60 protein-coding genes and 1 tRNA gene (2 of these 61 running past the window's edge) are annotated in these 53,696 nt (G+C 73.2%); 39 read left to right on the top strand and 22 right to left on the bottom strand.

Annotated elements, in window-relative coordinates; all coding sequences use genetic code 11:
- Nucleotides 1-16: the 5' end (the start) of a RidA family protein gene (locus ACGFXC_RS15345; RefSeq protein WP_393712952.1), read on the bottom strand. 458 nt of this gene lie to the left of the window's left edge; 16 of the gene's 474 nt are visible here — the first part of the coding sequence; its start codon is at nt 14-16; the stop codon falls past the left edge of the window.
- A complete protein-coding gene (locus ACGFXC_RS15340; protein ID WP_007264966.1) occupies nt 13-174 on the bottom strand; it encodes a DUF4177 domain-containing protein in 162 nt (53 codons plus the stop codon). The genes ACGFXC_RS15345 and ACGFXC_RS15340 overlap by 4 nt, the downstream gene beginning before the upstream one ends.
- A gap of 46 nt (nt 175-220) precedes the next feature.
- Here ACGFXC_RS15340 and ACGFXC_RS15335 point away from each other — a divergent pair, with 46 nt between their 5' ends.
- Nucleotides 221-1,210, top strand: a complete 990-nt coding sequence (locus ACGFXC_RS15335) for an ArsA family ATPase (protein WP_393712950.1) — start codon at nt 221-223, stop codon at nt 1,208-1,210.
- On the top strand, nt 1,203-2,501 hold the full coding sequence (locus tag ACGFXC_RS15330) for an ArsA family ATPase (RefSeq protein WP_393712948.1): 1,299 nt from the start codon (nt 1,203-1,205) through the stop codon (nt 2,499-2,501). Before ACGFXC_RS15335 ends, ACGFXC_RS15330 begins: the two co-directional genes overlap by 8 nt.
- Before the next feature lie 37 nt (nt 2,502-2,538).
- On the opposite strand, the gene ACGFXC_RS15325 is transcribed toward ACGFXC_RS15330, so the two are convergent.
- Nucleotides 2,539-2,889: a WhiB family transcriptional regulator gene (locus ACGFXC_RS15325; protein WP_351815604.1), complete on the bottom strand. Its 351-nt coding sequence runs from the start codon at nt 2,887-2,889 to the stop codon at nt 2,539-2,541.
- A gap of 398 nt (nt 2,890-3,287) precedes the next feature.
- On the opposite strand from ACGFXC_RS15325, the gene ACGFXC_RS15320 reads away from it, so the two are divergent.
- Complete coding sequence (locus tag ACGFXC_RS15320) at nt 3,288-5,639, top strand: transglycosylase domain-containing protein (protein ID WP_393712946.1); 2,352 nt, start codon at nt 3,288-3,290, stop codon at nt 5,637-5,639.
- A gap of 109 nt (nt 5,640-5,748) precedes the next feature.
- Here ACGFXC_RS15320 and ACGFXC_RS15315 read toward each other — a convergent pair whose 3' ends face one another.
- Nucleotides 5,749-6,210 carry a GatB/YqeY domain-containing protein gene (locus ACGFXC_RS15315; protein ID WP_393712944.1) on the bottom strand — a complete coding sequence of 154 codons (462 nt, stop codon included), beginning with the start codon at nt 6,208-6,210 and terminating at the stop codon, nt 5,749-5,751.
- A 68-nt stretch (nt 6,211-6,278) separates the two neighbouring features.
- Here ACGFXC_RS15315 and ACGFXC_RS15310 point away from each other — a divergent pair, with 68 nt between their 5' ends.
- The 5 genes from ACGFXC_RS15310 (at nt 6,279) to ACGFXC_RS15290 (ending at nt 8,497) form a co-directional block, all read left to right on the top strand.
- Nucleotides 6,279-7,217 (top strand): metallophosphoesterase, encoded by a 939-nt coding sequence (locus tag ACGFXC_RS15310; RefSeq protein WP_393712942.1) that lies wholly within the window; start codon nt 6,279-6,281, stop codon nt 7,215-7,217.
- A gap of 90 nt (nt 7,218-7,307) precedes the next feature.
- Nucleotides 7,308-7,381: transfer RNA gene (locus tag ACGFXC_RS15305), tRNA-Pro, on the top strand.
- Between the two features lie 73 nt (nt 7,382-7,454).
- A complete protein-coding gene (locus tag ACGFXC_RS15300; protein WP_393712940.1) occupies nt 7,455-7,811 on the top strand; it encodes a hypothetical protein in 357 nt (118 codons plus the stop codon).
- A 247-nt stretch (nt 7,812-8,058) separates the two neighbouring features.
- Nucleotides 8,059-8,232, top strand: coding sequence for a hypothetical protein (locus tag ACGFXC_RS15295; RefSeq protein WP_393712939.1), 174 nt, complete (start codon nt 8,059-8,061; stop codon nt 8,230-8,232).
- 7 nt (nt 8,233-8,239) lie between these two features.
- Nucleotides 8,240-8,497 carry a hypothetical protein gene (locus tag ACGFXC_RS15290; protein ID WP_393712937.1) on the top strand — a complete coding sequence of 86 codons (258 nt, stop codon included), beginning with the start codon at nt 8,240-8,242 and terminating at the stop codon, nt 8,495-8,497.
- Here ACGFXC_RS15290 and ACGFXC_RS15285 read toward each other — a convergent pair.
- Nucleotides 8,494-9,483, bottom strand: a complete 990-nt coding sequence (locus tag ACGFXC_RS15285) for a helix-turn-helix transcriptional regulator (protein WP_393712935.1) — start codon at nt 9,481-9,483, stop codon at nt 8,494-8,496. The two genes, ACGFXC_RS15290 and ACGFXC_RS15285, sit on opposite strands and share 4 nt — an antisense overlap.
- 191 nt (nt 9,484-9,674) lie before the next feature.
- On the opposite strand from ACGFXC_RS15285, the gene ACGFXC_RS15280 reads away from it, so the two are divergent.
- Nucleotides 9,675-9,920 (top strand): helix-turn-helix transcriptional regulator, encoded by a 246-nt coding sequence (locus ACGFXC_RS15280; RefSeq protein ID WP_393712933.1) that lies wholly within the window; start codon nt 9,675-9,677, stop codon nt 9,918-9,920.
- A gap of 100 nt (nt 9,921-10,020) precedes the next feature.
- On the opposite strand, the gene ACGFXC_RS15275 is transcribed toward ACGFXC_RS15280, so the two are convergent.
- Together ACGFXC_RS15275 and ACGFXC_RS15270 are read right to left on the bottom strand one after the other, a co-directional pair.
- Nucleotides 10,021-10,560, bottom strand: coding sequence for a hypothetical protein (locus tag ACGFXC_RS15275; RefSeq protein ID WP_393712931.1), 540 nt, complete (start codon nt 10,558-10,560; stop codon nt 10,021-10,023).
- Between the two features lie 82 nt (nt 10,561-10,642).
- On the bottom strand, nt 10,643-12,397 hold the full coding sequence (locus tag ACGFXC_RS15270) for an ABC transporter ATP-binding protein (RefSeq protein ID WP_393712929.1): 1,755 nt from the start codon (nt 12,395-12,397) through the stop codon (nt 10,643-10,645).
- A gap of 262 nt (nt 12,398-12,659) precedes the next feature.
- Here ACGFXC_RS15270 and lxmA (ACGFXC_RS15265) point away from each other — a divergent pair, with 262 nt between their 5' ends.
- The 14 genes from lxmA (ACGFXC_RS15265) to ACGFXC_RS15200 all read left to right on the top strand — a co-directional run bounded on the left by lxmA (ACGFXC_RS15265) (nt 12,660) and on the right by ACGFXC_RS15200 (nt 25,159).
- Nucleotides 12,660-12,875 carry a lexapeptide family class V lantibiotic gene (gene lxmA / locus ACGFXC_RS15265; RefSeq protein ID WP_393712927.1) on the top strand — a complete coding sequence of 72 codons (216 nt, stop codon included), beginning with the start codon at nt 12,660-12,662 and terminating at the stop codon, nt 12,873-12,875.
- A gap of 155 nt (nt 12,876-13,030) precedes the next feature.
- Nucleotides 13,031-13,246, top strand: coding sequence for a lexapeptide family class V lantibiotic (gene lxmA / locus ACGFXC_RS15260; protein WP_393712927.1), 216 nt, complete (start codon nt 13,031-13,033; stop codon nt 13,244-13,246).
- Between the two features lie 117 nt (nt 13,247-13,363).
- Nucleotides 13,364-13,942 carry a peptide terminal cysteine decarboxylase LxmD gene (gene lxmD / locus ACGFXC_RS15255; protein ID WP_393712925.1) on the top strand — a complete coding sequence of 193 codons (579 nt, stop codon included), beginning with the start codon at nt 13,364-13,366 and terminating at the stop codon, nt 13,940-13,942.
- Complete coding sequence (locus tag ACGFXC_RS15250) at nt 13,939-14,874, top strand: hypothetical protein (RefSeq protein WP_393712923.1); 936 nt, start codon at nt 13,939-13,941, stop codon at nt 14,872-14,874. The genes lxmD and ACGFXC_RS15250 overlap by 4 nt, the downstream gene beginning before the upstream one ends.
- Entirely contained in the window at nt 14,871-16,037 is a 1,167-nt protein-coding gene (gene lxmK, locus ACGFXC_RS15245; RefSeq protein WP_393712921.1) for a class V lanthionine synthetase subunit LxmK, read from the top strand. The genes ACGFXC_RS15250 and lxmK overlap by 4 nt, the downstream gene beginning before the upstream one ends.
- Complete coding sequence (locus ACGFXC_RS15240; protein ID WP_393712919.1) at nt 16,034-17,134, top strand: T3SS effector HopA1 family protein; 1,101 nt, start codon at nt 16,034-16,036, stop codon at nt 17,132-17,134. Before lxmK ends, ACGFXC_RS15240 begins: the two co-directional genes overlap by 4 nt.
- A gap of 1 nt (nt 17,135) precedes the next feature.
- Nucleotides 17,136-17,927, top strand: a complete 792-nt coding sequence (locus ACGFXC_RS15235) for a class I SAM-dependent methyltransferase (protein ID WP_393712917.1) — start codon at nt 17,136-17,138, stop codon at nt 17,925-17,927.
- The gene (locus tag ACGFXC_RS15230; RefSeq protein WP_393712915.1) at nt 17,924-19,180 is read left to right on the top strand and encodes a M16 family metallopeptidase; all 1,257 of its coding nucleotides are present in this window, start codon (nt 17,924-17,926) and stop codon (nt 19,178-19,180) included. The genes ACGFXC_RS15235 and ACGFXC_RS15230 overlap by 4 nt, the downstream gene beginning before the upstream one ends.
- Nucleotides 19,177-20,526, top strand: a complete 1,350-nt coding sequence (locus ACGFXC_RS15225) for a M16 family metallopeptidase (protein ID WP_393712913.1) — start codon at nt 19,177-19,179, stop codon at nt 20,524-20,526. The genes ACGFXC_RS15230 and ACGFXC_RS15225 overlap by 4 nt, the downstream gene beginning before the upstream one ends.
- Nucleotides 20,523-21,536, top strand: a complete 1,014-nt coding sequence (gene lxmJ, locus ACGFXC_RS15220) for a F420-dependent peptide dehydroalanine reductase LxmJ (RefSeq protein WP_393712911.1) — start codon at nt 20,523-20,525, stop codon at nt 21,534-21,536. The genes ACGFXC_RS15225 and lxmJ overlap by 4 nt, the downstream gene beginning before the upstream one ends.
- Before the next feature lie 97 nt (nt 21,537-21,633).
- Nucleotides 21,634-22,425 carry an ABC transporter ATP-binding protein gene (locus ACGFXC_RS15215; protein ID WP_393712910.1) on the top strand — a complete coding sequence of 264 codons (792 nt, stop codon included), beginning with the start codon at nt 21,634-21,636 and terminating at the stop codon, nt 22,423-22,425.
- A complete protein-coding gene (locus ACGFXC_RS15210) occupies nt 22,418-23,164 on the top strand; it encodes an ABC transporter permease (RefSeq protein ID WP_393712909.1) in 747 nt (248 codons plus the stop codon). Before ACGFXC_RS15215 ends, ACGFXC_RS15210 begins: the two co-directional genes overlap by 8 nt.
- Nucleotides 23,165-23,312: 148 nt before the next feature.
- Nucleotides 23,313-23,846 carry a potassium channel family protein gene (locus tag ACGFXC_RS15205; protein WP_393712907.1) on the top strand — a complete coding sequence of 178 codons (534 nt, stop codon included), beginning with the start codon at nt 23,313-23,315 and terminating at the stop codon, nt 23,844-23,846.
- Complete coding sequence (locus tag ACGFXC_RS15200; protein ID WP_393712905.1) at nt 23,843-25,159, top strand: chloride channel protein; 1,317 nt, start codon at nt 23,843-23,845, stop codon at nt 25,157-25,159. The genes ACGFXC_RS15205 and ACGFXC_RS15200 overlap by 4 nt, the downstream gene beginning before the upstream one ends.
- A 39-nt stretch (nt 25,160-25,198) precedes the next feature.
- Here the strand turns inward: ACGFXC_RS15200 and codA are convergent, their stop codons facing one another.
- Both codA and ACGFXC_RS15190 read right to left on the bottom strand, forming a co-directional pair.
- Entirely contained in the window at nt 25,199-26,503 is a 1,305-nt protein-coding gene (gene codA / locus ACGFXC_RS15195) for a cytosine deaminase (RefSeq protein ID WP_393712903.1), read from the bottom strand.
- 77 nt (nt 26,504-26,580) lie between these two features.
- Nucleotides 26,581-26,748, bottom strand: coding sequence for a hypothetical protein (locus tag ACGFXC_RS15190; protein ID WP_393712901.1), 168 nt, complete (start codon nt 26,746-26,748; stop codon nt 26,581-26,583).
- Between the two features lie 123 nt (nt 26,749-26,871).
- Here ACGFXC_RS15190 and ACGFXC_RS15185 point away from each other — a divergent pair, with 123 nt between their 5' ends.
- Nucleotides 26,872-28,695, top strand: coding sequence for a prolyl oligopeptidase family serine peptidase (locus ACGFXC_RS15185; protein ID WP_393712899.1), 1,824 nt, complete (start codon nt 26,872-26,874; stop codon nt 28,693-28,695).
- Nucleotides 28,696-28,739: 44 nt separating this feature from the next.
- A complete protein-coding gene (locus ACGFXC_RS15180) occupies nt 28,740-29,579 on the top strand; it encodes an SURF1 family protein (protein ID WP_393712897.1) in 840 nt (279 codons plus the stop codon).
- On the opposite strand, the gene ACGFXC_RS15175 is transcribed toward ACGFXC_RS15180, so the two are convergent.
- The 7 genes from ACGFXC_RS15175 to ACGFXC_RS15145 form a co-directional block, all read right to left on the bottom strand.
- On the bottom strand, nt 29,557-30,708 hold the full coding sequence (locus tag ACGFXC_RS15175; protein WP_393712895.1) for a hypothetical protein: 1,152 nt from the start codon (nt 30,706-30,708) through the stop codon (nt 29,557-29,559). The two genes, ACGFXC_RS15180 and ACGFXC_RS15175, sit on opposite strands and share 23 nt — an antisense overlap.
- A complete protein-coding gene (locus tag ACGFXC_RS15170) occupies nt 30,705-31,451 on the bottom strand; it encodes a SigE family RNA polymerase sigma factor (protein ID WP_393713196.1) in 747 nt (248 codons plus the stop codon). Before ACGFXC_RS15170 ends, ACGFXC_RS15175 begins: the two co-directional genes overlap by 4 nt.
- Nucleotides 31,452-31,668: 217 nt before the next feature.
- Nucleotides 31,669-32,742, bottom strand: coding sequence for an aspartate-semialdehyde dehydrogenase (locus ACGFXC_RS15165; RefSeq protein ID WP_393712893.1), 1,074 nt, complete (start codon nt 32,740-32,742; stop codon nt 31,669-31,671).
- On the bottom strand, nt 32,739-34,022 hold the full coding sequence (locus ACGFXC_RS15160) for an aspartate kinase (protein WP_393712891.1): 1,284 nt from the start codon (nt 34,020-34,022) through the stop codon (nt 32,739-32,741). The genes ACGFXC_RS15165 and ACGFXC_RS15160 overlap by 4 nt, the downstream gene beginning before the upstream one ends.
- Nucleotides 34,023-34,170: 148 nt before the next feature.
- Entirely contained in the window at nt 34,171-34,818 is a 648-nt protein-coding gene (locus tag ACGFXC_RS15155) for a DUF5063 domain-containing protein (RefSeq protein WP_362125561.1), read from the bottom strand.
- Complete coding sequence (gene recR / locus ACGFXC_RS15150) at nt 34,811-35,410, bottom strand: recombination mediator RecR (protein ID WP_393712889.1); 600 nt, start codon at nt 35,408-35,410, stop codon at nt 34,811-34,813. Before recR ends, ACGFXC_RS15155 begins: the two co-directional genes overlap by 8 nt.
- 39 nt (nt 35,411-35,449) lie before the next feature.
- Nucleotides 35,450-35,794 (bottom strand): YbaB/EbfC family nucleoid-associated protein, encoded by a 345-nt coding sequence (locus ACGFXC_RS15145; RefSeq protein ID WP_351815493.1) that lies wholly within the window; start codon nt 35,792-35,794, stop codon nt 35,450-35,452.
- Nucleotides 35,795-36,060: 266 nt separating this feature from the next.
- Here ACGFXC_RS15145 and ACGFXC_RS15140 point away from each other — a divergent pair, with 266 nt between their 5' ends.
- Nucleotides 36,061-36,792, top strand: a complete 732-nt coding sequence (locus ACGFXC_RS15140; protein ID WP_393712887.1) for an SLATT domain-containing protein — start codon at nt 36,061-36,063, stop codon at nt 36,790-36,792.
- 48 nt (nt 36,793-36,840) lie between these two features.
- Here the strand turns inward: ACGFXC_RS15140 and ACGFXC_RS15135 are convergent, their stop codons facing one another.
- The 3 genes from ACGFXC_RS15135 to ACGFXC_RS15125 form a co-directional block, all read right to left on the bottom strand.
- Nucleotides 36,841-37,491, bottom strand: coding sequence for a hypothetical protein (locus ACGFXC_RS15135; RefSeq protein ID WP_393712886.1), 651 nt, complete (start codon nt 37,489-37,491; stop codon nt 36,841-36,843).
- A 110-nt stretch (nt 37,492-37,601) separates the two neighbouring features.
- Nucleotides 37,602-38,273 carry a GntR family transcriptional regulator gene (locus tag ACGFXC_RS15130; RefSeq protein ID WP_393712885.1) on the bottom strand — a complete coding sequence of 224 codons (672 nt, stop codon included), beginning with the start codon at nt 38,271-38,273 and terminating at the stop codon, nt 37,602-37,604.
- 109 nt (nt 38,274-38,382) lie between these two features.
- Complete coding sequence (locus ACGFXC_RS15125; protein ID WP_393712884.1) at nt 38,383-39,735, bottom strand: aspartate aminotransferase family protein; 1,353 nt, start codon at nt 39,733-39,735, stop codon at nt 38,383-38,385.
- Nucleotides 39,736-39,946: 211 nt separating this feature from the next.
- On the opposite strand from ACGFXC_RS15125, the gene ACGFXC_RS15120 reads away from it, so the two are divergent.
- From ACGFXC_RS15120 to ACGFXC_RS15105, 4 genes are all read left to right on the top strand, one after another.
- Nucleotides 39,947-40,615 carry a DJ-1/PfpI family protein gene (locus ACGFXC_RS15120; protein WP_393712882.1) on the top strand — a complete coding sequence of 223 codons (669 nt, stop codon included), beginning with the start codon at nt 39,947-39,949 and terminating at the stop codon, nt 40,613-40,615.
- Complete coding sequence (locus tag ACGFXC_RS15115) at nt 40,608-41,099, top strand: MarR family winged helix-turn-helix transcriptional regulator (protein WP_393712881.1); 492 nt, start codon at nt 40,608-40,610, stop codon at nt 41,097-41,099. Before ACGFXC_RS15120 ends, ACGFXC_RS15115 begins: the two co-directional genes overlap by 8 nt.
- A gap of 109 nt (nt 41,100-41,208) precedes the next feature.
- Nucleotides 41,209-41,673, top strand: a complete 465-nt coding sequence (locus ACGFXC_RS15110; protein WP_393712879.1) for a nuclear transport factor 2 family protein — start codon at nt 41,209-41,211, stop codon at nt 41,671-41,673.
- A gap of 5 nt (nt 41,674-41,678) precedes the next feature.
- Nucleotides 41,679-42,308, top strand: coding sequence for a LysE family translocator (locus ACGFXC_RS15105; protein WP_393712877.1), 630 nt, complete (start codon nt 41,679-41,681; stop codon nt 42,306-42,308).
- Nucleotides 42,309-42,347: 39 nt separating this feature from the next.
- Here the strand turns inward: ACGFXC_RS15105 and ACGFXC_RS15100 are convergent, their stop codons facing one another.
- A complete protein-coding gene (locus tag ACGFXC_RS15100; RefSeq protein ID WP_393712875.1) occupies nt 42,348-42,983 on the bottom strand; it encodes a TetR/AcrR family transcriptional regulator in 636 nt (211 codons plus the stop codon).
- Between the two features lie 144 nt (nt 42,984-43,127).
- Here ACGFXC_RS15100 and ACGFXC_RS15095 point away from each other — a divergent pair, with 144 nt between their 5' ends.
- The gene (locus tag ACGFXC_RS15095; protein ID WP_393712873.1) at nt 43,128-43,886 is read left to right on the top strand and encodes an SDR family NAD(P)-dependent oxidoreductase; all 759 of its coding nucleotides are present in this window, start codon (nt 43,128-43,130) and stop codon (nt 43,884-43,886) included.
- A gap of 64 nt (nt 43,887-43,950) precedes the next feature.
- Here ACGFXC_RS15095 and ACGFXC_RS15090 read toward each other — a convergent pair whose 3' ends face one another.
- Nucleotides 43,951-44,430: an HIT family protein gene (locus ACGFXC_RS15090; protein ID WP_393712871.1), complete on the bottom strand. Its 480-nt coding sequence runs from the start codon at nt 44,428-44,430 to the stop codon at nt 43,951-43,953.
- A 188-nt stretch (nt 44,431-44,618) separates the two neighbouring features.
- Between ACGFXC_RS15090 and ACGFXC_RS15085 the strand changes: the two genes are divergently transcribed.
- From ACGFXC_RS15085 to ACGFXC_RS15055, 7 genes are all read left to right on the top strand, one after another.
- Complete coding sequence (locus ACGFXC_RS15085) at nt 44,619-45,569, top strand: alpha/beta hydrolase (protein ID WP_393712870.1); 951 nt, start codon at nt 44,619-44,621, stop codon at nt 45,567-45,569.
- Nucleotides 45,562-46,770, top strand: a complete 1,209-nt coding sequence (locus tag ACGFXC_RS15080; RefSeq protein WP_393712868.1) for an acyltransferase — start codon at nt 45,562-45,564, stop codon at nt 46,768-46,770. Before ACGFXC_RS15085 ends, ACGFXC_RS15080 begins: the two co-directional genes overlap by 8 nt.
- Nucleotides 46,771-46,780: 10 nt before the next feature.
- Nucleotides 46,781-48,088: a sensor histidine kinase gene (locus tag ACGFXC_RS15075; RefSeq protein ID WP_393712867.1), complete on the top strand. Its 1,308-nt coding sequence runs from the start codon at nt 46,781-46,783 to the stop codon at nt 48,086-48,088.
- A complete protein-coding gene (locus tag ACGFXC_RS15070) occupies nt 48,085-48,756 on the top strand; it encodes a response regulator (protein ID WP_393712865.1) in 672 nt (223 codons plus the stop codon). The genes ACGFXC_RS15075 and ACGFXC_RS15070 overlap by 4 nt, the downstream gene beginning before the upstream one ends.
- 88 nt (nt 48,757-48,844) lie before the next feature.
- Nucleotides 48,845-50,188: a sensor histidine kinase gene (locus tag ACGFXC_RS15065; protein ID WP_393712863.1), complete on the top strand. Its 1,344-nt coding sequence runs from the start codon at nt 48,845-48,847 to the stop codon at nt 50,186-50,188.
- Nucleotides 50,185-50,844: a response regulator gene (locus ACGFXC_RS15060; protein WP_393712861.1), complete on the top strand. Its 660-nt coding sequence runs from the start codon at nt 50,185-50,187 to the stop codon at nt 50,842-50,844. The genes ACGFXC_RS15065 and ACGFXC_RS15060 overlap by 4 nt, the downstream gene beginning before the upstream one ends.
- 82 nt (nt 50,845-50,926) lie before the next feature.
- On the top strand, nt 50,927-52,144 hold the full coding sequence (locus tag ACGFXC_RS15055) for a cytochrome P450 (protein ID WP_393712859.1): 1,218 nt from the start codon (nt 50,927-50,929) through the stop codon (nt 52,142-52,144).
- 99 nt (nt 52,145-52,243) lie between these two features.
- Here ACGFXC_RS15055 and ACGFXC_RS15050 read toward each other — a convergent pair whose 3' ends face one another.
- Complete coding sequence (locus ACGFXC_RS15050; RefSeq protein ID WP_393712857.1) at nt 52,244-52,654, bottom strand: DUF2690 domain-containing protein; 411 nt, start codon at nt 52,652-52,654, stop codon at nt 52,244-52,246.
- 220 nt (nt 52,655-52,874) lie between these two features.
- On the opposite strand from ACGFXC_RS15050, the gene ACGFXC_RS15045 reads away from it, so the two are divergent.
- Nucleotides 52,875-53,696 carry the 5' portion of a sensor histidine kinase gene (locus tag ACGFXC_RS15045; protein ID WP_393712856.1) on the top strand. The gene runs 507 nt beyond the window's last position, so the window shows 822 of its 1,329 coding nt (coding positions 1-822); its start codon is at nt 52,875-52,877; its stop codon lies beyond the right edge, outside the window.

Below are 53,696 nucleotides of genomic sequence, written 5' to 3'. Positions count from 1 at the left end.
CGACGACGCCGCTCATGCCTTCTCCCGCTTGAGGTAGGCCACGAGCTGCTCGGGGTTGTTCGGGCCGGGCACGACCTGGACGAGCTCCCAGCCGTCCTCGCCCCAGGTGTCCAGGATCTGCTTCGTGGCGTGAACCAGCAGGGGGACCGTCGCGTATTCGAACTTCTTGGTCATGGGCCCGAGCGTAATGCCTGCGCGGGAGTGGTTAGGCTCGGACGCTGTGAGCAGGCTCCAGGTGGTCAGCGGCAAGGGCGGCACCGGCAAGACCACGGTCGCCGCGGCACTCGCGCTCTCCCTCGCACGCGAGGGCAGGCGGACTCTTCTCGTGGAGGTCGAGGGCAGGCAGGGCATCGCACAGCTTTTCGGCACGGAAGCGCTCCCCTACGAGGAGCGGAAGATCGCCGTCGCGCCCGGCGGCGGCGGAGGTGAGGTGCACGCGCTCGCCATCGACGCGGAGCGGGCGCTGCTGGACTACCTCCAGATGTTCTACAAGCTCGGCTCGGCCGGGCGCGCCCTGAAGAAGCTGGGCGCCATCGACTTCGCGACGACGATCGCGCCGGGGCTGCGGGACGTCCTGCTGACCGGCAAGGCGTGCGAGGCGGTGCGGCGCAAGGACAAGGCGGGCCGGTTCGTCTACGACCACGTGATCATGGACGCTCCGCCGACCGGGCGCATCACCCGCTTCCTGAACGTCAACGACGAGGTGGCGGGGCTGGCCCGGTTCGGGCCGATCCACAATCAGGCGCAGGCCGTCATGAAGGTGCTCAAGTCCCCGGACACCGCGGTGCACCTGGTGACGCTGCTGGAGGAGATGCCCGTCCAGGAGACCGCGGACGGCATCGCGGAACTCCAGGCGGCGGGGCTCCCGGTGGGGCGTGTCTTCGTGAACATGGTGCGCCCGCACCACCTGGACGAGAGCACCCTGCGCGAGGCCGCCGACGGCCACCGGGCGGAGATCGCCAAGGCCCTGTCCCGGGCGGGGCTCGGGGGCGCCCGGCGGGGCGGGCTGGCCGAGCGGCTGGTGGAGCCGCTGCTGGCGCAGGCCGCCGAGCACGCGAGCCGCGTGGAGCTGGAGCGGGAGCAACGCGCGGTGCTGGCGGGGCTGCGGGTGCCGACGTACGAACTTCCCCTGCTCGGCTCGGGAATGGAGCTGGCCGGGCTGTACGAGCTGGCTGCGGAACTCCGCAAGCAGGCGGACGCCGATGAGTGAGGGTGGGAACACCGTGGGCCTGGACACTCCCGCACAGCTGGCGGTCGACGCCCTGCTGGACGACCCGAAGACCCGGATCATCGTGTGCTGCGGGGCGGGCGGGGTCGGCAAGACCACCACCGCCGCGGCGCTCGGCGTCCGGGCGGCCGAGCGGGGCCGCAAGGCGGTCGTGCTGACCATCGACCCGGCCCGCAGGCTGGCCCAGTCGATGGGCATCGACTCGCTGGACAACACGCCGCGCAGGGTGGCGGGCGTGGCGGGCGACGGCGAACTGCACGCCATGATGCTGGACATGAAGCGGACGTTCGACGAGATCGTCGAATCGCACGCGGACGGCGACCGGGCGCAGGCGATCCTGGCGAACCCCTTCTACCAGTCCCTGTCGGCCGGCTTCGCGGGCACGCAGGAGTACATGGCGATGGAGAAGCTGGGCCAGCTGCGGGCCAGGGACGACTGGGACCTGATCGTCGTGGACACCCCGCCGAGCCGGTCGGCGCTGGACTTCCTCGACGCGCCGAAGCGTCTCGGGTCCTTCCTGGACGGGAAGTTCATCCGCGTGCTGATGGCTCCGGCGAAGGTCGGCGGGCGCGCCGGGATGAAGTTCCTGAATGTCGGCATGTCGATGATGACCGGCACGCTGAGCAAGCTGATGGGCGCCTCGCTGCTGAAGGACGTCCAGACCTTCGTGGCCGCGATGGACACGATGTTCGGCGGGTTCCGCACGCGCGCGGACGCGACGTTCCGGCTGCTCCAGGCTCCTGGGACGGCCTTCCTCGTGGTCGCGGCCCCCGAGCCGGACGCGCTGCGCGAGGCGGCGTACTTCGTGGAACGGCTGGCCGCGGAACGGATGCCGCTGGCCGGCCTGGTGCTGAACCGGGTGCACGGGAGCGGCGCCGCGCGGCTGTCCGCGGAGCGGGCCCTGGCCGCCGCAGAGAATCTTGAAGAAGGCGGCATTGTCGATCAGGAGTCCGGGAAAACTGGACTTCGTGACGCCGCCGAGAACGGCTCCCCCGGCGCGGGCGGCGACAGCGAAAGCGACAGCAAGCAGGAACATGGGCACGAGCACGACGACACGAGCGACGTGGACGAGATCACGGCCGGGTTGTTGCGCCTGCACGCCGAACGGATGCAGGTGATCGCGCGCGAACAGCGCACACGCGACCGCTTCACCTCGCTGCACCCCGAAGTGGCGGTGGTACAGGTGGCCGCCCTGCCCGGCGATGTGCACGACCTCGCCGGGCTACGGGCCATCGGAGAGCGGCTCGCGGCCGGGGTGCCGGCCGGAGCGTAGGCGTTCGTACGGTGTGACGTCGTGGCGCGCCGGGTGGTTACCCGGCTGCCGCGTACGTCTCGTACGTGACGTCGAGCTCCGCGTCGACATCCATGGTGAGGATGCCCGTGCTGCGCTCGTACTCCGTGCGGGCGGTTTCGAGCAGCCGTCGCCACGAGGTGACGGTGGGGCGCCTGCGCAGCAGCGCACGGCGTTCCCGCTCGGTCATTCCGCCCCATACTCCGAACTCGACACGGTTGTCGAGCGCGTCGGCCAGGCATTCGGTCCGCACCGGACATCCGGTGCACACCGCCTTGGCCCTGTTCTGTGCCGCTCCTTGAACGAACAGTTCATCCGGATCGGTAGTGCGGCAGGCTGCCTGCGCACTCCAGTCGGTAACCCAGCCCATCCCGGCGCCGTCCTCTCCCGAATCGAGGCTCCCCCACGGCGGCATGCGGCATATTCACCGCTGCCAGTTGAGGACGTTACGGAAGGTGGGCACAGTGCAACACCCCCGACGGGCCCAATCTTGAATGGTCCGAACGGACTATGGGTAAGCGGCAGATCACCCGACGGAGTGATCCGGCGACATGCCCGACCTATCCGGCGATTCGGGTGAAATCAGGAAAGCGCCGGTGCGCGGCCGTCAGAGGGAAGGGCGGGATTCGGACATGAGTCCACCCCATTCGGGAAGGGTGAAAATCAAGCCGGGGGGTTGATGTCGCACCGCGCTCCTGTGACAGTTGGGGTCAGCTTAGGCCAAGGCATTCGCGTGTGTCCGGCGAATGAGAACGTAGGCTGCCCTCCATGGGAAAGAAGCGCTCGGGCGGCGGGCTCACGGGGCCACAGCAGGCCGCCAAGTTCCTCGGGGTGTCCGTTCTCTCCGGAGTCGTACTCGCCGGCATCGCGATCCCGGGCGCAGGCGCGCTGGGACTCGCGGCCAAGGGGACCGTCGAGGGTTTCGACGAGATCCCGGCCAATCTGAAGACCCCTCCGCTGAGCCAGCGCACCACGATTCTGGACGCGGAAGGTGGCTTGATCGCCACCGTCTATTCACGAGACCGGCAGGTGGTCCCCCTCACGGCCATCTCGCCGTACATGCAGAAGGCGATCGTCGCGATCGAGGACTCTCGTTTCTACGAGCACGGCGCGGTCGACCTCAAGGGCATCCTGCGCGCGGTCAACCGCAACGCGCAGGAGGGCGGCGCCGCACAGGGCGCCTCCACGCTGACGCAGCAGTACGTCAAGAACGTCTTCGTCGAGGAGGCCGGCGACGACGAGTCGAAGGTCCGCGAGGCGCAGGAGAAGAGCCTCGGGCGCAAGATCCGCGAGCTGAAGTACTCGATCCAGGTCGAGGAGGAGCTCGGGAAGAAGAAGATCCTCGAGAACTACCTGAACATCACCTACTTCGGCCAGCAGGCGTACGGGATCGAGTCCGCGGCGCAGCGCTACTTCAGCAAGCCGGCCAAGGACCTGACCCTGGAGGAGTCGGCGCTGCTGGCGGGCGTCGTGCAGTCGCCGAGCCGGTTCGACCCGGTGAACGACGCGCAGGAGGCGATGAAGCGCCGCAACGTCGTCCTCCAGCGGATGGCCGACATGAAGGACATCTCGCAGGCCGAGGCCGACGAGGCGAAGCAGAAGCCGGTCCAGCTGAAGGTGACGCGGCCGAAGAACGGCTGCATCACCGCGGTCAAGGGCGCGGGCTTCTTCTGCGACTACGTGCGCAACACCTTCCTGACGGACCCGGTGTTCGGCAAGACCCGCGAGGAGCGCGCGAAGATCTGGAACCAGGGCGGCCTGACGGTCCGCACGACGCTGGACCCGCAGTCGCAGGACGCGGCCAACGCCTCGATCAAGGACCACGTGAACGAGGACGACTCGATCGCGACGGCCGTGACCATGGTCCAGCCGGGCACCGGACGCGTCCTGGCGATGGGCCAGTCGAAGCCGTACGGCTTCGGGAAGAACGAGACCCAGATCAACTACTCCGTGGACAAGCGGATGGGCGGGTCCAACTTCGGCTTCCAGGTCGGTTCGACGTTCAAGCCGTTCATCGCGGCCGCCGCCATAGAGCGGGGCATGGAGCCGACGAAGGTCTACCCGGCGCCGAACAAGATGGAGTACCCGAGCCCGGTGTCGCGCTGCGACGGCTCGAACTGGCAGAACCTCCCGCTCGCCAACGGCAAGCTGCAGACCGCCGAGAACGAGACCTCGGACGAGGTCGGCCCGTACGCGATGAAGACGGCGATGGAGAAGTCCATCAACACGTACTTCGTGCAGATGATCTCCGACATCGGGCTCTGCCCGGTCACGGAGATGACGCAGAAGCTCGGCGTGGTCCCGGCCAGCGGCGTGAAGCTGCCCGAGGAGCCGTCCATCGCGCTCGGCTCCGCCGAGATGTCCCCGCTGACGATGGCCAACGCGTACGCCACCTTCGCCAACCGGGGCGTCTACTGCACCCCGATCGCCCTGGAGTCGATCACCGACGCGCACGGCAAGGCGCTCGCGGTGCCGAAGACCAAGTGCGACCGGGCGATGGCCCAGGACACGGCCGACACCATCAACACCCTGCTGCGCGGCGTGGTCGACTCCGGTACGGGTGAGCGGGCGGGCCTGAGCGACCGGGACAACGCCGGCAAGACCGGTACGACGGACAACCGCTACAACGCCTGGTTCGTCGGCTACACGCCGAACCTGTCCGGAGCGGTGTGGGTCGGTTCGGGCGGCGCGAAGAAGATCACGATGGAGGACATCACCATCGGCGGTCAGTACTACCCGAAGGTCTTCGGCGGTGGTCTGCCGGGCCCGATCTGGAAGGACGCGGTCTCCGGCTCGCTGTCCGGCCGCGAGGCCCCCGGCTTCGTGACGGTCAACATCCCGGAGCCCTCGGTTCCGGGCGGCGGGGGCGGCAACGGGAACGGCAACGGCGGCAACAACGGCGGCCGCAACAACCCGCCGACCCAGCCGTCCAGGCCGGGCAAGCCCTCGAAGCCGGGCAAGCCCGGCGGTGACAACAAGCCGGGCGACAACCGCCCCGGCGGCGCGGGGGCGGCCGGACCCACCGGCGGCCTCTTCGGCGGCGCCACCGGTGGCGGTGGGGGGACCGACCTCCTCACCGGCGGCACCAACGCGGGTGACGGCGGCGCGGAGCCGCAGTAGCGCGACGAAGAAGGGGAGGGCCCCGGCGGATGCTTCCGCCGGGGCCCTCCCCTTCTGTGCTGCCGGTGCCCGGTACCGGTGTCTGCTGCCGGCGCCCGGGGCCGGGCGGCTACGCGAGGTGCTTCTTGACGGCGGCGGCGACCCGGCCGCCCTCCGCCAGACCGGCCACCTTCGGGTTCACGATCTTCATGACGGCGCCCATGGCCCGCGGCCCCTCGGCACCCGCCGCCCTGGCCTCCTCAACGGCCGCCGCCACGATCGCGGCGAGCTCGTCGTCGCCGAGCTGCTTGGGCAGGTAGCCGTCGAGGAACTCGCCCTCCGCGGTCTCGCGCGCGGACTGCTCGGCCCGGCCGCCCTGGGCGAAGGCCTCGGCGGCCTCGCGGCGCTTCTTCGCCTCCTTGGCGATGACCTTGAGGACTTCGTCGTCGGAGAGCACGCGCGCCTCCTTGCCCGCGACCTCTTCCTTGGTGATGGCGGTGAGGGTCAGGCGCAGGGTGGACGAAGCGAGTTCGTCGCGCGCCCTGATGGCGGTGGTGAGGTCTTCCTGGAGCTTGGCCTTGAGCGTGGTCATGCCCTGAAGTCTGCCAGGTGCGGGGGCGGTGGCGCCCGCCGGTTTTCCGGGTCTGCGACGATGGGGGCATGCGCGCGCGTTACGAAGTCCCCCTGAAGGTCACGGCCGGACTCGCGGCGGCGGGGGCCGCCGGAGTGGCCTATGCCGCCGGTTTCGAGGCCCGTTCCTTCCGGCTCCGCCGGGTCACCGTGCCGGTCCTCCCCTCCGGGATGCGACCGCTGCGCGTGCTCCAGGTGTCGGACATCCACATGGTCGGCGGGCAGCGCAAGAAGCGCGCCTGGCTCCAGTCCCTGGCCGGACTGCGCCCCGACTTCGTGGTCAACACGGGCGACAACCTCTCCGACACGGAGGGCGTGCCCGAGGTGCTGGACGCACTGGGGCCGCTGATGGAGTTCCCCGGCGTGTACGTCTTCGGGTCGAACGACTACTACGGGCCCCGGCTGCGCAACCCCGGGCGCTACCTGATCGAGAAGGTGCAGGGCCGGCACGGGCTGAACGGCAACAAGCCGGTCGTCGGCGCCGTCCACAACCCGTGGGAGGACCTGCGGGACGCCTTCGACTCGGCGGGCTGGCTGAACCTCACCAACACCCGGGCCCGGCTCAAGCTGGACGGCCTGGAGCTGGCCTTCACCGGCCTGGACGACCCGCACATCAAGCGGGACCGCTACGAGCGGGTGGCGGGCGGCCCCGAGACGGACGCGGACTTCTCGATGGCCGTCGTCCACGCCCCCTACCTGCGGGTCCTGGAATCCTTCACCGCCGACCGGTACCCGCTGATCCTCGCCGGGCACACCCACGGCGGCCAGCTGTGCATCCCCTTCTACGGGGCCCTGGTCACCAACTGCGACCTCGACACGAAGCGGGTGAAGGGCCTGTCCACGTACGAGGCCGAGGGCCGGCGCGCCTACCTGCACGTGTCGGCGGGCTGCGGCACCAACCGCTTCACCCCGGTCCGCTTCGCCTGCCCCCCGGAGGCGACCCTCCTGACCCTCACCCCGAAGGCCTGACGACCACCTGCGAAAACCGGATTTCGTCTCAGGGCGAGGGTCCGCTAAAGTAATCGATGTCGCCAGGCAGCAAGCCTGCAAGGTGGACATCGGGGTGTAGCGCAGCTTGGCAGCGCGCTTCGTTCGGGACGAAGAGGTCGTGGGTTCAAATCCCGCCACCCCGACTTCGTAATACCAGGTGAGAGCCGGTGCAGAGCAATCTGCACCGGCTCTTTCTGCGTGTGGGTGACTTACCGAGTGACCAATCACCCTCGACACGGCGTCACGCCACCTGGGGAGGGTCTCGGCGTCGAGGACGCCGTATGGGCAGCCGTCGAAGTGAAGGTGTGCAACAAGCAGGGGCCGGACATCAGCAGTGATCAACAGCCCTGGTCGCTGGCCTTTGCCGACGGGACACGGACGCAGACGACCGGGTTGAACGGAGGGGACTTGCCCAAGCCCGAGTACCCGACGCTCCCCACCGTGGTCAAAGCCGGCGACTGCCTCCGCGGAAAGATCCCGTTCCCCGTGCCGAAGGACCAGCGGCCAACGAAGATCGTCTATCGCTCGGCGAGCGCCCTGACGTCCACCGAGTGGGCTGTCCCGGCGTCCTAGGGCCGCCCGGCGACGGCCCGCGCCCAGGGCTCCTTCGGGACGAAGGATGTGGGTTCGGATTTCGCCAATGGGACTGCGGATGGCCGGATCAGGGGGCTGCGATGGTGGGGGTGGCACGAAGTTGAGGGGGGTGTGCAGCAAGCTGACATCGATCTTCGGGTGGGGTGGGGCGGGGCGCTGACAAGGTGGTTCTCACCGGCGAACAGCCGGGCGCAACCGTCCGCTCTTCCATCACACGGAGATTCGAATGAGCGTCAAGAAGATCACCGCAGCCCTGATGCCGGCCACGGCCCTGCTGGTTCTGCTGGTGCCGGCCGAGGCGTACGCGGCCGGGCCGGGGGCCGGGGTGTCGCGGGCTGTCTGTGCGGCGCCGGCCGTCAAGGGTCTGCCGAAGCCGAGCTGCGTCAACGGCTGGCAGTGAGAGGCCGGTGAGCGAGCGGCAACCGTACGAAGTGACCCTGGTCAGGGCCGGTCCGGGGGCCGCGGCGGAGACGACCGTGCTGCGGCTCGTGGGGCTGCTGCCCCCGGACTGGAGCTGCGCCCAACGGGTGGACGGCGACCGGATCCGGATGCTGGTGCACGCCGGGCGGGACGCGGCGGCGGAGGCCGTCCCGGGCTGGCTGGCGCGGACGCTCGCCGACACCGCGTTCCGCGGCTGGAGCCCGGGCGGCGCGGGTACCGGCTAGATCCAGCCGCGCTCGCGGGCGAGCAGCGCGGCGTGCGGGCGGCTGGTGGCGCCGAGGATGCGGAGCACGTCGGCCACGTGGCGGCGGTAGGTGCGGACCGAGATGTCGAGGTTCCGGGCTCCCGTCTCGTCCTTGCCGACGCGGCACAGTTCTTCGAGCACCCGGCGTTCGATCTCCGAGAGGACCTCGTCGGCCCCGTGGCCGTCGCCGGTCAGCAGGGTGAGGTCGACGGCCTGGTCCCAGATCTTCTCGAACAGGGCCAGGATGTTGGAGACCAGACCGGCCTGCTGGGTGACCAGCGCGCCGCGCGCGGTGTTCTCCGGGTCGACGGGGACCAGCGCGGTCTGGCGGTCGTAGACGAGGATCCGCTCCGAGAAGCTCTCCGCGACCCTGATCGACGCGCCCTGTGCGGTGAGTTCGCGCAGATAGGCGACGGTCGGCGGGTGGTCGAGGGCCTCCTTGCGGACGACGCTGCAAAGGCGCACGCCGCGGCGCAGGCAGCGGGTGTCGAGGGGGCGGGAGTGGGCGATGTTGTCGGGTGTGAGGGCCGTGTACGGCTCCACGGAGATGATCTCGTCGCGGGCGAAGAAGGCCAGGTCGTCGATCCGGTCGCGGATCTGGGCCAGCACTTCGAGCCGCTCCACCCCTTGCGGGGCCAGGGACTTCGAACCCCGTTCCGCCTCCAGCTCCGCGATCAGGTGGCGGGACTGGGTGACCTGGCGGAGCTGGTCGTGCAGGACCCGCAGCTGGAGGTCGGTCAGCCGGCCCACGGCCGTTTCCGGGTCGGTGGCGAAGAGCGCCGACCGGTCGCCGCGCAGCAGGCCGAGCCCGTTCAGCCGTTCCTGGGCGGCCTCGACCTCTTCGCGAGGGGCGTGCAGGAGCAGGTGGATGTCCTCCCCGAACGTCCCCGGATTGCGCAGGAAGTGGCGGTAGACCCGCTCCTCCGTGCCCGTGAGTCCGAGTATGAGCAGGCTGGTGCCGTTCACTGTATTGCCCCCCGCAGGACGTGCGTTCTCAGGACCGCGCGGCGTGGGTCAGACGCCGAACGGTTCTCCCTAGTGGAACGCAGGGTAATGCCCAGGTAAAGCCCAAGTCCGGCGTAGCGGCCGAAAGTGACATGAATCATGAACCGTCAACGGGGGAAGTTGCAGTGAAGACATTGGCCGAAAAACATCCGTTGGACTTCTCGGTGCTCACCGGCCGCGAGGTGGAAGTACTCCTCCTGCTGGCCTCCGGGGAGCAGAACCGCAGGCTCGCACGGCACTTGGGCATCGCGGAGCGCACCGTCCGCGCGCACACCGCCAGCATCGTGCGCAAGCTGGACCTCAAGTCGCGCTTCGAGGCGGCGATCGTGGCCCACCTGTACGCGGACGAGATCACCGGCGGCCGGGAGAGCGCCCCGCCCGGCGCCGTCGCCGCCTGACCTCGGGCGCCGTACGGCGTGTACGGCGCGTACGCATGCGAAAGGCCCCTCCGGCCGGTCCGGAGGGGCCTTTCGCGCGGGCGGGGGGGCGTGGCGGCGGTTACGGGAGGGCGCTGGCCACGCCGTCGACGATCATCATCCACATGGGCTGGCCCCCCGTACCGAAGGCCGAGGCCAGGGCATATCCGACGGCGGCGTCCGTCGGCCGGACCTCGGCGTCCTCGCGCCATTCGGCGAGCACCAGTTCGTCCCCGTCGGAGGAGAAGTCACCGAGGTGGCGGCCGTCGCGCGTCAGCCGGCTGCTGGGCACGGAATCGGGGACCAGGCGGTACGCGACGCCCTCGAACTCCACGTCCACCCGGTACGAACGCCTGCTCAGCGCGCCCTTGGCCGGCTTCAGTACGGCCGTGCGCCCGTCGATCGTCATCGTCAGGCGTTCCGGGTCGCGGGTGCCGATGGCGGTCTGCGGGTCCACCTCCGACGCGGGGTCGCGCTCCAGGGCGACGCGGGGGACGCGCTCGCCCTCGACCTCCAGGCGCTCCTGTCCCTCCTGGCGGACGGTGATCGCGCCGAAGCGCACGTCCTGAAGGGGGCTGCGGTCCTGCGGTCCGGCCGCGGGGGCGTTGGCTGCGTCGTTCATGGTTCAAGTCCTTCGGTGCGGTGAGAACCGGCGGTGGGTCACGGGTGACGCCGCCGCAACGATTCTCCGTCGGGGGCGGAGGTCAGCGGACGGAGGCCAGCTGGGTCGCGGCCAGTTCGCGGTACAGCCCGTTGCGTTCCAGCAGCTCGGCGTGCGGGCCGTGGTCGGCGGCCCGGCCGTCGTCGAACAGGACGAGCTGGCGCGCGGAGGTCACCGTGGACAGCCGGTGGGCGATCAGCAGCACCGTGCAGTTCTCGGCGGCCTGCTCGACGGTCTTGCGCAGGGCGAGTTCGCTGTGGCCGTCGAGGTGGGCGGTGACCTCGTCCAGCAGCAGGACCTGCGGTTCGCGCAGCAGCGCGCGGGCGATGGCGAGGCGTTGGCGCTCGCCGCCGGAGAGGGCCAGGCCGCGCGAGCCGACCTCGGTGTCGAGCCCGTCGGGCAGTCCCGCGACGAACTCGTCGAGCAGGGTCTTGCGCAGCACCTCGGCGATGGCCTCCGCGGTGGCGTCGGGCGCCGAGTAGAGGAGGTTCTCGCGGAGGGTGCCGGCGAGCATCGGGGAGTCCTGCTCGACGTAGGCGATGCGGCGCCGCAGATCGGCGCGGGTCAGGGTGCGGATGTCGGTGCCGTCGAGGCGGATGGTGCCGCCGTCGAGGTCGTAGAAGCGCTGGATCAGGGAGAACACCGTGGTCTTGCCCGATCCGGAGGAGCCGATGATCGCCGTGACGGCGCCGGCCGGTGCGGTGAAACTGGCGCCCTTCAAGGTCGGCGTACGGCCCTCGTAGGAGAACCGCAGGTCCTCCACGACCACCTCGGGCGGCGGGCCGGCGGGCCGGGCCGGGGCGAGGTCCACGTCGTCCTCGGTCCGCATCTGCCGCACCTCCTCGATCCGGGCGAGCGCGCCGAGGCCCTGCTGGAGGGAGGTGGTGCCGGAGACCAGCGACAGGATGGGGCCGCCCAGGTTGAACAGGTAGAGCAGGAAGCCGATCAGGGCGGCCAGGTCCAGCGCGCCGGTGGCCACGAGGGCACCGCCGAAGCCGATGACCGCGAGGAACGAGGCCTGGACGACGAGTCCGGCGAGCACGGCGATCATCGCCTGGTAGCGGGCTCCCACCAGGCCCGCGCGGTAGGCGCGTTCGGCGGCCGCGTCGGCGCGCTCGGTCTCCTTGGCCTCCCCGCCGTTCGCCTTGACCGTACGGGCGGCGCCCAGCGCCCGGTCCAGGGCGGCGCCGATCGCGCCGACGGACTCCTGGGCCTGGGTGGTGACCCGGCGGATGCGCGGCATGACCACGCCCATGGCGACACCGACGACGAGCAGGACCACCGACGTGATCCCGAGCAGGGGCAGGCTGGTGACGCCCATCAGGACGACGGTGGCCAGCAGGTGGATCGATCCGTCGACGATCTGGATGAGCCCGCCGGTGGCGGCGTGCTGGACGAGGGTGCTGTCGGAGGTGACCCGGGTGGTCAGGCCACCGGGCTCGACGCGGTCCAGCTCGCTCGTGCGCAGCCGGATCAGGCGGGCGATGAGGCCGCGGCGCACGTGCAGGACCACGCGCTCGGCGGTGCGCTCGCTCAGCCAGGCCTGTCCCCACATGAGGGCGATGGACAGCACCAGCAGGGCGATCAGCAGGGTGAGCTGGTCGCGCAGGCCCGCCCCGGTCATCAGGTTCGTCAGGACGGACTGGATGACCATGGGCTGGGCGAGCCCCGCGGCGCTGGCGAGCAGGGTCAGCAGCAGCACCAGCAGGAGAACACCGCGGTGCGGCCGCGCGTACGAGAGCAGCGCGCGCAGCGCGGGCCGCTCAGCCTTGGGCTGTTCTGCGTCAGAAGTGTTCACACCCGCATTTCTATTCCGCTTCCCGCGCGGGCGGAATTGTCACTTGCGGCAATGCCGCGACGCGGCCGCGAGGAGCCCGGATTTCCACTGACGGGCCCTGCCGGAAACGGAGTTGGCGCTCCGGGCAATGCCGCAAGTGGCAATGGTGCGGGGGTGTGGCGCGGGGTCACCATCGGTCTGTCCCCAGCGGACACCGGCCGCCGCCGCAGGGAAGGGCGGTCCGGGAAGTGAATTCGTCTCCGTACTCCGAAGGAGTTCCGCCATGCAGAACGTCAGCGAGCAGGACCTGTTCGACGGCTACACCGCCTACACCTCCGCCGAAGAGCTCGGCCTGCACGACGGCGCCTCGGCCGGCCCGGCCTTCAGCCCCACCGTCCCGTGGGCGATCCAGGCCACCGTCATCTCCGCCCGCTCCTCGCAGGCCTGCGCCGCCGCCCTCGGCTCGCTCGCCGCGAAGACCGTCGAGAAGAAGTGCTGATCACCGCCTGACCGCGCACGGCGCGCGAGCGCCGCTCGCAGAGCCGGCCCAGCGCAGTACCGCAGTACCGCAGTACCGCAGCAGCGGGACTGCCATCGATAGGGCGCCGGCCGGACCGGCCGGACCGCCCGCCACCAGCGAAACGGGGACCACCCATGCAGAACGTCAGCGAGCAGGACCTGTTCGACGGCTACACCGCCTACACCTCCGCCGAAGAGCTCGGCCTGCACGACGGCGCCTCGGCCGGCCCGGCCTTCAGCCCCACCGTCCCGTGGGCGATCCAGGCCACCGTCATCTCCGCCCGCTCCTCGCAGGCCTGCGCCGCCGCCCTCGGCTCGCTCGCCGCGAAGACCGTCGAGAAGAAGTGCTGATCACCGCCTGACATCGGGGACCGGCCGGCCCCGCGCGCCACGGCGTCGCGGCGCCCGGCCGGCGCCGGCGCCGACGGCGACGCCGGCACGGACCGAACGAGGAGTGGAGGAGGAGAGATGGACGACGGTTTCAAACGGGTCCTCGTCGTGGGGACCGGGGCACTCGGGGTGGCTTTCCTCCCCTTCTGGATCAACTGGCTGCGCAATTCCCACCCCGATACGGAATTCCGGATCGCACTGACCCGTTCCGCCCTGCGGTTCGTTTCCGCGGACGCGGTGGCGGTGCTGTCCGGCACGGAAGTGTTCATCGACGACTGGAACGAATTCTCCGGCGTCGACGTCCCCCACGTGGAACTCGCGCGCTGGGCGGACCTCGTCCTCGTCCACCCGGCCACGCTGCACTTCGTCGGCCGCTACGCCCTCGGCATCACCGACACCCCGCTGCTGCTCGCGCTCCAGTCCACCCGGGCGCTGGTGGGCGTCGCCCCCTCCCTGCCGCCCGCGGCCCACGAGAGTCCCGTCGTACGGGGACACCTGGACGTGCTGCGCGCCCGGCCCGGGGTGGTCCTCGCGCCGACGGTCCCCGCCGTCAGCGCGAGCACCGGAGAGCTGGAGGACGGCGGCTCGGCCCCGCTCAACGAGCTGTACGCCCTGTGCGCGGCCCGCGCCGCCGCCGTGCGGGGGGAGGCCGGATGACCGCCCCGGAACTGCTCGGCCTCGACGTGCTCGCGGAGTACGGTACGGGGCTCCAGACCACCCGGGTGTTCCGCGCTCCCGACGGCGGCTTCCTGTGGTGGCAGGGGCCCGGCGCGCAGGCCGGGGGCCCGCTGACCGCACCCGCCGCCGCGCTCGTGCCCCGGCCGCCCGACGGGGGCGCGGCCGCGCTGCTGACCCTGCCCGAGGAGGTGGGCGGCGGGCTCCTGCACCGGGTCGCCGGTCCGGCTTCGGCCGCCGCCTGGCTGCGGGACTTCCGGCCCGGGGCGCGCACCCTGGTGGCCCACGCGCTGGCCTCGGCGGCCCGCTCCCTGCGCGCGCTGCACGCCGTACGGGTGCCGAGGCCCGGGGGGCCCGCGCTCGGCACCCCGCCCGGGCTGACGCGGCTGCGCGACTGGGCCCGCGGCGACGGGGAGCTGCGCGAACGGGCGCTGGCGCACTGGGGCGCCGGGCGGCTGGAGCGGCTGCTCGACTGGGCCGACGACCTGTCGCCCGAACCCGGCGCGACGCCCGGCACGGAGCCCGCCGCCGGGTTCCTGGTCCACGGCTGGGCCTCGCTCGGCGCACTGGTGCCGCCCGCGAGCCGCGGCCGGTCGGCCCTGCTGACCGGGGAGGACCTCGCCGCCGGGCGCCCCGAACTGGACCTCGGCTGGCTGCTCGGCGAACTCGTGGAGCTGGCCTGGGCCCGGCCCCCGCGTGACGCGTCGGACCTCCAGCGGGCGCTGCTGGACGCCTACGGGCCCGGCCCCGACCCGGTCCGCACCGGACGCTCCGCCGTCCTGCGCATCGTCACGCACATGCAGGACTTCGCCACCTACCGGGGGTGGGACGACGAACTCCTGGGCCACATCGCGTTTACCGCCGAGCTGATCGACGAAGAGGGCCGCCGCGCGGTCCCCCAGGGAGAGTCATGACCACAGCGTCCCCGACCGAACCGCAGCCCGCGCTGCTGCGCTACCAGCCCACCGCCCTGGACACCGTGCCCGAGGTGGACGAGCTGCTGCGGCGGCTCGGCCTCGGCGCCTTCGTGCCGGACGGCCTCACCGCCTTCGGGGGCCGCAACGACAACTGGGCGGGCACCACGACCAGCGGCGAGCGGGTCTTCGTCAAGAGCGTCGCCCGCGCGGCCGACGGCAGCAGCCCCGAGCTGGACCGCTCGCTGGCCTACGAGGCCCTCGCGGCCCGGCTGCCCGCGGACTCCCCGCTGCGCTCCCCCGCCCACCTCGGCGTCCACCGGGAAGCCGCCCTGGGCGCCTACCGGCTGCTCTCGGGCGCCCGCTCCGGCTCCGAGGTCGCCCTGGACGGGGACTTCGACGAGGAGCTGTGCCGGGCCGCGGGCCGGGCCGTCGCCACCCTGCACGGTCTGGACCCCGCGGACGCCGGACTCGAACTCGACCGGGGCGAGGCCCCGCTGCCGCCGCTGGGCTGGCTGGAGGCCTTCCCGTGGGCCGCGCTGCACGACCGCAGCATGGCGCAGATCGCCGCCTGGAAACTGGTCCAGGACGACGCCGAGGTGGTCGCCGCGCTCGGGCTGCTGCGGGAACGCGAGCGGGCCGCCGTCCCCACCCCGGCCCACTGCGACCTGCGCTTCGACCAGTTCATCCTGCACGGGGGCGCGCTTCACCTCTGCGACTGGGAGGAGTTCCGGATCGCCGACCCGGCCCGCGACGTCGGCGCGTTCATCGGCGAATGGCTCTTCCAGGCCACCTACTCGGTGTTCGCCCCGACCGGCGAGCGGGGCGCGGAGCCGGAGCCGGAGCCCGCGCCCGGCTTCGAGCTCACGCACGAGGAGATCGTCGCGCGGGGCTCGGCCAGCCTGCGCCGCCACGTCCCGTACGTGGAGGCCTTCTGGCAGGGCTACCTCGACTGCCGCGCACCCGACGCGGGCCTGGCCGAACGGGCCGTCGGCTTCGCGGGCTGGCACATGTACGACCGGCTGATCGCCACCGCCCAGGCGCATGCCGTCCTCAGCCCGGTGGCCCGCGCGGCGGCCGGCATCGGCCGGGTCCTGCTGCTCAATCCGTCCGCGGCCGTCGCCACGCTGCGGCTCGACACCCCCTCCGGGAGCTCCCGATGACCGCCACCGACACGCTCGTCCTCGCCCCGAGGCTGGCGGCCGCCCTCGACCTGGTCTCCGTACGGCAGGACGCGCTCCGCGCCACCGTCGCCGGGCACGAGATCAGTGCCGACAGCCCGCGGGACCTGCGCGGGCGCCTGAGCAACGCGCTGTACGAGGAGTTCCACGCGGGCAACGGCGCCCGGCGCCGCGAACCGGGCGGCGCCCCCCGGCGCAGCCTGCGCGACCCGGCCCTGGAGGAGCGGCTCGCGGCGGGCGTGCCGCACGCCTGGACGCCGACGCCGGGCCGGCTGATCGAGGTGCTGCGCCGTCCCGGCGGCGACCAGCTCGTCGTACGGCTGCCGGACATCACCGCCCGGGTGCCCGCCGACCGGCTGCTCGGCCACGGGGGCCCCGGAGCCGGTCCCCGCCCGGGAGACCTGGTGGAGCTGGCGCTGGAGGCCGCCCGGCCCGCGCTGTCGCCCGGCTTCTTCTACGTGATGGGCTCGCGGGCGCTGCCCCGTCCCGCCGGGACCATCCGCCGGATCTTCCTGCACGCCCTGGACGCGGACGGGGCGACGGCCCTGTGGTCGGCCGCGCTGGCGGCCCTGGAGGGGGCCGGCGCGCTGTACCACGCCAAGGTCCTCTCCGATCCGGACGACTTCCCGCGCCGCGACGGGGTGGTCGTCTACCTGCACGGCGACCACGAGCCGGGCGAACGCGCGGTGGTCGAGGCGGTGCGGGGGCTGCCCGGGACCGGTCCGGACACCTCGCTGTTCACCGAGCGCCTCGCGCCGGGCGTCGCGGCGGCCTGGGACCCGCGCGACCCGCGGCCGGGCCAGGGCGGCATGAGCTTCGGGCAGCACCGCGGCTTCGCGCTGGCCACGGCACTGGTCGACCACGCGCTGGCGGCCGCCGCGGGCGGATCCCTCCAGGAGCGGATCGCGGCGGAGTTCAGGGCGGCGGGGATCGATCCGCTGCACCCGGAGAACAACATCCCGGCGCACCCGACGAGTTACGCGAGCCACGTGAACCCCGGAGCCCCCACGAAGCCCGTGAACCCCACGAACTCCACGAACCCCACGAACTCCACGAACTCCACGACGGAGGGGAACTGACATGAGCGACACCACGACGCGGGACACGGACGCCGCCCCGGACGCGAGCGGACTCGGCACCGTCATCACCACCGCGTACAGCGACGCCCTCGCCGAGGTCTACGACGACATCTATCCGGGTACCTCCGAGATCGCCGACTACCTGTCGACGATCGCGGAGCCCGGTGCGAGCGTCCTCGAACTCGGTGTGGGCACCGGCCGGGTGGCGCTACCGCTGGCCGACGCGGGCTTCGAGGTGCACGGCATCGACACCTCCGAGGGCATGCTCGCCCGGTTGGCCGCGAAGGACCCGCAGGGGCGGATCACCACGGTGCTCGGGGACCTCGCCCGCCTGGACCTGGGCCGCACCTTCGACGTGGTGCTGGCGCCCTTCAACGTCCTGTGCTGCGCGATGGCGGTCGACGAACAGATCGCGCTGATGCACGCGGTGGCCCGGCACACCGCTCCCGGCGGACACGTGGTGATCGAGACCTTCGACCCGAGCGACTACCACGTGCAGCGCAAGAGCGCGATCACCACCCGTCCGGCCGGCGGCCGCGGCGTGGTCATCGAGTCGCTGGAGGTGCTCCCCGCCTCCCAGAACATGCTGCTGAACAGCACGCTCTTCCTCGACGGCGGCGCGCCCGTCTCCTCCTCCACGGTCATGCGCTACCTGTGGCCGAGCGAGCTGGACCTGCTGGCCGCCATCGCCCGCCTGGAGCTGGCCGACCGCTATTCCGGCTGGCAGGAGCAGCCCTTCGACGGCGGTGACAGCCGCAAGATGTGCGTCTCCGTCTTCCGGCCGCTGGCATGAGTCCGTGGGCCGGCCGGCTGTCGAACGGCCTCGCGCTGACGGTGGAACGCCCCCCGGGCGAGGGCAGCGGGCTGGTCTGCGTCGCCCTGACCGTGGCGGCGGGCGGCGACCACGACCCGAAGGGCGCGCACGGCACGGCCCACCTGGTGGAACACCTGCTCTTCCCGCGCGCGGCGGACGGCGCGGACCCGGACGGTCACGTCGCCCGGATCGCGGGCGCGGGCGGGGTCTGCAACGCCGAGACCCACCGCGACCACACCGTCTTCCACACCACCGTGCCGGCCGGGATGCTCCCCGCCGTCCTGGAGTGGGAGGCACAGCGGCTGCTCGGCTTCGCCCCCGAGGAAGCGGTGGTGCGTACGGAGACGGCCGTGATCGCGGAGGAGATCCGCGGCGCCGCGGCCGCCGGGCGGGCCTGGGAGGCCGCCCTGGGGGCGCTCCACCCGGGCCGCCGCGACAGCTTCGGCACCCCCGCCGAGCTGGCCCGGGTCACCGCCGGGGACGCGGCGGCCTTCTTCAGCCGCCACTACCGGGCCGGGGCGATGGCCCTGTCGGTGGCCGGGGACGTGGACCCGGACCGGGTCGCGGACTCGGCGGCCGCACTGTTCGGGGGCCTTCCGGGGGGCGGGCTCCCGCCGCGCCACGAAGGCGCCCCGGCGGGCCCGGGCGTGGCCGGCGACGGCACCCCGGCCGTGATCCGGACGGCGCCGCTGGCTTCCCCCGTCAGCGGCGCCGCCCTCGGCCATCCGCTGCCCGACCCCGTCGCCGACCGGCACGGCTACCTGGCGCACGTGGTCCTGGCCGAGGTGCTCGGACGCGGGGTCCTGCCGCGGTTCAGCCGGCGCGATCCCCGCGTCGCGTCCGCCCGGATCACCTGCGGGTACCACGGACAGTGGCTCGGGTCGGCCGCCCCGGACCTGGCCCTCGTCCTGCTGGCCTGCGCCCCCGGGGCGTCCCCCGCCGAAGCGGCCGACAGCTGGCCCGAGGTGCTCGCGGAGGTGGCCGCACGTCCCCCCGCCCCGGCGGAACACCGGCGCGCCCTCAACTCCCTGCTGCTGGCCTGCCACCGCGCGGCCGACTCCCTCACCTCGCGCGCCGTCGCCCACGGGCGCGCCGCGCTGCTCTTCCCCGGCGCGCCGGGCGCCGGCCTCCCCCACGAGCTGGCCCGGGTGACCCCGGCCGACGTGTCCGGGGCCGCCCGCGCCCTGCTGGCCGGGCCCCGCTCGGTGACCGAACTCGGAGGAACCCGGTGAACCGCGACACCGCCGACACGCTGCTCGGCAACGGCCTGCGGGTGCTCGCCGTCCACTCCCCCGGCGCGCCGCTCGCCGAGCTGCGGCTGGTGCTCCCGTACGCCCGTACCGGTCCGCCCGGGCCCGGGGACGCGCAGGAGCTGCTCGCCGCCTGTCTCGGTACGGGGACCACGGCGGGCGGCGGCACCCGGCAGGACATCGCCGACCGGGCCGCCGACCTGGGCGCCGAGCTCAGCACGGTCGTCACCGCCGAGTCGCTGGTGATGGGCGCGAGCGTGCTCCGCCCGGGGCTGGGCGGGGCGCTGGAACTCCTGGCCGACCTGCTGCTGCGCCCCGCGTACCGCGAGGACGAACTCGCCGTGGCCCGCCGGCGGTCGGCCGCCGTCACCCGGACGCCGGGCCCCCGGCAGCGGCTGCGGCGGGCCCTGCTGACCCGGGCGTTCGGCGCCCACCCGCTGACGGCCGCCCCGGCGGCCGGCCGGGCCGAGGACGGGGCGCGGCCCGACGGCGGGGCGCGGCCCGACGGCGCCGCGCCGGACGCCGCCGCGCTGCACCGGCTGCACGCGCGGGCGGTCGTCCCCGGCGGGGCCGTCCTGCTGGTCCTGTCCGGCGAGTCCCCCGACACCGTGACCGCCCTGGTGCGGCGGCACCTCGACGGCTGGACCGGCGGCCCGTCCGGGCTGCTGCTGCCGCCGTTCGCCCGGTCCGCCCCGCTGCCGGGCCGGCTCGCCCTGACCGGACCGGCCGCTGCTGACCCGGGTCAGGCCCTGGTCCTGGCCGCCGGTCCGGCCGTCCCCGAGGCCGACCCGGCCCACGCCCCGCTGCACCTGGCGCAGCTGGTCCTCGGCGGGCACGCCTCCTCGCTGCTGGTGCGCCGGATCCGCGACCGGCACGGGCTGGCGTACGCGGTCCACGCCGAGCTGCGCGGCAACCGGGCCGGGCACTGGCTGGAGGTCGAGTGCGCCGGCGCACCCGGCAGCTCCGGCCGGATGGCCGCCGAGGTCACGGCCTGTCTGCGGGAACTCGCCGAGGACGGCCCCGCCCCGGGGGAGGTCGAGCGGGCCCGCGCCTACGCCGCCGGGTTCACCCGGTTCGCGCTGGCCACCCGGACCGAGGAGGCGAGCGCGCTGGCCGGGTTCGCCGCCGCCGGACTGCCCCTGGACTGGCTGGAGTCGTACCGGGCAGCGCTCGCCCGGGTGACGTACGCCCAGGTCGCCGAGGCCGCCGCGTGGTTCCTCGACCCGGCCGGCTTCCTCGTCTCCACCCTCGACACCGCGCCCGGCCCCGGCCCCGGCCGCGACTCCGACTCCGACTCCGACTCCGAAAGCGAACGGTGGACGCCGTGACCGCCCCGCACCCCGACCCGCGGCTGCCCGCCGTGCTCTATCCGCTCCAGCCCGACCACCCCGAGCTCGTCGCCCCCTTCGCCGCGCTCGCCGGGCGCAGCGGTGCCCGCCGGCTGTGGCTGTGCCAGTCCTTCAAGGCCGAGCCCCACCAGGTCCTGGCCCACCTGGCCGGGATGGGCCACGCCGTCCCGGTCGGCACGAGCGTGACCCTGCTGCCGCTGCGCCACCCCTACGAGGCCGCGCTCCAGGCGCGCTCGCTCGCGCTGGTCACCGGCCGTCCGGTCGTCGCGGGCTTCGGCATCGGCAACCCCGGCTTCGTGGCGGGGCTCACCGGCAGCCCGTACGCGAGCCCCCGTACGGCCGTCCGGGACTACCTGTCCACCGTGCGGGCCCTGCTCGACGGGCGGACCGTCGCCCTCGAAGGCCCGTACCACCGGATGCACGGGGGCCTGATGCCGCTGGACCACGAGCCGGTCGAGGTCGGCGCCGGGGTGTTGCGGCCGGGCATGGCGCGCACCGCCGGGGAGGTCGCGGACGTGGCCATCACCTGGATGACCCCGCCCTCCTACCTGGCGGACACGCTCCGTCCGGCCCTGGAGGAGGGCGCCCGGGAGCGGCCCGCCGCCCCCCGGATCGCGACCGCCGTGCACGTGGCGCTGACCCGTCCCGGGCGGGACCCGCGCCGCCTCGCGCTGGCCGCCGCCGGGGAGCACCTGAAGGCCCCGCACTACGCGGACATGCTGCGCCGGGCCGGAGTCGGCGTGGACCCGCACGATCCGGCGGGGACGGCGAGGGCGCTGCTGGAGCGTCAGGTCGTCCTCACCGGCAGCGCGCAGGAGGTCGCGGAGGCCCTGGAGGCGTACCGGCGGGCCGGAGTCGACGAGATCATGCTCAACCCCTCGGGCGTCCTGCTGACCGAAGGGGTGCACGCGGCCGTCGCCGACCTGGAGGAGATCCTCGCGGCCTGCGACAGGATCCTGCCGCCGCCCCCGCAGGAACCTGCGCTCTGACGGGCCCGCCGGGCGCCCCGCCCGCTGGTGGGATGGGAGCGTCCCCCGAACCCCGCCGGGACCCGCCTCAGGTCCCGTTCGAACAGGAAGAAGATCCGTGAACAGCAGGGAACACCCGCTCCCGCCCGAGGGCGCCGGCGTGACGCTCTCGGGCATCAGCAAGAGGTTCGGCGGCCACCAGGCCCTCGACGGCGTCTCCTTCGAGCTGCGGCCGGGCAAGGTCACCGGTCTGCTCGGCCCCAACGGCGCGGGCAAGTCCACCCTGTTGCGGATCCTGCTCGGCCTCGCCCGCCCCGACAGCGGCACCGCCCGGGTGCTGGGCGCGGAGCCCGGGACGGGCCCCGGCCACGGGCGGCGGATCGGCGCCGTCATGGACTCGGTGGGCTTCGCGCCCCGGCTGACCGTACGCCGCCAGCTGGAGGTGTCGGCCCGGGCTCTCGGGCTCCCCGGGGCCCGTGTCGACGAGGTGCTCGCGCAGGTCGGCCTGGAGGGCGACGCGGCCCGCAGGCGCACCGGCGCCTGCTCCACCGGCATGCGCCAGCGCCTGGCGCTCGCCGTGGCGCTGCTCCCGGACCCCGGGCTGCTCGTCCTCGACGAGCCGCTCAACGGCCTCGACCCGGACGGCATCCGCTGGATGCGCCGGCTCGTCGAGGGCGCCGCCGCCGAGGGGCGCACCGTGCTGATGGCGAGCCACCTGCTGTCGGAGGTCGAGCAGAGCGTCGACGACATCGTCGTGCTGCGCCGCTCGGTCCTGTTCACCGGCACCCTGCGGGACCTGGTCCGCCGGGGCGGGGGCCGCCTGGAGGACGCGTACTTCGGACTCGTGGACGGCGCCGACGGCTCCGCCCCCGCCGGTCCCCGCTACGGCCGGGAGGCCTCTCGTGCGTAACGCGGTGCGGCACCAGATCGCCGCCGAAATCCTGAAGGCCCGCTCCGGCGCGGCCCTGCCCGGACTGCTGCTGATCGCCGTGGCGCTGGGCCTCCTCGGTCAGCTGGGCGTCGTCTACGCCGCCGAGGACCTGGCGGGCAGCGCCGCCGAGACCTCCCACCGGGTGATGAACCTGGCCGGGTCGGCGAGCCTCTTCGCCACGCTCTTCGGCGCCCTGCTCGTGACGGGCGAGTACAAATGCGGCGCGATGGGCCGCAGCGTCCTGTACGCCCCCGGGCGCAGTGCCGTCGTCGGGGCGAAGCTGCTGGTGGCGGGCGTGTACGGGGTGTTCTTCGGGCTGGTCTGCGTGCTCTGCTCGCTGGCGGCCGGGGCGGCCCTGTTCGGGGCGCGGGACGCCTCGCTGGTGCTGGACGGCGGGACCTGGCGGACCGCGGCGGCGGTCGTCGGCGTGTGCGCGCTGGCCGGGCCGTGGGGCGCGGCGGTCGGGTTCGTCGTGCGCAGCCAGCTCGTCGCGGTGATCGGGCTGCTGATGTGGGGGACGGTCGGCCAGCTGACGGTGCTGAGCCAGTTCCCGCAGCTGGGCCGCTTCCTTCCCGACGGGGCGCAGCTCGCCGTGCTGGGCGACGCGTCGAGCTTCCCGGACGGGCTGGCCGCCCCGTACGCGCTGCTGGTCCTCCTCGCGTGGGGAGCCGGGATGGCGCTGCTCGCCCAGCGGCTGTTCGTCCGCCGCGACGTGTGACACCGGGCTCCGGCCGCGCCCCGCACCGCCCGCTGCGCGCCCCGCCTCCCGCTCCGGCGGCTGAGGTGCGGCGCGGGGCGGGCGGTGTTGCAATGCGTGGAGGGCTCCGCCGGACGGGCGGGCCGCCCGGGCACGGGTGAGGAGGGACATGGGCGACGCGTCCGGCCGACGGCGAAGCACAGGGCTCCCGGGCCTCCTGGCCCGCACCATCGGGGCGCCCGTCCTGCTGACCGGGCTCTACTACGTGGCCCCGCTGGAGCGGGGCTTCGGCGCGGCGACCGTGCTGGCGCTGCTGGCCGGGCTGGCCCTGTTCGCGGCCCTGGTGACCTGGCAGGTCTCCGCCATCGCCCGGTCGGAGCATCCGCGGCTGCGCGTACTGGAGGCGCTGGCCACCGCACTGCCGCTGTTCCTGGTGCTGTTCTCGGCCTCCTACTTCCTGCTCTCGGGCCAGCGCCCGGAATCGTTCTCCGAGCCGTTGAGCCGCACCGACGCCCTCTACTTCACGGTGTCGGTGTTCGCGACGGTCGGCTTCGGCGACATCGTGGCGGTGGACGGGCCCGGCCGGGTACTGGCGACCGTCCAGATGGTGGCCGACCTCGTCGTGGTGGGGCTCGTCGCCAAGGTGCTCTTCGGCGCGGTGCAGGTCGGACTGACCCGCCGGCCGGGAAGGAGCGGACCGTGAGCTCCGCGCAACCCGTGGAATCGGCCCGGCTGGCCGACGTACTGAAGGGTCCCGGCTACCTGAAGACGCTGCTGCTCGGCGCGCTCGTGGGCGTGCCGGTCTCGCTGGTGTCCTTCTGGTTCCTCGCCGGGATGCACGAGTTGCAGCACGTGCTGTGGTCGACCCTGCCGCACTCCCTCGGCTGGGACGCGCCGCCCTGGTGGTGGCCGCTGCCGCTGCTGCTGGTCTCCGGTGTCCTGGTCGGTCTGGTCGTCACGCACCTGACCGGCGCGGGCGGGCACATCCCCGCCAACGGCATGGCGATGGGCGGCGCCTCGACGGCCGTGCTGCCCGGGGTGGTGCTGGCGGCCGCCGCGAGCCTGCCGCTGGGCGCCGTGCTGGGCCCGGAGGCGCCGCTGATCGCCCTCGGCGGCGGGCTCGCGCTGCTGCTGCGGGACCTCGCGCGAGGGCCCTCGACGCCTCAGACGACCGCGCTGCTGGGCGCGGCGGGCGCCGCCGCGGCCATCGCGGCCATCTTCGGCAGCCCGCTGATCGCGGGGGTGCTCCTCATCGAGCTGGTGGGGGTGGGCGGGGTCAGGCTGTTCGCGGTCATGCTGCCCGCCCTGCTCTCCAGCGGGCTGGGCGCCCTGGTGTTCACCGGGTTCGGGAGGTGGACCGGCCTGGAGACGGGCGGCCTGACCACGAAGCTGCCCGGGACGTTCACCCGGCTGGACGCCCCGGACGTGGCCTGGGGACTGCTCATCGCCGTGCTCGTGGCCGTCGTCCAGCACCGGGCGATGTCCACGGGCCGGGCCGTGGCCGCGTACGTCGCGGGGCGGCCGCTGATGCGGACCACGCTGTGCGCGCTCGGCGCGGGCGTCTGCGCGGCGGTGTACGCGCTGAGCACCGGCCGCGATCCGCAGGAGGTGGCCTCCTCCGGGCAGGCGACCATGGCGACGCTGACCGCCGATCCCCACGCGTGGGGCATCGGCGCCCTGATAGCCGTCCTGCTGTGCAAGGCCGTCGGCTACAGCCTCTGCCTCGGTAGCCTGCGCGGCGGCCCGGTCTTCCCCGCGCTGTTCCTCGGCGCGGCGACGGGCCTGCTGCTGTCACCGCTGCCGGGCCTGGACCTCGTCCCCGCCGTGGCGGCGGGCCTGGCGGCCGCCGCGGCGGGCGTCCTGCGCCTCCCGGTCAGCAGCGCGCTCCTGGTGACGGTCCTGCTGGGCAACCTGGCGGTCACCCCCCTGATCATCCTCGCGGTGGTGGCCTCCCTCATCACCACGGAACTCCTTCCGGCCGGCCCCCCGAAGGCCCTCCCCCCGGCGAAGGCGTGAGCGGCGGGCGGCTCGCCCGGAAGGGGGTCAGGGACGGGGTCAGGGACGGGCGCTCGGGATGAAATCCACCTGCGACGGGGCTTCGCCCGGCCAGGACAGCCGGGTCGGCGCGGGCGGGGTCTCGGCCAGGACGCTGCCGCGCGCGACCACCCACCGCGGCCTGACCTGACGGCGGACCGCCTCCTCGGGCGTGGGGGCCGGCAGCAGGACGAAGGAGGCGGGAGCTCCCTCGGCGATGCCGTACTGCGAGGCGTCGAGTCCGAGGACGCGCGCCGCACGGTCCGTCACCATCGAGAACGCGACCGGGATCTCGTCCGCCCCGGTGAGCTGGGCGGCGTAGAGGCCGACGAGGGCGGTCTGGAGCGGATTGGCGGTGCCGAGGGCGTTCCAGGGGTCCATCACGTCGTCGTGGCCGAAGGCCACGTTGACCCCGGCGGCCAGCATCTCCTTGACCTGGGTCAGGCCGCGCCGCCGCGGGTAGGCGTCGAAGCGGCCCTGGAGGTTGAGGTTGGCGAAGGGGTTGGCGACCAGGCTGATGCCCGAACGGGACAGCAGCCGCTGCAGCTTGTAGCTGTACGCGCCGTTGTAGGAGCCCATCGCCGTGGTGTGCGAGGCGGTCGCGCGGGCGCCGAGCCCCGAGCGCAGGGCGAGGGTGGCCAGCACCTCCACGAAGCGGGACTGCTCGTCGTCGATCTCGTCGCAGTGGGCGTCGACGCGCAGCCCGTGCTCCTCGGCGAGCGCGAAGGCGGTCCGCAGCGAGGCGACCCCGTCCTCCCGGGTGTCCTCGAAGTGCGGGATCGCCCCGACGACGTCGGCCCCGCGCCGTACCGCCTCGCGCAGCAGCGCCTCGCCGTCCGGGAAGGAGACGATGCCCTCCTGCGGGAAGGCCACGATCTGGAGGGTCATGACGTCCCGCACCCGGTCGCGGACCTCCAGCAGCGCGTCGAGCGCGGTGAGGGAGGGATCGGTGACGTCACAGTGGGTGCGCACGTGCAGCACGCCGTTGGCCGCCTGCCAGCGCAGCACCTGCGTGGCCCGCGCCACCACGTCCTCGCGGGTCAGGGTCCGCTTGCGCTCGCTCCAGCAGGCGATGCCCTCCCAGAGGGTGCCGGAGGCGTTGGGGCGCGGCTGCCCCGCGGTCAGGGCGGTGTCCAGGTGGATGTGCGGTTCGACGAAGGGGGCGGTGAGCAGGCCGCCGTGGGCCTCGATGAGCACGCCGGTCGCGGGCGGTTCCTTCTGGTCGTCGTACGGGATCACCCGCGCGATGCGGCCGTCCTCGGCGACCTCCACGTCGGACAGGCCATCGGTGTGGAGCAGCCGGGCACCCCGGACGATCATCCGCATGCGGCCAGCGTAAGCGGGCGGGCCGCTGTTTCACGTGAAACATCGGGCCGCCCGCCCGCTGTGGCGCGTGGCGGGGGTCAGCCGCGCTTGGCCTGGGCCTTCTGCTGCATGCCCCTGGTCTTCGCGGAGACGGACTGGACGTCGCGGACCGCGGCCTTGGCGCGTGCCTCGGCCGCGGTGTTCTTCGCCAGCGCGCGCTCGGAATCCTGGTGGCCGTGGTGACCGGTACGAGCCTTCTTCGCCATGATCAACACCCTCTCGGCTGCCGTGGTCGTACCCCCACCACGATGCTCTTCCGCGCCCCCGTCGGCATCCGGGGCCGCCCCGGCCGCCGCATCACACCCGCCGGTGCGGCAAGAATGGAGGGCATGACCAGCGACAGCGATCTGACCCCCGGCGCAGCCGCCGAGACGCCCGAGATGCCCGATTGGGAGAAGCGCTTCCGGGCGCCTCGCGTGGGGCTCCCCGACTGGGCGGAGGACGCCCCGGACCGCTCGCTCTTCGTCTCGAACGCCACCGGGACCTACGAGCTCTACGCCTGGGACCGTGCCACCGGCTCCCAGCGCCAGGCCACCGACCGTCCCAACGGCACCACCGACGGCACCCTCTCCCCCGACGGCGAGTGGATCTGGTGGTTCTCCGACACCGACGGCGACGAATTCGGCACCTGGGTGCGCCAGCCCTTCGCGGGCGGACCCGACGAACCCGCCACCCCCGGCCTGGAGCCCTCCTATCCGGCCGGACTCGCCATCGGCCGTGACGGCACGGCCGTCGTCGGCCGGTCCACCGACGAGGACGGCTCCACCCTCCACGTCGTACGCCCCGGCGGCGACCCGACCGTCATCTACCGCCACCGCGAGTCGGCCGGCGTCGGCGACCTGTCCCACGACGGGAGCCTGCTCGCCATCGAGCACACCGAGCACGGGGACGCGATGCACTCGTCGCTGCGCGTGGTCACCCTCGACGGCGAGACCGTGGCCGAGCTCGACGACTCGCGCGGCGGGACCGTGGAGCTCGGCCTGGAGGTGCTCGGCTTCGCCCCGGTCGCCGGCGACACCCGCCTCCTCGTCGGCCACCAGCGGCGCGGCCGCTGGGAGCCGATGGTGTGGGACGTCGCCACCGGCACCCAGGAGGACCTCGCGGTCGACCTGCCCGGCGACGTGAGCGCCGAGTGGTACCCGGACGGCTCCGCCCTGCTCGTCGCGCACAGCTTCGAGGCCCGCAGCGAGCTGTGGCGCTACGAGCTCTCCGCGCGCGAGCTCCGGCGCGTCGACACGCCCCCCGGCACGGTGTCGGGCGCAACGGCCCGGCCGGACGGCACGGTGGAGTACCAGTGGTCCTCGGCGGCCGAGCCGGCCTCCGTACGGTCCACCGCGGGCGGCGTCGTCCTCGACCCGCCCGGTTTCCGGCCCCCGGGCTCGGTGCCGGTCGAGGACGTGTGGGTGGAGGGCCCCGGCGGGCGGATCCACGCGCTCGCGCAGCGCCCGTCCGGCCACGGCGAGGGCCCCTTCCCGACGATCTTCGAGATCCACGGCGGCCCGACCTGGCACGACAGCGACTCCTTCCTGGCCACTCCGGCGGCCTGGCTGGACCACGGTTTCGCCGTGGTCCGGGTCAACTACCGCGGTTCCACCGGCTACGGCCGGGAGTGGACCGACGCCCTCAAGCACCGCGTCGGCCTGATCGAGCTGGAGGACGTCGCCGCCGTCCGGGAGTGGGCCGTGGCCTCCGGGCTCGCCGACCCGGACCGCCTGGTGCTGTCCGGCGGTTCCTGGGGCGGGTACCTGACGCTGCTGGGCCTGGGCACCGAGCCGGACGCGTGGGCGGTGGGGCTGGCCGCCGTACCGGTGGCCGACTACGTGACGGCGTACCACGACGAGATGGAGGCGCTGAAGGCCCTGGACCGCACCCTCTTCGGCGGAACGCCGGAAGAGGTCCCGGAGCGTTTCGCGGCCTCCTCTCCGCTGACGTACGTCGACGCGGTCAAGGCCCCCGTCCACATCGCGGCGGGTGTCAACGACCCGCGCTGTCCGATCCGGCAGATCGACAACTACGTCGACCGGCTCGCGGCGCGCGGCGCCGTCCACGAGGTGTACCGCTACGACGCGGGCCACGGCTCGCTGGTCGTGGAGGAGCGGATCAAGCAGGTCCGCATGGACCTGGAATTCGCGCTCAAGCACCTGCCCCGCTGAGCCCCGGAGACGGCCCGCCGGTGCACCCCCCGTACGGTGGTGGGGTGCACCGGTTTCTCCTGACCCCGCGCTGGTGGGGGATCAACGTCTTCGTCGCGCTCGCCATCCCCTTCTGCCTGTTCATGGGCACCTGGCAGCTCGGCCGGTTCGAGGACCGTGTCGGCAGCCACCGGGAGGCGACCGCCGAGCGCCCCGCCGACCAGCCGGCCGCGCCGCTGGACTCGCTGCTGCCGGTCGACACGAAGACCTCCGGACGGCTCGCCTCGGCGAGCGGCGAGTACGGACGGCAGCTGCTGGTCCCGGACCGGGAGGTCGACGGGAAGAACGGCTACTACGTCCTGACGCTGCTGCGGACCGACACCGGCAAGACCGTCCCCGTCGTACGGGGCTGGCTCCCGGGCACCCCCGATCCGGCGAAGGCCCCGGCACCGCCGACCGGGCGGACCGAGGTGACGGGAGCCCTCCAGGCCTCCGAGAACTCCGGGACCAAGGGCGTGCACGCGCAGGGCGGACTGCCGGCCGGGCAGGTCGGGGTGATCGGCGCGGCCACGCTGGTCAACCTGGTGCAGGACCCGCTCTACGACGCCTGGCTGACGGTGCAGACCCCGGCGGACGGGATGATCCCGGTGCCCGCCAAGGCCCCCCTCAACACCGGGCTCGACCTGAAGGCCTTCCAGAACCTCGGCTACACCGGCGAGTGGTTCGTCTTCGTCGCCTTCGTGCTGTTCATGTGGTTCCGGCTCTACCGCCGCGAGGTGGAGACCCTGCGCGACGCCGAGGCCGGACTGCTCCCGGCGGCCGCGCCCGCGTCGGCCGGAACCGCGTCGGCCGGGGCCGCCGTGGCCCCCGGGGCCGCCGCCGCTACGGCGCGGCCTGCGGAATGATGCCCGTCCGGTAGACCGTCCCCCCGCACGCGTCCGCGATGGTGGTCCGGGTCACCGGATCCCCCGCGGCGGGGGTGTGCGACACCGCAACGCCCGCACCGCCCTGCGCGCCGGTCCGCAGCTCCTGGCCCCCGGCCGCGTCGGCGCCCGCCGCCGCACCGGCGGCCGCAGACCCGGCGCCCTCCGGTTCCCGGGCCGGGGTCTGCGCCTCGCCGCCCTGGGCCGGCTTGGACGACGGGCCGGGGCTCGCCGCCGGGCAGGACTGCGCGGACGGCACCCAGGCGAAGCGCACCTCGTACGCCCCGTTCGGCTCCAGGACCAGCGCCGGGGCCTCCGCCGACGGGTCGGGCAGCAGCCCGCTCGCCGGGTCCCCCGCCGTATGGCCCGTCACCGTCACCCCGGGCGCCCGGGCGGGCGGCGGGGTCACGGGGAGCGCGACCGCCGTCACCGTGTCCGGGCCGGTGACCGTACAGCCCCGGGCGGAGACGTTGGTGACCTTGAAACTGCCGAGCACCCTGCCGTCGGACTCGGGGGCGCGGGCGCTGCCGGCCACCCCGAGCTGTCCGGCGGTGCAGGCCGGCACCCCGGGGGCGGCGCCCGCCGGGGGCTGCGGTCCGTTGCCGGCGCCCGTCGTGGTGCCCGCGGTGGCCCCGGCGGTGGAGCCGCCCGCCACCGCCGCGCCGGAGGGGGAACCGCTCGTCCGGGGGGACGCGGCCGCGCCGGCGCCACCGGTCTCCCGGCCCGTGCCGGGGGTCCTGGCCGCCCTCGGGGCGCCGCTGTCCCCGTCGCCCGAGCCGTTCTGACGCGGCGAGGAGGTGCCGCCGGCGGCGCCGTCCCGGGCCTCGCCGTGACCGGCCATCGCCGAGTGCCCGGCGGCCGCGCCCTGGTCCGTGCCCAGGTGCAGGGCGGCCGGGATCACGGTACCGGCCAGCAGGGCCACCGCGGCCGCGCCGACGAGGGCCTGGCGTTTGCGGGCCCGGCGGGCGGGCACCGCGTGGCGCAACCGCTCCAGGGCGCCCTCCGAGGGCTCCAGGCCCCCCACGGCTCCGGCCAGCAGGTCGCGCAGGCCCTGTTCGTCGGGGGCCGGGCGCCCGGGCGGACCCGGCGGGTTCTTCTCGTCGTCGCTCATGACTGCGCGGCCTCCATCGCCACCCTCAGCGCGGCAATGCCCCGCGATCCGTACGCCTTGACCGAGCCGAGCGATATGCCGAGCGTCTCGGCGACCTGGGCCTCCGTCATGTCCGCGAAGTACCGCAGGACGAGCACCTCGCGCTGGCGGCGCTGGAGTCCGCGCATCGACTTGATCAGGTCGTCGCGCTCCAGCTGGTCGTACGCCCCTTCCTCGGCGCTCGCCATGTCCGGCATGGGCTTGGACAGCAGCTTGAGACCGAGGATGCGGCGGCGCAGCGCCGAACGCGAGAGGTTCACGACGGTCTGGCGGAGATAGGCCAGTGTCTTGTCCCGGTCTCGCACCCGGTTGCGGGCCGAGTGGACGCGGATGAAGGCCTCCTGCACCACGTCCTCGCAGGAGGCGGTGTCGTCGAGCAGGAGGGCGGCCAGGCCCAGGAGGGAGCGGTAGTGGGCCTGGTAGGTCTCGGTGAGGTGGTCGACCGTCGTGCCGGCCACGACCGGCCGCGCGCCGTCGGCGGCGCCCGCCGCCGCGCCCGCGGTCCCTGCGGCAGCGGTCCCTGCGGCGGCGGTCCCTGCGGCGGGCGCGCTATCGCGGGGCGAGGGCACGCGGCCGCCCCGGGTCGGCAGAACGGACGGCGCGGTGGCCGGAACGCTCGCCGGCGGGATGGGCACGATCACCGGAAGACCACCGGGCCCGCCGGGGTCCGCGGACACACCGGTACGACGGCGCGACGCAGCGATCCCGGTGCGCGCCGGTAGGACGGACCACTCCAACAGTGCCTCTGCCACGCCCGTTGGACACCCGTCCCCCCGTCAGGGTTGTACGCGTGCGGCAGAGTAACCAGCAATTTCCCCATTGCCTTCATGCGTAACCGCTCTTCCCAATTGCCCCATTTATCCAGACGGCAGTCGGGCCATCACCTTGATCAAGGGATCGATGCCGATCCTACAAAGCGAATTACGCGAATTCACCCGCGATCAGTTCCGAGATCTGAGTGGCATTCAGCGCGGCGCCCTTGCGCAGGTTGTCCGCGCACACGAAGAACTCCAGGGAACGCGCGTCGTCGAGCGAGGCCCGCACCCGTCCCACCCACGCCGGATCCGTACCGGCCGCGTCCGCGGGCGTGGGGAACTCCCCCGCCGCCGGATCGTCGACGAGCACCACTCCGGGCGCCGCCTCCAGGATCTCCCGGGCGTGTGCCGCGGCCACCTCCCGCTCGAAGCGGGCGCGCACGGTCAGGGAATGCCCGGTCAGCACGGGAACCTGTACGCAGGTCACGGCGACCGGCAGCGCCTCCAGCCCCAGGATCCGCCGGGTCTCCGCCCGTACGGCCAGCTCGTGCGAGGACCAGCCGTCCTCGCGCAGCTCCCCGGACCAGGGCACCACGTTCAGCGCGAGCGGGGCGGCGAAGGGGCCGGTGTCCTCTCCCACGGCCCGGCGCACGTCCCCGGGCTGCTCCCCCAGAGAGGTCCCGGCGACCAGCGAGAGCTGCCGGCGCAGCGCCTCGCTGCCGGCCCGGCCCGCCGCGCTGGCGGCCTGGTACGAGGAGACGGCCAGCTCGGCCAGCCCGTACTCGGCGTGCAGCGCGCCCAGGGCCGCGATCATCGCGGCGGTGACGCAGTCCGGGCCCGCGACGATGCCGCGCGGCCGGGTCCGTACGGCACCGGCGTTCACCTCGGGCACCACCAGGGGCACCTCGGGGTCCTCCCGGAACGCGGCGGACTGGTCCACCACGACGGTGCCGCGCGCGGTCACGGCGGGGGCCCAGCGCGCGGAGACCGCCGCCGGGGTCAGGAACAGCGCGACGTCGCCCGCGCCGAAGCCGTCGAAGGCGTCCTCGGTGAGGGCGAGCACCTCGGTCTCCTGCCCGCGGACGGCCAGCACGCGGCCGGCCGAGCGCGGTGAGGCGATCAGGCGGATGTCGCCCCAGACGTCCGCCCGCTGGGACAGGATCTGGAGCAGGATCGTGCCGACCGCTCCGGTCGCCCCGACCACGGCGAGCGCCGGGCCGGAGGACCGGGGCGCCGTCATCGTCCGGTGCCTCCGTAGACGACGGCCTCGTCGCTGTCGGAGTCGAGTCCGAAGGCCGTGTGCACGGCGCGGACGGCCTCGTTGACGTCGTCCTGGCGGGTGACGACCGAGATGCGGATCTCGGAGGTCGAGATCAGCTCGATGTTCACGCCCGCGTCGGACAGCGCCTGGAAGAAGGAGGCGGTGACGCCCGGGTTCGTCTTCATGCCCGCGCCGACCAGGGAGATCTTGCCGATCTGGTCGTCGTAGCGCAGCGAGTCGAAGCCGATCTGGCCCTTCGCCTTCTCCAGGGCTTCGATGGCCTTGTGGCCCTCGGCCTTGGGGAGGGTGAAGGAGATGTCCGTCAGGCCCGTGGAGGCCGCCGACACGTTCTGGACGATCATGTCGATGTTGATCTCGGCGTCCGCGATGGCGCGGAAGATCGCCGCGGCCTCGCCCGGCTTGTCCGGGACGCCTACGACGGTGATCTTGGCCTCGGAGACGTCGTGAGCGACTCCGGAGATGATGGCGTGCTCCACCTGCTCGTCCCCTTGCGAAACGTTGGGATTCTCGTTGCTGACCCAGGTGCCCGGCAGCCCGGAGAACGACGAGCGCACGTGGATCGGAATGTCATAGCGGCGGGCGTACTCGACGCAGCGGTGCAGCAGCACCTTGGAACCGGAGGCCGCCAGCTCCAGCATGTCCTCGGAGGAGATCCAGTCGATCTTCCGGGCCTTCTTCACGACGCGGGGGTCCGCGGTGAAGACGCCGTCGACATCGGTGTAGATCTCGCAGACCTCGGCGTCCAGCGCCGCGGCCAGCGCCACGGCGGTGGTGTCCGAGCCGCCCCGGCCCAGGGTGGTGATGTCCTTGGAGTCCGCGGACACCCCCTGGAAGCCCGCGACGATGGCGATGTTGCCCTCGTCCAGCGCGGTGCGGATCCGGCCCGGCGTCACATCGATGATGCGCGCTTTGTTGTGGACGGAGTCGGTGATCACGCCTGCCTGGCTGCCGGTGAACGACTGGGCCTCGTGGCCCAGGTTTTTGATCGCCATGGCCAGCAGGGCCATGGAGATCCGCTCTCCGGCGGTCAGCAGCATGTCGAATTCGCGCCCCGCCGGCATCGGAGATACCTGCTCGGCGAGATCGATCAGCTCGTCCGTAGTGTCGCCCATCGCGGAAACCACGACGACCACCTGGTGGCCGTTCTTCTTGGCATCCACGATCCGCTTGGCGACGCGCTTGATGCCCTCGGCATCGGCTACGGAGGAGCCTCCGTACTTCTGCACGACAAGGCCCACGTGCGCTCCTCGCTCGGTCCGTCTCATTGCGTGTGCAGTGTAACGAGCGGTCGGGATCCGACCGCCTCGTACCACATCATGAGACGAAAAGATCAGCGTTCCGGTTGCCCCGCGGAGCGCTTCCGCGGGGCTTCCGGCGCCCGCGCGGCTACTTGCGGCCGAGCTGTCCGAGCTCCTCCGCCATGACCAGCCCGGCCTGCTCCGCGAGCTCCTCCTCGGTCAGGTCCTCGTCCGTGTCCAGCCCGTCCAGGGCCGCCAGGGGCTGGTCGAGACGGACGTGCGCGATCAGCGACTGGAGGGCGCGCAGGGTCGCCGAGGCCGTCGGACCCCAGTTGGTGAAGTACGAGAACTGCCACCACCACAGCGCCTCGGTGATCCGGCCCGCCTGGTGGTGGATGAGCCCGTGCCGCAGGTCGGCGACCACGTCGGCGAGGTCGTCGGAGATCCGGTGCGCGACCGGGGCCTTGCGGGGTTCGTACGGGTCGAAGACCTCGGAGTAGACGTCGACCGGCTCCAGCATGACCGCGAAGCGCTCGCGCAGGTCGTCCACGTCCGGCTCCGGGCCCAGGTCGGGCTCGTAGCGCTCTTCGGGCAGGACGTCCTGGTACGCGCCCAGCCGGCCGCCCGCCAGCAGCAGCTGGGACACCTCCAGGAGGAGGAAGGGCACCGCGCTGTCCGGGTCCTCGCCCTTGGCCACCTCGGTGACCGCGACGATGAAGGACTCGATCTGGTCCGCGATCGAGGCGGCGAAGTCGTCCGGATCCTGTCCCAGGGCGTGCAGCGTTGCGTCAGACATCGAGAAGTCGCCTTCCTTCAAAGGCCCGCCCGAGCGTGACCTCGTCCGCGTACTCCAGATCTCCCCCGACGGGGAGCCCGCTGGCCAGGCGGGTGACCTTCAGGCCCATGGGCTTGATCATGCGGGCGAGGTAGGTCGCGGTCGCCTCGCCCTCCAGGTTCGGGTCGGTCGCGAGGATCAGCTCGGTGATCGTGCCGTCCGCCAGCCGCGCCAGCAGCTCGCGGATCCGCAGGTCGTCCGGACCGACGCCCTCGATCGGGCTGATCGCTCCGCCCAGGACGTGGTACTTGCCCCGGAACTCACGGGTCCGCTCGATCGCGACGACGTCCTTCGGCTCCTCCACCACACAGATGACCGTGGTGTCGCGCCGCGGATCGCGGCAGATCCCGCACCGCTCCTCCTGCGCGACGTTCCCGCACACCGCGCAGAACCGGACCTTGTCCTTGACCTCCAGCAGCGCGTGCGCGAGGCGGCGGACATCGGCCGGTTCGGCCTGCAGGATGTGGAAGGCGATCCGCTGCGCGCTCTTGGGCCCGACGCCGGGCAGCCTGCCCAGTTCGTCGATCAGGTCCTGGACCACGCCTTCGTACAACGGACTGCCTTCTCTCTGTGGATCTTCTGGGGTTCGGTACTAGAACGGGAGGCCGGGGATGCCGCTGCCGCCGCCCAGGCCCTGGGCCAGCGGCCCCAGCTTCTGCTGCTGGAGCGTCTGCGCGTTCTCGTTGGCCGCCTGGACCGCCGCGACCACCAGGTCGGCGAGGGTCTCGGTGTCCTCCGGGTCCACGGCCTTCGGGTCGATCACCAGCGCCCGCAATTCACCGGAACCGGTGACGGTCGCCTTCACCAGACCGCCTCCGGCCTGGCCCTCGACCTCCGCCAGAGCCAGCTCCTCCTGGGCCGCGGCGAGGTCCTGCTGCATCTTCTGGGCCTGCTGAAGCAGCTGCTGCATGTCGGGCTGGCCACCACCGGGAATCACAGGTACTCACTCCTACGTCACGAAGACCTTCGGGAACGCTCGGTCAATCCGAGCCTACGTGCTCCCCGGGCGCCGCGCCCTACGCCGGGAGGACCAACTCTTTCGAGTGAGAGTCGGGGCGTGCGCGTACCCGTTGGAGGGCTCCGTGCGGGCGGAAAACCCGGGATTCGTTGTCCATCGCGTGTCATTCGAAGGTAGGAAGAGCATGTGCACCATTGCGCACACGCGCACCACGAGATGTCAGCGCAGGGCAGAGGGAGTGCCGGGTGAGTCAGCCGGAGATGCAGCCCGAGGGGCCACCCCGGGATCCCGCGGAGGACGGCGACGGCGACCTGACCGGCCGGCCGTTCCCCCTCGGGGACTGGGGCGAACCCGCCGAGCGGCTCGACGAGCTCTACCGGCGGGTGGAGGCCGACGCGCTGCGCACCGCCGAGTGGTACCTGTCCGACCGGGCGTGGAAGCGCCGGGGCGCGCGGACCCTGCGGGTGGGCGCGGCCGCGGGCGCCGTCGCGGGCGCCGCGATGCCGCTGCTGGAGCTGACGGGCTCGGCGCCGGGCGTGGCCTCGTACGGGTACCTGTCCCTGCTGCTGGCCGCCGCCTGCCTGGCCTGCGACCGGTTCTTCGGGCTGACCTCGGGCTGGATGCGGGACGTCGCCACCGCCCAGGCGGTGCAGCGGCGGCTGCAGACCCTCCAGTTCGACTGGGCCTCGGAGAACGTCCGCGAGGTGCTCGGTCCGACGGAGGGCACGGCGAGCGAGGCCGCGGAGCGCTGCCTGACGGTGCTGCGCCGCTTCTCCGAGGACGTCACGGAGCTGGTGCGCTCGGAGACGGCGGACTGGATGGTGGAGTTCCGTTCGGGACCGGCGCCGCTGGTGATGCAGTCCCTGGCCGGCTCCGCCGCGCGTCCGGACGCGTACGTGCCCCCGGCGCGGTTCCCGCTGCCCCCGGGCACCCGCCCGAACATGCCGCGCCAGCGGCCGCCGGAGCAGCCCAGGTGAGCTGCCGCCGGGCGGCGCGGCCCGTACGGACCGCGCCGCCCGGACCGGTCAGCTGAAGATGATCATCGAGCCCTGGCCGAGGCTGCGCGTCGCCGCCGCGTGCAGGCCCAGCCACACGTGCCGCTCCCGCGCGAAGGGACTCGCGTCGTACGGGATCGGCCCCGCCGGCTCCTCCAGCGACGTCGGCCGCCCCGGCGGCGCGGGCGCGGCCGGCGGGTTGCCCGGGTCGATCCCGATCGCGGGAGCCACGAAGGCCAGCTCCCGCAGCAGCCCCTGCGCCGACCCCAGCGGCCCGCCCCCGGCCAGCAGCTCCTCGTTGGACAGCGGAGCCGGGAAGTCCACCGGGACGTACGCCCCGGCGTGGTCGTAGTGCCACACCAGGTGCGACTGCTGCGCCGTCGGCTCGAACATCTCCAGCAGCTGCTCGTAGTCCCCGCCCAGCTCGTCCACCGGCGTCACCGGCAGTCCGCAGATCTGGAGCAGGTACGCCCGCCGCAGGAAGTGCAGGGCGTCGTAGTCGAAGCCGGCGACCGGGGCCACGTCCCCGCTCAGGCCCGGCATGTAAGCGAAGACGGGCACCGACGGCAGACCCGCCTCGCCCAGCGCCTTGTCGTACGAGGCGATCTCTTCCGCGAAGGGGTTGTCGGGGCTGTGGCACAGCACGTCGACAAGGGGGACCAGCCACAGGTCACAGGCCACGCGGGCTCCGATCAGTCGTTGCCGCCGATCCGGCCAGAGTAGTGCGCCGGACACCCTCCGCGAAGGGGTGCGCAGAACCCGTGACGAGCACGGGGGCGGCGGACCGGGCCTCAGAGCCCGGCGGCCCAGTCCAGCCCGTGCTGGTTGTAGGCCCGCACGAGACGGCGCACCTCGTCCGGGTCGGACAGCGTCACGGCGTCCACCAGCTCGTTGTGCCCGTCCCACAGCGCGCTCCGCAGCTCCGGCGCCCCTTGGAGGTGGGGGACGGAGAAGACCCAGCACTGGACCCGGATGCGGTGCAGGAACTCCGATATGTAGATGTTGCCGACCAGCCCGCTGAGCTCCCGCCAGAACCGCAGGTCGTAGCCGATCAGCACTTCGAGGGACCCGTCGCGCACGGCCCGCCGGGCCTCCTCCGCGCGGCGCCGTACCGACACCAGCATCTCGGCGGCACCGGGGGCGACCCCGCGCTCGACGAGCCGGCGGAAGACCCCGTCGAGGATCAGCGTCCGGGCCTCGATCATGTCCCGGAAGTCGTCGACGGTGTACGTGCGCACCCGGAAGCCCCGGTGCTGCACGGACTCCAGCAGTCCCTGCGCCGAGAGGTCGACCAGCGCTTCGCGCACCGGGGTCGCCGAGACCTCGTACTGCTCGGCGATCTGCTTGACCGTGAATTCGGTCCCCGGCGGCAGGCGCCCCGCCAGCACTTCGTCGCGCAGCGCGTCCGCGATCTGCTGCCGAAGGGTGTTGCGGGTGACAGCTCCGCTTCCGCTGCCTGGCATAGGGGTCCGTCTCCTCCGTAGATCTTCGGACACCTTAGGCCAGGCAGCGCGGCCGAAACCGATCGGTTTCATCGCCGTTATACGGATGTACCGATCGTTATGCGGACGATTAGCCACCCAGGGTGTGGCGGTCCGCCACCGTCAGCGCCTCGCCGAGGAGGGCCAGACCCTCCTTGGCCTCGGCTTCCGTGACCGTGCAGGGCGGGACGACGTGCGTCCGGTTCATATTGACGAAGGGCCACAGTCCGGACGCCTTGCAGGCGGCGGCGAATTCGGCCATCGGCGCGTTCGCGGCGCCCGAGGCGTTGTACGGGACGAGCGGCTCGCGCGTCTCCTTGTCCCGTACGAGTTCCAGGGCCCAGAAGGTGCCCAGACCGCGCACCTCCCCGACGGACGGGTGGCGCTCGGCGATGTCGGCCAGTCCGGGGCCGATCACCTGGGACCCGATGCGGGCGGCGTTGCCGACGACGTCCTCCTCCTCCATCGCGTTGATCGTCGCGACGGCGGCGGCGCAGGCCAGCGGGTGCCCGGAGTAGGTCAGGCCGCCCGGGTAGGGGCGGGTGGCGAAGGTCTCGGCGATGGCGCCGGAGATGGCGACGCCGCCGAGCGGCACGTAACCGCTGTTCACGCCCTTGGCGAAGGTGATCAGGTCGGGGGTGACGTCCCAGTGCTCGACCGCGAACCACTTGCCCGTGCGGCCGAAGCCCGACATGACCTCGTCGAGGATGAAGACGATCCCGTACCGGTCGCAGAGCTCGCGCACGCCGGCGAGGTAGCCGGGCGGCGGGGTCATGATGCCGGCCGTGCCCGGCACTGACTCCAGGATGATCGCGGCGACGGTCTGCGGGCCCTCGAAGGCGAGGGTGTCGGCGAGGTGGGCGAGCGCGCGCTCGCACTCCTCGGCCTCGGTGACCGCGTGGAAGGGCGAGCGGTAGAGGAACGGGCCCCAGAAGTGCACGACGCCGGCGGAGGCGGTGTCCGAGGGCCAGCGGCGCGGGTCGCCGGTCAGGTTGATCGCGGCGGCGGTGGCCCCGTGGTACGAGCGGTAGGTGGAGAGCACCTTCTGGCGGCCGGTGTGCAGCCGGGCCATCCGCACGGCGTTCTCGACGGCCTCGGCGCCGCCGTTGGTGAAGAAGATCTTGTCCAGGTCCCCGGGGGTGCGCTCGGCGATGAGGCGTGCGGCCTCGGAGCGGACGTCCACGGCGAAGCCGGGCGCGAGGGTGCAGAGCCGGGCGGCCTGTTCCTGCACGGCCGCGACCACCTTGGGGTGCTGGTGGCCGATGTTGGTGTTGACCAGCTGGGAGGCGAAGTCGAGGAAGCGGTTCCCGTCGTAGTCCCAGAAGTACGAGCCCTCGGCCCCGGCGACGGCCAGCGGGTCGATCAGGGCCTGGGCGGACCACGAGTGGAAGACGTGCGCGCGGTCGGCGGCCTTGACGGTCGCGCCGGTGACATGAGGGGTCATGTCGTCACGCTAGAAGTGCGCAGGTCGGAAGGGATATCGGCGGACTGTATGGGGGTGGCGTCCCGCCCTCGGCAGTCTGTCGGCCGCCCGGGCCATCATTGACAGGACACTCCCATGATGACAGCCTGTTGTCATATCTCGCGGTCGGCTCCTCCCCTTGCCCCTTCGCCCCGCCCCTTCCCCTCCTCACTCCGCTCCGGAGGCGATCACCATGAACGAGACCCCGAACGAGAACCCGAACGAGGCCCCGGCTCAGGCCACGGCCCCGCACAAGCCCGTCCACCTCGCCGTCTACGACACCTACGCGGACTGGGAGACCGGCCACGCCACCGCGCACCTCGCCCGGCGCGGCCGTGCGGTCCGTACGGTCGGCCTCGCCGCCGGGCAGCCGGTCACCACCATGGGCGGGCTCCGCGTCCAGCCCGACCTGGCCCTGGCGGACCTGCGTCCCGAGGACTCCGCGCTGCTGATCCTCACCGGCGCCTCGCTCTGGGACACCGGTGACGGCCTGGCTCCCTTCGCGGCGAAGGCCCGCGCCTTCCTGGCGGCCGGGGTGCCGGTCGCGGCGATCTGCGGGGCCACGGCGGGCCTGGCCCGCGAGGGGCTGCTCGACGGACGCGCACACACCAGCGCCGCCTCCTTCTACCTGGCCCAGCAGCCCGGGTACGGGGGCGCGGAGCGGTACGTGGAGGCCGACGCCGTCACCGACGGCGACCTGATCACGGCCGGGCCGACGGAACCGGTGGCCTTCGCCCGCGAGGTCTTCGCCCGGCTCGGCGTGTGGGAGCCGGAGGCACTGGACGCCTGGTACCGGCTCTTCCACGACTCCGACGCGAGCGCGTACCCGGTGCTGATGGCGGCGGAGGCCGGCGGTGCCTGACGCGCGGCCGCAGCCGCTGTCCCTGCGGGAGCGGCAGGACCTGCTGAGCCGGACCGCGCTCGGCGCCTTCCGGCTCAACGGCCAGTTCCTCGGCGTCTCCGAGGAACTGGCCCGCCCGGCCGGGCTGACGGCGGCGTGGTGGCAGGTGCTGGGCGCGGTGCTGCACGAGCCGCTGCCCGTCGCGGGCATCGCCCGATCCATGGGCATCACCCGGCAGAGCGTGCAGCGGGTGGCCGACCTGCTGGCCGCCAAGGGCCTCGCCGAGTACGCCCCGAACCCGGCGCACCGGCGCGCGAAGCTGCTGCGCCCGACCGGCGAGGGCCGCGCCGCCGTCGCCCGCATCAACCCGGGGCACGCGGCCCTGGCGACCCGGCTGGCCGCCGAGCTCGGTGACGAGGCCCTCGCCGAGACGGCGCGCGTCCTGACCCGCCTCTCCGAGGCCCTCGACGCGATCACCGACGCGGTCACCGACGCCCCGGTCTGAGCGCACCGCTCTGAGCGCCCCGGGGGCGGCACGGGCCGATTGTGTCGAAGTCAATAAGCCTGCAAGCAAAGCTTGTTACGTGCGAGGAGCCCGTCGCACACTGCGGCACATGGAGCCGTTGAAGGTAGTGGCACGACTGTGGGAGCGGATCGAGGCACGCGACTGGGACGGCGTGGCCGGGCTCATCGCCCAGGACGCCGTCATCGAATGGCCGGTCAGCGGCGAGCGCATCGTGGGCAGGGCCAACTTCGTCGCCGTGCTCCGTGACGAGTCCGACGGCTCCGACGCCCCGGGCGGCTCGGGGGGCTTCGGCGGGTCGGGCGGCTTCGGCGGCGGCGGCTCCGCCGACGAACGGCCCCTCGGCAGGGTCGAGGTCCTGCGCATCCTCGCGGACGGGGACCTCGTCGTCACCGAGGTGGAAATCCCCGAAGAACACGTCCTCTACCGGGCGGTTTCCCTGTGGACCGTGCGCGACGGGGAGATCGTCGGCGCCCGGGAGTACTGGACCAGCCCTGGACAGGACCCCGCGCCTCGCTGGAGGGCCGTTTACGTCGAGCCGCTGGTGGCAGACTGAGCCACGTGCTCACGCAACTCGCCGCGGCGACCGGCGTCTTAGGCCTGCTCACCCTCGTACCCGGACCCGACATGGCCGTCGTCACCCGGCGGGCCGTCTCGCGCGGACGGGCCGACGGGCTGCGCACGGTCGGCGGGATCGCCGCCGGTCTGCTGCTCTGGGGCGCACTCACCGTCGCCGGGCTCGCGGCGCTGCTCGCCGCGTCCGCCGAGGTGTACCTGGTGGTCAAGCTCGCGGGCGCGGCGTACCTGTGCTTCCTCGGCATCCAGTCCCTGCGCCGCCCGGGCGCCGGCGTGGACGGCGCCGCGGAGGGGGACGCCCTCCCGGAGCGCCGCGGCGGCGGCGGTGCCTGGCGCACCGGGCTGGTGAGCAACGCCCTCAACCCGAAGATCGCCGTGTTCTACACCGGGCTGCTCCCCACCCTCGCCCCCCGGGGTCTGGGCCCGGCGGCGGGGATGGCGCTCCTGGTCCTGGTGCACGTCCTGCTCACGCTGCTCTGGCTGGGCACGTACGTGTACGTCCTCTCGCGCGCCCGGCAGTTCTTCACGCGGCCGCGCGTCCGGCGGGCGATGGACCGGGTGACGGGCATCGTCCTGATCGGTTTCGGAGTGCGCGTCGCGACGTCCGCGGCCTGACCCGGCCGGGGCATGACCGGCCGGGTCAGGCCGGCCGGGTCAGGCCGGCCGGCCGGAGGCGTAGCGGGCGAGCGTGGTCTCCACCGCCTGCTCGACGGCGTAGCGGACGTCGGATGCCGCGGGGTTCCAGTCGGTCAGCAGCATGCGGGGCCACAGGACGTAGTTGGCGATCATCCCGAGGAATTGGTTGGCCGCGCTCTCGGCGTCCGGGACGTCGGCGTTACCGGCCTCGTGCTCCGACTCCAGGTAGTGCTGGACCGAGATGAAGTAGGGCAGTTTGCCGAGCTGGAACTGCATCCGCCCCAGTTCGGGGAAGCGCGGCAGTTCGGCGATGACGATGCGGAACAGGGCCCTCATGGCGGGCCGGCCGATCAGTTCGGCGTAGCGGTGGCCGATGGAGGTCAGGCCGGAACGCAGGTCTCCGGCCTGAGGCCGCGCGACGGCGCCCGCCGCGTCGCGTTGCCAGGACTCGGTGACGATGGCCTCGAAGAGGGCCGCCTTGGTGGGGAACTGCTTGAACAGGGTGGACTTCGAGACGGCCGCCTCCTCGGCGACGCGGGCGAGGGAGGTCCCGTCGTAGCCGCGGTTCAGGAAGAGGTCCGTGGCTGCGGAGACGATCGCCTCTCGCTTCTGCTGGGCGAGACGGCGGTGATGCGGGGAGAGCTCTGCTGCCATGCGTGAAGTATGCCGTGAGTCCGAGGCGAGTCACTTGACTCGCCTCTGTGGGCGTGCCTACGCTGCCACCGCATGGCGAGTCGACCGACTCGCATCTATTGGCCTTGCCCGTCCTTCCGGGGCAGTGCGACGAAAGAGCAGGCGATGACAGCCGACAAGATCGCTTTGGTGACGGGTGCGAACCGTGGTCTGGGCCGGAGTGCGGCTCTTGCGCTGGCGGCGCGCGGGGTGCGGGTCGTGGTCACCCATCGCGGAGATGTGGCCGGGGCCGAGGAGACGGCGCGGCACGTGCGCGCTGCGGATGGGACCGCCGCCGTCGTCCGTCTCGACATCAGCGACATCCCCTCTTTCGGAGCCTTCACTTCCGAGCTGAGCGCACTGCTCGAGCGCTGGGGGGCCTCGCGGCTCGACATCCTGGTCAACAACGCGGGGGTGGGTGTCTTCGGCATGCTGGAGGACGTCACGGCCGACGACTTCGACACGGTGTTCGGCACGAACGTGCGGGGCACGTTCTTCCTCATCCAGTCGCTCGTGCCGCTGCTGGCGCAGGGCGCCCGGATCATCAACGTCTCGTCGTCGTTGACCCGCCACACCAGTCCCGCGACCGCGGTCTACTCCGCCTCGAAGGCCGCCGTCGAGGCTCTGAGCCGCACGCTGGCCGCAGAACTCGGCCCCCGGGGCATCCGGGTCAACTCCATTGCCCCGGGGCCGACCGCCACCGACTTCAACGGCGGTGCCATGCGGGATGACGCCGGTCTGCGCCAGGACCTGGCCGGGCAGACCGCGCTCGGCCGCGTCGGCGAACCCGAGGAGATCGGCGACGCCATCGCCGCGCTGGCGTCCGAGGACCTGCGCTGGATGACGGCCCAGCGCGTCGAGGTCTCCGGCGGCATCCTCCTCTGACCGGCCGGGCGAGCCCGGGCCGGGCCGCGCCGCGCCGGGTGGCTCCTGCGAGGGATCCGGCCCCCTACCGGAGGAGGGCGTCGAGCTCCTCGGTGATCGCGGTGCGCAGTGCGTCGTGGCGGGGCGCCAGTGCGTGGCGTTCGCCGCGCCAGCACTCCTCGTCCTCGTAGCGCCAGACCGGCATGCGGACCAGGTCGTCGGGCTCCCACGCGTAGCGGGGCCAGATGTGCGTGTGGAGGTAGGGGTCGGTGTTGCCGAGGATCTCGATGTTCACGCGGCGGAAGGCCGGGTCGAGGCGGGCGCAGGCGCGCTCGACGGCTTCGGCGAACCGCTCCAGGTCGCTCAGGTAGGCGAGCCGGCGCGCGCGGGGCAGGTCGGAGAGGCGGGTCACGGCGGGATCGTCGGTCAGCAGCACCGCGTACCCGGGGAGGAACTGCCGGTCCCCCATCACCGCGAAACCCGCGTCGAGGCGGCGCAGGACGGTGGGGTTCTCGCCGCGGTGGGCGCTGCCTATGCGGTCGCTCCGCCAGTCGTTCACGTTCATCCCCTCACCCTAAGGCGCCCTGCGACCAGGGGATTTGATGGCTCTGAGGTAGGGGCCGTCATACCTGGGAGCTACCCGGGAAGTGCGCTCCGGAGCGTGACGCCGACGAGGGGGGCTTCTTCCTAACTTCGGTGTGAGAGCGGGCGAGTGCCCGCTCCCCCGCCGAATCCGAGGAAGAGGAAACCGCCATGAGCGCTGGCAGCCGCATCCGCCGCACCCTGCTGGCCGGCCTCGTCGCCGCCGCCGTCGTGGTCCCCGTGAGCGCAGCCGCCTCACCGGCGGTCCCGGCCCCCGCACCGGCGGTCTTCGCCGCGTCCGCGAGCACGCAGAGCCGCTACGCGGCAAACCTCTCCGCGATAGCCGAGGCGGCCCGGACCGCCCGCGAAGCGGGGTACCCGGGACGGGCCGCGTCGCTGCGGGCGATGACGGCCGCCTCGCCGGGCGGTGACGGCGCCGAGGCGCGGTTCCTCGCCTTCGACGGCCGCGGCGGAGGCCGTGCCGTCGAGGTGTTCGGCGATCTGGACACGGCCGACCGGGTCGCCGTCCTGGTGCCCGGCTCGGATACGACGCTGGACACCTACCAGCGCTTCCGGGACGGCGCCGTCTCCCTCCAGCGGCGTCTGCGGGCGGAGCATCCGCGCTCGGCGGTGGTCGCCTGGCTCGGGTACGAGACTCCGGGAACGGTGAGCACCACCGTCCTGACCACCGGCCGTGCCGACACGGCTGCCGCCGAACTGGCGCCGTTCCTCGCCTGGTTGCGGGGTACGGTTCCGGCCGGAGCCCGGGTGTCGCTGCTGTGCCACTCGTACGGCTCGGTGGTCTGCGCCCGGACCCGAACGGGGCCCGGCGTGAGCGACGTCGTCCTCTTCGGCAGTCCGGGTACGGGAGCCTCCTCCACGGCCGGACTGCCGACCTCGGCCCGGGTATGGGCCGGGCGGGGCGGCGAGGACTGGATCGGCGGCGTCCCCCACGTCCGCTTCGCCGGGCTCGGGTTCGGTACCGACCCGGTGGATCCCGCCTTCGGCGCCCGGCCCTTCGCGGCCGGCGCCGCCGGGCACAGCGATTACCTGAAGCCCGGCACGGAGTCCCTCGGCTCCCTGGCCCGCATCGTCATCGGTGGGGAGGCCTCCCGTGGCTGAGCTCCGGTCCGGCTGGGCCGCCCTCGCCGACCGCGTCGACCGGGCGACCCCGGCCGGCCGGGACCGGTCCGTCGACGCGCTGCGGGCCTTCGCGATCCTCGGCGTGGTGCTCGGCCACTGGCTGGTCACCGCCCTGACCGCCCACGACGGCGGCCTGCACGGCACGAGCCCGCTGGCCTCCATGCCCTGGCTGGCCCCGGTGTCCTGGGTGTTCCAGACGCTGGCCGTCTTCTTCCTGGTCGGCGGGCACGTCGCCGCCCAGGGATACGCCTCGGCGCGGGCCCGCGGGGTCCCGTACCGGATCTGGGTGGGACAGCGCCTCGGGCGGCTGTTCCGTCCGGTGACGGCGGTACTGGCGCTGTGGGCCGTCGTGGCGGGCGGGCTGCTGCTCGGAGGCGCCGGGATCGAGACCGTACGGACCCTGCTCAAGCTGGTGTGGTCCCCGCTCTGGTTCCTGCTGGTGTTCGCCGCGCTGACCGCGGCCACTCCGCTCGTCGCCCGGCTCCCTCCGGTGGGGCCCCTGGCCGTGGTGGCCGGGGTGGACCTGTGGCGGTTCGGCCTCGGTGGGCCGGCCTGGATCGGCTGGGTCAATGTCGCCGCCGGCTGGCTCGTGCCCTACACCCTCGGCGCCGCCTGGTCCCGGGGCGCGTTCACCCGGCGCCGGACGGCCCTGATGCTGCTGGGCGGGGGCGCCGCCGCCACCGCCGGGCTGACCCTCTGGTGCGGGTACCCGGCCTCCATGGTGGGGGTGCCGGGGGCGGCCGTGTCGAACCTGAACCCGCCGACGCTGGCCGCCGCCGCCTTCGGCCTGGCCCAGTGCGGGCTGGCCCTGCTGCTCCGCGAGCCGCTGGCGCGGGCCATGCGCAGACCTCGGACCTGGGCGAAGGTGGCCCTGCTGAACCTCTCCGCGATGACCGTGTTCCTCTGGCACCAGACCGCGATGATGTCCGTCACCGCCCTGGGGCTGCTGTTCTCCACCGATCTGCCCGGGCTGCACACGGCCCCGGTGTCGGCGGTCTGGCTCGCCGAACGGCTGCTGTGGCTGCCGCTGTTCGCGGCCGCGCTGGCCGTCTGCTGGGCCGGGTTCCGCGTCCACGAGCAGCCCCGCCGGGCGCGTGCCCCGCGTACGGGCGGGTCCGTGGTGGCGTCGAGGGCGCCGCTGCCCCGGGCCCCCCGGTTCGAGGAGGCCGGCCGTGCCTAGGGTGATCCGCGTGACCCGACAGCAAGTACCCCCCGCGGAGGCCGGGTTTCCGGCCGGCGCCGGAGCGCTCCTCGAACTGTTCACCCTGCGCCGGGATCCGCTCCCGCGGCTGTCCCGCCCCCGGTGGCTGGCGCGGCTCCCGCACGCGGTGGTGCTGTACGCGGCCGTCTTCTTCGCCTTCCTCACCAACATCCAGCTGTCCGACCACTACGACGTGACCGGTGGACGGCCGCTGGCGCTGTCGCTGCTGACCGGGGTGTCGATCGCGGTGGGGCTGTCGCGCCCGATCGCCGGCTGGTGGCTGGGGCTGCTGGCGGCCGGCCTCGTCGCGTGGGCGATCCACGGCCATGGGGGAGAGGGCCAGAGCTGGCCCTGGCTGCCCGCCGGGTTCCTCGCCTTCGCGCCGCTGGTCCTGCTGGCAGCGCTGCGCCTGCCCCCGCGGGTCACCGTCGCGATCGTGTCCCTCCCCGTCGCCCTCGGGCTCGTCGCGGAGCTGGCGTTCCGGCCGCCGCACAGCACGACGAGCTTCTTCGCCGCCTCCCTCGTCCTCGGCTTCGTGGGACTCCTGGGGTACGCGCTGCGCGCGGTGCGCCTGGCCCGGGGCCAGCTCGTCGCCCAGGAGACCCTGACCGAGGAGGAGCGGGCCCGGCGCACCCTGCTGGAGGAGCGCAGCCGCATCGCGCGGGAGCTGCACGACGTGGTCGCCCACCACATGTCGGTGATCTCCATCCAGGCGCAGGTCGCCCCGCACCTGGTCGAGAACCCGTCCGAGGAACTGAAGGAGAACCTCGCCGGGATCCGGGAGAACGCGCTGGAGGCCCTGATCGAGCTGCGCCGGGTCCTGGGGGTCCTGCGGTCCGAGCATCCAGACGATCCCGCGGCCCCGCAGCACCCCCAGCCCACCCTCGGCGAGCTGGACGGGCTCGTGGACAACGTGCGCAGTGCCGGGCTGGAGGTCAGCACCGAAGTGGCCGGGACACGGCGGCCGCTGACCCCGGGCCTGGAGCTGACGGCGTACCGCATCGTGCAGGAAGCCCTCAGCAACTGCCTTCGCCATGCGCCCGGTTCCCGGGTGGAGGTGGGCATCGCCTACGGGCCGCGCGAACTGCACCTGTGCGTCGCGAACTCGGCTCCGGCCCGGCCCGCCCCGCCCTCCCTCGGCGCCGGGCACGGGCTGCTCGGGATGCGGGAGCGGGCGGGCATGCTGGGGGGCGAGCTGGTGGCCGGCCCGCGGCCCGGCGGCGGGTACGAGGTGAGCGCGGTGCTGCCCGTGGATCCGCCCGGCGGCTCCTCCTCAGAGAAGAAGAAGGACGCATGAGCACTCCGATCAAAGTCATGATCGCCGACGACCAGATGATGGTCCGGCAGGGCTTCACCGTCCTCCTGAACGCACAGCCCGACATAGAGGTGGTCGGTCAGGCCGTCGACGGGGCCGACGCGGTGTCGAAGGTCGCGGAACTCGTTCCGGACGTGGTGCTGATGGACATCCGGATGCCCGGGATGGGCGGCATCGAGGCGACCTCCCTCATCACCGGCGTCCCGGACGCGACGGTGAAGGTGCTGGTGCTGACCACCTTCGATCTCGACGAGTACGTCTACGAGGCGCTGCGGGCCGGGGCCTCCGGCTTCCTGCTGAAGGACGCCTCGGCCGACCAGCTCGCCGAGGCGGTCCGGGTGGTGGCGGCGGGCGAGGCGCTGCTGTCGCCGAACATCACGAAGCGGCTCATCACGGAGTTCTCGCGGATGGGGGCGCCCCGGGCGCCGTCGCGGGCCCGCATCGAGGAGCTGACGGAGCGGGAGACGGAGGTGCTGTCGCTGATCGCGCAGGGACTGTCCAACGCGGAGATCGCGGGGCACCTGACGGTCGCCGAGCAGACGGTGAAGACCCATGTGAGCCGGATCCTGGTGAAGCTGGGCCTGCGCGACCGGACGCAGGCCGCGGTGTTCGCGTACGAGACGGGTCTGGTCCGTCCAGCGGGGTACTGAAGGGGCCCTCGTAGTACTTGCGGGGGAAGCCGGAACATCCCCTTCGGCGCCGACGCGGACGAGGGGACGGGCGGCCTACGGTGTGGACATGACCGAGACGACCACCACCGGGGCCACGACCCGGCCGCCCGAAGTACGGATGGCTTCGGGCGTGATCCAGAACCTGCGGGACGACCTGCTCACCGATGCGCTGGCCTACCGGCCGCTCGGACCGATGCGGACGGACGGACCGCTGACGCGCCGGCTGCCGGGGCGGATGCGGGCCTCGGCCGCCTACCTCCCGCACGCCGTGGTGATGGCGACGGCCTTCTTCGTGTTCCTGCTGGCGGGGGCCGGCGGTCTGGGCGGCATACCGCCGCTCGAAGGTGCCGTGACGGGGCTGGTGGCCGGGGTACCGGTGCTGATGACCCTGGTGCGGCCCCTGGCGGCGTTCTGGGCGGCGCTGGCCGCGACCGCCCTGCTCGCGGTGCCGCACGCCGTGGAGTTCAGCTGGCCGTGGTCGCCGAGCACCTTCGTCGCCTATCTGGCCGTGCTGGTCTTCGTGGCGCTGCGGAGCACACCCCGGGCGGCCGGCTGGATGTGGCTCATCACCGTGCTGTTCGGGACGGCCGCGCAGATCCTGCTCGGCTCGGGCGGATCGGGCAGTGTCGCGCCGATGGCGTTCGCGTCGGCGGTGGCGCTGCTGCTGGTGGCGGTCCGCAACACCCGCCGGGAGGCGAAGCAGGTGGTCACCGCGCAGCTGGAGGTGACGGCCTTCGAGCGGGACCGGCGCACGCTCCTGGAGGAGCGGACGACCATCGCGCGGGAGCTGCACGACGTGGTCGCGCACCACATGTCGGTGGTGGCGATCCAGGCGGAGGCGGCTCCGTACCGGGTGAAGAATCCGCCGCCGGAGCTGGAGGCGGCGTTCGTCACCATCCGGGAGAACGCGGTGGCGGCCCTGACCGAGCTGCGCCGGGTGCTGGGCGTGGTGCGTTCCGCGGACTACGAGGCGCCCGATGCCCCGCAGCCGACCCTGGCTTCGCTGGACGGGCTGCTGGCCAACGTCCGGGAGGCCGGGCTGAGCGTGGAGAAGACCGTCACGGGTGCGGTGCGCGAGCTGCCGCAGGGCGTGGAGCTGTCGGCGTACCGGATCGTCCAGGAGGCGCTGAGCAACACGCTGCGGCACGCGCCGGGCGCCGCGGCCGGGGTCGAGGTGTCGTACGTACTGGGTGGTCTGGGGATACGGGTGGTCAACGGTCCGCCGGTCGGGGACGTGCGGCCCTCGCCGGGCGCCGGGCACGGGGTGACGGGGATGCGGGAGCGGGTGGCCATGCTGGAGGGGGAGATGACGGCCGGGGAGAACGCCTCGGGCGGGTACGAGGTGGCCGTGTTCATACCGGTGCCCAGCCGGCCGCAGGCGCAGGCCCAGGCGCAGGAGGAGCGGGCATGACGATCAGAGTGCTGATCGTCGACGACCAGATGATGGTCCGCGAGGGTTTCTCCGTCCTGCTGAACGCGATGGACGGCATCGAGGTGGTCGGCGAGGCCGTCGACGGCAGGCAGGCCATCACCCAGGTGGCGGCCCTGCGGCCGGACGTGGTGCTGATGGACATCCGGATGCCGGAGATGAACGGCCTGGAGGCGACGCGGCAGATCGTGGCCGCCGACACGGACGCGAAGGTGCTGGTGCTGACGACCTTCGACCTCGACGAGTACGTGTACCAGGCGCTGCGGGCGGGGGCCTCGGGCTTCCTCCTGAAGGACGCCTCGGCCCGGCAGCTGGCGGAGGGGGTGCGGGTGGTGGCGGCCGGGGAGGCGCTGCTGGCCCCTTCGGTGACGAAGCGGCTGATCGTGGAGTTCTCGAAGCTGTCGCAGGCTCCGCGCGTGGCGGATCCGGCGGGGGTGACGGAGCTGACGGAGCGGGAGACGGAGGTGCTGGTGCTGATCGCTCAGGGTCTGTCCAACGCGGAGATCGCGGACCGGCTGATGGTGGCGGAGTCCACGATCAAGACGCACGTGAGCCGGATCCTGGTGAAGCTGGGATTGCGCGACCGCACGCAGGCCGCGGTGTTCGCCTACGAGACGCGGCTGGTGACGCCTGCTTAGGGAACTTCGGGAACAGCACCCCGGACGCGGGCGCGGGAGCCGGCGCGCCGTGGACGCGAGCGGGCGCGGCTAGTCTGCGGGAATGGGCTTTGATCCGTGGGACTCCGCGTTCGTCGCCGATCCGTACCCGGCCTACCGAGAGTTGCGGGAGCAGGGGCGGGCGCTGTGGTCGGAGGCGACCGGGCAGTGGCTGGTGCCGCACTACGCCGACGTGAGCGCGCTGCTGCGGGACCGGCGGCTGGGGCGGACGTACCTGCACCGCTTCAGCCACGAGGAGTTCGGCCGGACGGCGCCGCCGCCGGAACACGAACCCTTCCACGTGCTCAACGACAACGGCCTGCTGGACCTGGAGGATCCCGCCCACGCGCGGGTGCGGCGGCTGGTGGCGAAGGCCTTCACCCCGCGGACGGTGGAACGGCTGGCGCCCTCCGTGGAGCGCCTGGCCAGGGAGTTGACGGACGGTCTGCGCCGCACGGGCGGCGGCGACCTGCTGACCGCCGTCGCCGAACCGTTGCCGGTGGCGGTGATCGCGGAGCTGCTGGGCGTCCCCGAGGCCGACCGCGGGCTGCTGCGGCCCTGGTCGGCGGACATCTGCGGGATGTACGAGCTGCGCCCGGCCCCGGAGACGGCCCGGCGCGCGGTGACGGCGAGCCTGGAGTTCAGCGCGTACCTGCGGGAGCTGATCGGCGCGCGCCGCAAGCGGCCCGGCACTGATTTGATCTCCGGTCTGATCGCCGCTCACGATGAGGAGGGCCGCCTCAGCGAGCAGGAGATGATCTCCACCTGCGTCCTCCTGCTGAACGCCGGGCACGAGGCCACCGTCAACACGACGGTCAACGGCTGGTGGGCCCTGTTCCGCAATCCCGAGCAGCTCGCGCGGCTGCGCGCGCACCCCGGATCGGCGGATCCCGAAAAGTTGTCCACAGCTGTGGATGAACTCATGCGGTACGACACACCCCTCCAGCTGTTCGAGCGGTGGGTGCTCGACGACATCCGGATCGGGGACACGGAGATCCCCCGGGGAGCCGAAGTCGCACTGTTGTTCGGTTCTGCGAACCGGGACCCGGCACGCTTCGCGCATCCGGACGAACTGGACCTCACCCGGTCCGACAACCCCCACCTGACCTTCGGCGCCGGAATCCACTACTGCCTCGGCGCACCCCTGGCCCGGCTGGAGCTGGCCGCCTCCTTCGGCGCGCTCCTGGACCCCGCGCTCCCGCCCGTACGGCTCGTGCGCGAACCGCAGTGGGGCGACGGCTTCGTCATCCGGGGCCTGCGCGAGCTGCTCGTGGAGTTCTGACCCGCCCGGAGAGCCGCCCCGTCCCCGCCACCCGCTCGTGCGCCCGGCCGTGCGCCCGCCCGCCCCCCGTGGACAGGCGGCCGCACGGCCGGGAGGGGCTCAGTACCAGCCGGTGCAGCGCGTGGTGCCGGTGGTGTCGTTCCAGCCGCAGGCCCGCATCACGAAGCCCGCGTCGTTGTAGGCCCCGGTGTGGGTGTCGCTGCCGGACTGCACGGTGGTCATGCCCATCGGGCCGGTCCAGGTGCTGCCCCCGTTGCTGGAGCGGTCCACCCAGACCTTGTCGCCCGGGTCGGCGGTGTAGATCCGGCCCCACGCACAGCGCGTGGACGGGCTGTAGCGCAGCTCGATGTGGATGGAGTCGACGGTGGCCGTCTTCTTCGTGACGGGATCGCTCGTGGAGCAGGCCTGCGCCCCGGTCCCCGCCGCGTGCGCGGCGGTTCCCGTGACGCCGAGTCCCGCGACCAGTGCGACGCCCGCCGCCAGGACGGCGGCCTTCCTCGTGAACTGCATGTGATCCCCCTGTGTGACGTCGAGGTGATCGGCACGCCGGCCGGCGTGCTGTCGGTCGGACCCCGTGGGGCCGACCCCCGTAAGGTCCCCCGGACGGCCCCCGCGGCGCGTCAACCGCAGAGTGGACTCCCCCGGTAAACCTCCGCGTCAGTACGGCGCCCCCACCCGCTACACCCCTGGTATGACGACCACCGCCCGGGCCCCCGCGTAGGGTTCGCCGATGCGCACCAGGGCCTGGCCGGCGGCAGACCGGTTCCGCGCGGCAGACCGGTTCCGCTCCGTCGACCCCCGGCTCGCCGACGCCGTGCTGGCGCTGGGCCTGATCGCCGCCGCGGCCGTCACCGGACAGCAGTACCACCCGGCGGGCTGGCCCCCCTTCGACGCCACCGCCTATCTGCTGACCGCGCTGACGGGGCTGCCGCTGGCCGCGCGCCGGACCGCCCCCGTGGCCGTCCTCGTCGCGTGCTGCCTGGCCTTCACCGGGTACCTGGCCGCCGGGTACCAGCCCTCCCTGAACTTCTGGAGCCCGCTGATCGCGCTGTACGGGGTCGCGGCCCGCCGTCCGCCCCGGACCGCGGCCGCGTGCGCGGCGCTGACCGCGGCCGTGGTGCTGCTCAGCGGGCTGAGCGCCCGTGAGCTGGGGCTGCCGGTGGCGGTGTTGCAGGCCCTGGTCGTCCCGGCGGTGGTGTGGGCCTTCGGCAACGGCGCCCGCCTGCTCGACGAGCGCAACCGCCAGCTGGCCGCCGTCACCGCCCAGTTGCACCGCGAGCAGGAGTGGCGGGCCCGCCGCGCGGTCTCGCAGGAGCAGCGGCGCATCGCCCGCGAGCTGCACGACGTGGTCGCCCACCACATGTCGGTCATCAGCGTCCAGGCGGGCATGGCCGGTTACGTCTTCCCGTCCGCGCCCGAGAAGGCCCGGGCGGCGCTCGGCACGATCGCCGAGACCAGCCAGGAGGGGCTGCGCGAGCTGCGCCGCATCCTGACCCTGCTGCGCTCGGCCGCCGACGAGGAGCCGGACGCCCGGCGCGGCCCGTCCGCGGAC

The sequence above is a fragment of the Streptomyces sp. NPDC048507 genome (assembly GCF_043199995.1).
Lineage (GTDB): Bacteria > Actinomycetota > Actinomycetes > Streptomycetales > Streptomycetaceae > Streptomyces.
Note: the sequence above shows the minus strand (reverse complement) of the source record. Positions and strands in the feature narration are given on the sequence as shown.

Excerpts from the sequence above, each read along its gene's own strand:
- ACGFXC_RS15340 (WP_007264966.1), bottom strand. The coding sequence starts at position 174 with ATGACCAAGAAGTTCGAATACGCGACGGTCCCCCTGCTGGTTCACGCC.
- ACGFXC_RS15330 (WP_393712948.1), top strand. The coding sequence starts at position 1,203 with ATGAGTGAGGGTGGGAACACCGTGGGCCTGGACACTCCCGCACAGCTG.
- ACGFXC_RS15325 (WP_351815604.1), bottom strand. The coding sequence starts at position 2,889 with ATGGGCTGGGTTACCGACTGGAGTGCGCAGGCAGCCTGCCGCACTACC.
- ACGFXC_RS15320 (WP_393712946.1), top strand. The coding sequence starts at position 3,288 with ATGGGAAAGAAGCGCTCGGGCGGCGGGCTCACGGGGCCACAGCAGGCC.
- ACGFXC_RS15315 (WP_393712944.1), bottom strand. The coding sequence starts at position 6,210 with ATGACCACGCTCAAGGCCAAGCTCCAGGAAGACCTCACCACCGCCATC.
- ACGFXC_RS15310 (WP_393712942.1), top strand. The coding sequence starts at position 6,279 with ATGCGCGCGCGTTACGAAGTCCCCCTGAAGGTCACGGCCGGACTCGCG.
- ACGFXC_RS15295 (WP_393712939.1), top strand. The coding sequence starts at position 8,059 with ATGAGCGTCAAGAAGATCACCGCAGCCCTGATGCCGGCCACGGCCCTG.
- ACGFXC_RS15275 (WP_393712931.1), bottom strand. The coding sequence starts at position 10,560 with ATGAACGACGCAGCCAACGCCCCCGCGGCCGGACCGCAGGACCGCAGC.
- lxmA (WP_393712927.1), top strand. The coding sequence starts at position 12,660 with ATGCAGAACGTCAGCGAGCAGGACCTGTTCGACGGCTACACCGCCTAC.
- lxmA (WP_393712927.1), top strand. The coding sequence starts at position 13,031 with ATGCAGAACGTCAGCGAGCAGGACCTGTTCGACGGCTACACCGCCTAC.
- lxmD (WP_393712925.1), top strand. The coding sequence starts at position 13,364 with ATGGACGACGGTTTCAAACGGGTCCTCGTCGTGGGGACCGGGGCACTC.
- ACGFXC_RS15250 (WP_393712923.1), top strand. The coding sequence starts at position 13,939 with ATGACCGCCCCGGAACTGCTCGGCCTCGACGTGCTCGCGGAGTACGGT.
- lxmK (WP_393712921.1), top strand. The coding sequence starts at position 14,871 with ATGACCACAGCGTCCCCGACCGAACCGCAGCCCGCGCTGCTGCGCTAC.
- ACGFXC_RS15240 (WP_393712919.1), top strand. The coding sequence starts at position 16,034 with ATGACCGCCACCGACACGCTCGTCCTCGCCCCGAGGCTGGCGGCCGCC.
- ACGFXC_RS15235 (WP_393712917.1), top strand. The coding sequence starts at position 17,136 with ATGAGCGACACCACGACGCGGGACACGGACGCCGCCCCGGACGCGAGC.
- ACGFXC_RS15230 (WP_393712915.1), top strand. The coding sequence starts at position 17,924 with ATGAGTCCGTGGGCCGGCCGGCTGTCGAACGGCCTCGCGCTGACGGTG.
- ACGFXC_RS15205 (WP_393712907.1), top strand. The coding sequence starts at position 23,313 with ATGGGCGACGCGTCCGGCCGACGGCGAAGCACAGGGCTCCCGGGCCTC.
- codA (WP_393712903.1), bottom strand. The coding sequence starts at position 26,503 with ATGCGGATGATCGTCCGGGGTGCCCGGCTGCTCCACACCGATGGCCTG.
- ACGFXC_RS15190 (WP_393712901.1), bottom strand. The coding sequence starts at position 26,748 with ATGGCGAAGAAGGCTCGTACCGGTCACCACGGCCACCAGGATTCCGAG.
- ACGFXC_RS15185 (WP_393712899.1), top strand. The coding sequence starts at position 26,872 with ATGACCAGCGACAGCGATCTGACCCCCGGCGCAGCCGCCGAGACGCCC.
- ACGFXC_RS15175 (WP_393712895.1), bottom strand. The coding sequence starts at position 30,708 with ATGAGCGACGACGAGAAGAACCCGCCGGGTCCGCCCGGGCGCCCGGCC.
- ACGFXC_RS15165 (WP_393712893.1), bottom strand. The coding sequence starts at position 32,742 with ATGACGGCGCCCCGGTCCTCCGGCCCGGCGCTCGCCGTGGTCGGGGCG.
- ACGFXC_RS15155 (WP_362125561.1), bottom strand. The coding sequence starts at position 34,818 with ATGTCTGACGCAACGCTGCACGCCCTGGGACAGGATCCGGACGACTTC.
- ACGFXC_RS15130 (WP_393712885.1), bottom strand. The coding sequence starts at position 38,273 with ATGCCAGGCAGCGGAAGCGGAGCTGTCACCCGCAACACCCTTCGGCAG.
- ACGFXC_RS15125 (WP_393712884.1), bottom strand. The coding sequence starts at position 39,735 with ATGACCCCTCATGTCACCGGCGCGACCGTCAAGGCCGCCGACCGCGCG.
- ACGFXC_RS15120 (WP_393712882.1), top strand. The coding sequence starts at position 39,947 with ATGAACGAGACCCCGAACGAGAACCCGAACGAGGCCCCGGCTCAGGCC.
- ACGFXC_RS15110 (WP_393712879.1), top strand. The coding sequence starts at position 41,209 with ATGGAGCCGTTGAAGGTAGTGGCACGACTGTGGGAGCGGATCGAGGCA.
- ACGFXC_RS15100 (WP_393712875.1), bottom strand. The coding sequence starts at position 42,983 with ATGGCAGCAGAGCTCTCCCCGCATCACCGCCGTCTCGCCCAGCAGAAG.
- ACGFXC_RS15095 (WP_393712873.1), top strand. The coding sequence starts at position 43,128 with ATGACAGCCGACAAGATCGCTTTGGTGACGGGTGCGAACCGTGGTCTG.
- ACGFXC_RS15090 (WP_393712871.1), bottom strand. The coding sequence starts at position 44,430 with ATGAACGTGAACGACTGGCGGAGCGACCGCATAGGCAGCGCCCACCGC.
- ACGFXC_RS15085 (WP_393712870.1), top strand. The coding sequence starts at position 44,619 with ATGAGCGCTGGCAGCCGCATCCGCCGCACCCTGCTGGCCGGCCTCGTC.
- ACGFXC_RS15070 (WP_393712865.1), top strand. The coding sequence starts at position 48,085 with ATGAGCACTCCGATCAAAGTCATGATCGCCGACGACCAGATGATGGTC.
- ACGFXC_RS15065 (WP_393712863.1), top strand. The coding sequence starts at position 48,845 with ATGACCGAGACGACCACCACCGGGGCCACGACCCGGCCGCCCGAAGTA.
- ACGFXC_RS15060 (WP_393712861.1), top strand. The coding sequence starts at position 50,185 with ATGACGATCAGAGTGCTGATCGTCGACGACCAGATGATGGTCCGCGAG.
- ACGFXC_RS15055 (WP_393712859.1), top strand. The coding sequence starts at position 50,927 with ATGGGCTTTGATCCGTGGGACTCCGCGTTCGTCGCCGATCCGTACCCG.
- ACGFXC_RS15050 (WP_393712857.1), bottom strand. The coding sequence starts at position 52,654 with ATGCAGTTCACGAGGAAGGCCGCCGTCCTGGCGGCGGGCGTCGCACTG.